The sequence below is a fragment of the Bacteroides sp. AR20 genome (assembly GCF_964250605.1).
Taxonomy (GTDB): domain Bacteria; phylum Bacteroidota; class Bacteroidia; order Bacteroidales; family Bacteroidaceae; genus Bacteroides; species Bacteroides uniformis.
Genome location: NZ_CAXUGK010000002.1, coordinates 115,343 through 173,013 on the forward strand (window position 1 = coordinate 115,343; position 57,671 = coordinate 173,013).

Annotated in this window: 37 protein-coding genes and 1 pseudogene (2 of these 38 running past the window's edge); 5 read left to right on the plus strand and 33 right to left on the minus strand. The window is 44.9% G+C overall.

Annotated features, from left to right (window positions below):
• Window positions 1–2,173, plus strand: the 3' portion of a protein-coding gene (locus ACESTD_RS01720; protein WP_373158626.1) for a glycoside hydrolase family 3 C-terminal domain-containing protein. Its footprint begins 5 nt before the window's first position; only the last 2,173 of its 2,178 coding nucleotides appear in the window; the start codon falls outside the window, past its left edge; the stop codon is at window positions 2,171–2,173.
• Window positions 2,174–2,330: 157 nt separating this feature from the next.
• Here the strand turns inward: ACESTD_RS01720 and mutS are convergent, their stop codons facing one another.
• Both mutS and ACESTD_RS01730 read right to left on the minus strand, forming a co-directional pair.
• Entirely contained in the window at window positions 2,331–4,946 is a 2,616-nt protein-coding gene (mutS, locus tag ACESTD_RS01725) for a DNA mismatch repair protein MutS (RefSeq protein WP_242364609.1), read from the minus strand.
• Window positions 4,947–5,277: 331 nt separating this feature from the next.
• A complete protein-coding gene (locus ACESTD_RS01730; RefSeq protein WP_070100921.1) occupies window positions 5,278–6,114 on the minus strand; it encodes an AraC family transcriptional regulator in 837 nt (278 codons plus the stop codon).
• Between the two features lie 298 nt (window positions 6,115–6,412).
• On the opposite strand from ACESTD_RS01730, the gene ACESTD_RS01735 reads away from it, so the two are divergent.
• The gene (locus ACESTD_RS01735) at window positions 6,413–7,588 is read left to right on the plus strand and encodes an acyltransferase (RefSeq protein WP_057087309.1); all 1,176 of its coding nucleotides are present in this window, start codon (window positions 6,413–6,415) and stop codon (window positions 7,586–7,588) included.
• Between the two features lie 25 nt (window positions 7,589–7,613).
• A pseudogene (locus ACESTD_RS01740) lies at window positions 7,614–9,209 on the plus strand (glycoside hydrolase family 3 protein); the annotation flags it as partial.
• Between the two features lie 300 nt (window positions 9,210–9,509).
• On the opposite strand, the gene ACESTD_RS01745 reads toward ACESTD_RS01740, so the two are convergent.
• The 7 genes from ACESTD_RS01745 to ACESTD_RS01775 all read right to left on the minus strand — a co-directional run bounded on the left by ACESTD_RS01745 (window position 9,510) and on the right by ACESTD_RS01775 (window position 15,915).
• Complete coding sequence (locus ACESTD_RS01745; protein ID WP_229078195.1) at window positions 9,510–9,734, minus strand: hypothetical protein; 225 nt, start codon at window positions 9,732–9,734, stop codon at window positions 9,510–9,512.
• A complete protein-coding gene (locus ACESTD_RS01750; protein ID WP_130080703.1) occupies window positions 9,731–9,910 on the minus strand; it encodes a hypothetical protein in 180 nt (59 codons plus the stop codon). Before ACESTD_RS01750 ends, ACESTD_RS01745 begins: the two co-directional genes overlap by 4 nt.
• Window positions 9,894–11,519, minus strand: coding sequence for a hypothetical protein (locus tag ACESTD_RS01755; protein WP_130080704.1), 1,626 nt, complete (start codon window positions 11,517–11,519; stop codon window positions 9,894–9,896). The genes ACESTD_RS01750 and ACESTD_RS01755 overlap by 17 nt, the downstream gene beginning before the upstream one ends.
• On the minus strand, window positions 11,519–12,547 hold the full coding sequence (locus ACESTD_RS01760) for an HlyD family secretion protein (protein ID WP_373158625.1): 1,029 nt from the start codon (window positions 12,545–12,547) through the stop codon (window positions 11,519–11,521). Before ACESTD_RS01760 ends, ACESTD_RS01755 begins: the two co-directional genes overlap by 1 nt.
• Before the next feature lie 2 nt (window positions 12,548–12,549).
• Complete coding sequence (locus tag ACESTD_RS01765) at window positions 12,550–13,932, minus strand: TolC family protein (RefSeq protein ID WP_272195413.1); 1,383 nt, start codon at window positions 13,930–13,932, stop codon at window positions 12,550–12,552.
• A gap of 508 nt (window positions 13,933–14,440) precedes the next feature.
• On the minus strand, window positions 14,441–14,962 hold the full coding sequence (locus ACESTD_RS01770; protein ID WP_005824811.1) for a DUF3836 domain-containing protein: 522 nt from the start codon (window positions 14,960–14,962) through the stop codon (window positions 14,441–14,443).
• 596 nt (window positions 14,963–15,558) lie between these two features.
• Complete coding sequence (locus tag ACESTD_RS01775; protein WP_005824807.1) at window positions 15,559–15,915, minus strand: cupin domain-containing protein; 357 nt, start codon at window positions 15,913–15,915, stop codon at window positions 15,559–15,561.
• A 199-nt stretch (window positions 15,916–16,114) separates the two neighbouring features.
• On the opposite strand from ACESTD_RS01775, the gene ACESTD_RS01780 reads away from it, so the two are divergent.
• Window positions 16,115–17,380: a S41 family peptidase gene (locus tag ACESTD_RS01780; RefSeq protein ID WP_057256608.1), complete on the plus strand. Its 1,266-nt coding sequence runs from the start codon at window positions 16,115–16,117 to the stop codon at window positions 17,378–17,380.
• Between the two features lie 85 nt (window positions 17,381–17,465).
• Here the strand turns inward: ACESTD_RS01780 and ACESTD_RS01785 are convergent, their stop codons facing one another.
• The 3 genes from ACESTD_RS01785 to ACESTD_RS01795 form a co-directional block, all read right to left on the minus strand.
• Window positions 17,466–17,891 carry a DUF3836 domain-containing protein gene (locus tag ACESTD_RS01785; protein ID WP_008662201.1) on the minus strand — a complete coding sequence of 142 codons (426 nt, stop codon included), beginning with the start codon at window positions 17,889–17,891 and terminating at the stop codon, window positions 17,466–17,468.
• A gap of 290 nt (window positions 17,892–18,181) precedes the next feature.
• Window positions 18,182–19,048: a hypothetical protein gene (locus tag ACESTD_RS01790; RefSeq protein WP_373158624.1), complete on the minus strand. Its 867-nt coding sequence runs from the start codon at window positions 19,046–19,048 to the stop codon at window positions 18,182–18,184.
• Between the two features lie 110 nt (window positions 19,049–19,158).
• Window positions 19,159–19,857, minus strand: coding sequence for a response regulator transcription factor (locus ACESTD_RS01795; protein ID WP_034532712.1), 699 nt, complete (start codon window positions 19,855–19,857; stop codon window positions 19,159–19,161).
• Between the two features lie 171 nt (window positions 19,858–20,028).
• On the opposite strand from ACESTD_RS01795, the gene ACESTD_RS01800 reads away from it, so the two are divergent.
• A complete protein-coding gene (locus ACESTD_RS01800) occupies window positions 20,029–20,502 on the plus strand; it encodes a metalloprotease family protein (RefSeq protein WP_008662204.1) in 474 nt (157 codons plus the stop codon).
• 2 nt (window positions 20,503–20,504) lie between these two features.
• Here the strand turns inward: ACESTD_RS01800 and ACESTD_RS01805 are convergent, their stop codons facing one another.
• The 21 genes from ACESTD_RS01805 to ACESTD_RS01905 form a co-directional block, all read right to left on the minus strand.
• A complete protein-coding gene (locus tag ACESTD_RS01805) occupies window positions 20,505–22,730 on the minus strand; it encodes a sensor histidine kinase (RefSeq protein ID WP_373158623.1) in 2,226 nt (741 codons plus the stop codon).
• A 136-nt stretch (window positions 22,731–22,866) separates the two neighbouring features.
• Window positions 22,867–24,948: a DUF2961 domain-containing protein gene (locus ACESTD_RS01810; protein WP_022400922.1), complete on the minus strand. Its 2,082-nt coding sequence runs from the start codon at window positions 24,946–24,948 to the stop codon at window positions 22,867–22,869.
• A gap of 301 nt (window positions 24,949–25,249) precedes the next feature.
• Window positions 25,250–26,728 (minus strand): O-antigen ligase family protein, encoded by a 1,479-nt coding sequence (locus ACESTD_RS01815; RefSeq protein ID WP_373169923.1) that lies wholly within the window; start codon window positions 26,726–26,728, stop codon window positions 25,250–25,252.
• Window positions 26,729–26,968: 240 nt separating this feature from the next.
• Window positions 26,969–27,847 carry a TlpA disulfide reductase family protein gene (locus ACESTD_RS01820; RefSeq protein WP_022400925.1) on the minus strand — a complete coding sequence of 293 codons (879 nt, stop codon included), beginning with the start codon at window positions 27,845–27,847 and terminating at the stop codon, window positions 26,969–26,971.
• Between the two features lie 11 nt (window positions 27,848–27,858).
• Complete coding sequence (locus ACESTD_RS01825; RefSeq protein ID WP_022400926.1) at window positions 27,859–28,539, minus strand: bacteriocin fulvocin C-related protein; 681 nt, start codon at window positions 28,537–28,539, stop codon at window positions 27,859–27,861.
• Between the two features lie 108 nt (window positions 28,540–28,647).
• Window positions 28,648–28,935, minus strand: a complete 288-nt coding sequence (locus ACESTD_RS01830; RefSeq protein ID WP_373158621.1) for a DUF1573 domain-containing protein — start codon at window positions 28,933–28,935, stop codon at window positions 28,648–28,650.
• A 536-nt stretch (window positions 28,936–29,471) separates the two neighbouring features.
• On the minus strand, window positions 29,472–30,110 hold the full coding sequence (locus ACESTD_RS01835; RefSeq protein ID WP_022400929.1) for a hypothetical protein: 639 nt from the start codon (window positions 30,108–30,110) through the stop codon (window positions 29,472–29,474).
• A 247-nt stretch (window positions 30,111–30,357) separates the two neighbouring features.
• A complete protein-coding gene (locus ACESTD_RS01840; RefSeq protein ID WP_022400930.1) occupies window positions 30,358–32,346 on the minus strand; it encodes a hypothetical protein in 1,989 nt (662 codons plus the stop codon).
• A gap of 60 nt (window positions 32,347–32,406) precedes the next feature.
• Window positions 32,407–36,018: a glycoside hydrolase family 38 C-terminal domain-containing protein gene (locus ACESTD_RS01845; RefSeq protein ID WP_373158619.1), complete on the minus strand. Its 3,612-nt coding sequence runs from the start codon at window positions 36,016–36,018 to the stop codon at window positions 32,407–32,409.
• A gap of 33 nt (window positions 36,019–36,051) precedes the next feature.
• Window positions 36,052–37,224, minus strand: coding sequence for a glycoside hydrolase family 76 protein (locus tag ACESTD_RS01850; RefSeq protein WP_057097374.1), 1,173 nt, complete (start codon window positions 37,222–37,224; stop codon window positions 36,052–36,054).
• Window positions 37,225–37,247: 23 nt separating this feature from the next.
• Window positions 37,248–38,393, minus strand: coding sequence for a DUF4185 domain-containing protein (locus ACESTD_RS01855; protein WP_022400933.1), 1,146 nt, complete (start codon window positions 38,391–38,393; stop codon window positions 37,248–37,250).
• Window positions 38,394–38,415: 22 nt separating this feature from the next.
• Window positions 38,416–40,359 (minus strand): glycoside hydrolase family 172 protein, encoded by a 1,944-nt coding sequence (locus ACESTD_RS01860; protein ID WP_005824777.1) that lies wholly within the window; start codon window positions 40,357–40,359, stop codon window positions 38,416–38,418.
• 122 nt (window positions 40,360–40,481) lie between these two features.
• A complete protein-coding gene (locus tag ACESTD_RS01865) occupies window positions 40,482–41,360 on the minus strand; it encodes an Ig-like domain-containing protein (RefSeq protein ID WP_005824774.1) in 879 nt (292 codons plus the stop codon).
• 20 nt (window positions 41,361–41,380) lie between these two features.
• Window positions 41,381–43,303: a RagB/SusD family nutrient uptake outer membrane protein gene (locus tag ACESTD_RS01870; protein ID WP_057097373.1), complete on the minus strand. Its 1,923-nt coding sequence runs from the start codon at window positions 43,301–43,303 to the stop codon at window positions 41,381–41,383.
• Between the two features lie 16 nt (window positions 43,304–43,319).
• Window positions 43,320–46,406, minus strand: a complete 3,087-nt coding sequence (locus ACESTD_RS01875) for a TonB-dependent receptor (protein ID WP_057097370.1) — start codon at window positions 46,404–46,406, stop codon at window positions 43,320–43,322.
• A gap of 179 nt (window positions 46,407–46,585) precedes the next feature.
• Complete coding sequence (locus tag ACESTD_RS01880; RefSeq protein ID WP_022400938.1) at window positions 46,586–47,779, minus strand: glycoside hydrolase family 172 protein; 1,194 nt, start codon at window positions 47,777–47,779, stop codon at window positions 46,586–46,588.
• A 31-nt stretch (window positions 47,780–47,810) separates the two neighbouring features.
• Window positions 47,811–49,259, minus strand: coding sequence for a glycoside hydrolase family 125 protein (locus ACESTD_RS01885; protein WP_373158618.1), 1,449 nt, complete (start codon window positions 49,257–49,259; stop codon window positions 47,811–47,813).
• A 101-nt stretch (window positions 49,260–49,360) separates the two neighbouring features.
• Window positions 49,361–51,343, minus strand: coding sequence for a glycoside hydrolase family 97 protein (locus ACESTD_RS01890; protein ID WP_373158617.1), 1,983 nt, complete (start codon window positions 51,341–51,343; stop codon window positions 49,361–49,363).
• A 41-nt stretch (window positions 51,344–51,384) separates the two neighbouring features.
• The gene (locus ACESTD_RS01895) at window positions 51,385–54,363 is read right to left on the minus strand and encodes a GH116 family glycosyl hydrolase (protein ID WP_229079495.1); all 2,979 of its coding nucleotides are present in this window, start codon (window positions 54,361–54,363) and stop codon (window positions 51,385–51,387) included.
• Window positions 54,364–54,390: 27 nt separating this feature from the next.
• A complete protein-coding gene (locus ACESTD_RS01900) occupies window positions 54,391–56,487 on the minus strand; it encodes a hypothetical protein (RefSeq protein WP_195288474.1) in 2,097 nt (698 codons plus the stop codon).
• Between the two features lie 22 nt (window positions 56,488–56,509).
• Window positions 56,510–57,671 carry the 3' portion of a DUF4185 domain-containing protein gene (locus tag ACESTD_RS01905; protein WP_195288473.1) on the minus strand. The gene runs 245 nt beyond the window's last position, so the window shows 1,162 of its 1,407 coding nt (coding positions 246–1,407); the start codon falls outside the window, past its right edge; the stop codon is at window positions 56,510–56,512.

The following is a 57,671-nucleotide window of genomic DNA, read 5'->3' on the forward strand; positions in this document are numbered from 1 at the left end:
AAACAAGTCACTACTCCTCATTTTCTCTCTGCTGCTTTGCCTGCAGACAAGCGCACAACAAACACAAGCCTTCCAAGATACCACGCTCACCGACGAACAGCGCGTGGACCATCTTCTTTCCATCCTGACATTGGATGAAAAGATAAACCTTCTTTCCACCGACCTCGGTGTCCCCCGCCTCAACATTCCCCGTTGCGGACACTACGAAGGACTGCACGGGCTGACCCTCGGCGGGCCTGCCATGTGGGGCGGACGCCAAAGAACGGAAGACGGGAAAGTAGTCCCCACAGACTGCCCCACCACCATATTCCCCCAATCCTACGGTCTGGGCTCCACATGGGACACCGATTTGGTGCAGAAAGTAGCGGAACAAGCCGCTGAAGAAGCCCGCTACTACATGCAGACCACCGGCAACAAGCGTCATGCCCTCGTGATGCGCGCTCCGAATGCCGACCTTGCCCGCGACCCGCGCTGGGGACGTACCGAGGAGAGTTTCGGAGAAGATGCTTTCCTCACCGCCCAACTCACCATTGCCAGCGTACGCGGCCTGCAAGGCAATCATCCCCGCTACTGGAAAACTGCCTCTCTGATGAAACACTTCCTTGCCAACAGTAACGAGGACGGACGGGACAGCACTTCCTCCGACTTCGACACGCGGCTGTTCCATGAATACTACGCTTATCCTTTCTATAAAGGCATCACCGAGGGAGGCAGCCGCGCCTTCATGGCCGCCTACAACAGTTGGAACGGCATCCCCATGTCCATCCATCCCTGCCTCGAAGAGATTACCCGCAAGCAATGGGGCAACAACGGTATCATCTGTACGGACGGCGGTGCCCTGAAACTGCTGATTGAAGCGCACAAGAGTTTTCCGAGCTTTGCGGAGGGTGCCGCTGCCGTAGTAAAAGCCACCACAGGACAATTTCTCGACGCATACGTTCCTTACGTCAAGGAAGCTCTGGAAAAGGGATTACTGACCGAAGTCGACATCGACAAGGCTATCCGCGGGAACATCTTCGTCGCCCTCAAGCTCGGCTTGCTGGACGGGGACCACTCCCGTAACCCTTATCTCTCCATCGGAAAGGACAGTACGGAGACACCGCCTTTCATGACAGCAGAAGCCCGTAGGCTGGCACGGGAAGTCACCGCCAAGTCTGTGGTGTTATTGAAAAACAAGAATCTCCTGCCACTCGATGCCGGAAAGCTGCGTAAAATAGCCGTTATAGGCCCGTATTCGGACAAAATCGTGCAAGACTGGTATAGTGGTACCCCGCCTTACGAAACAACGATTCTGAGCGGCATACGCAATGCTGTAAAGGAAGATACCGAAGTCATCCACGCCGAAGACAACCGCATGGGCCAGGCGGAAAAGGCTGCCGCAGCCGCCGACATCGCCATTGTATGTGTAGGAAACCATCCTTACGGCACACGTGCGGACTGGAAGTTCTCTCCCGTCCCCAGTGACGGCCGCGAAGCCGTGGACCGCAAATCGCTGATGCTGCCCGATGAAGACTTGGTGAAGCTGGTGCTCAAAGCCAATCCCAATACCATACTGGTGCTCGTCAGCAGTTTCCCCTACACCATCAACTGGAGCCAGGAGCACGTGCCTGCCATCGTCCACATCACCCACTGCAGCCAGGAGCAGGGCAACGGACTGGCCGACGTACTCTTTGGCAAGGTGAATCCAGCCGGACGTACCGTACAGACGTGGGTGAAAGACATCACCGACCTGCCCGACATGATGGACTACGACATCCGCAACGGACGTACGTATATGTACCACCAGGGCCCTGTGCTCTATCCTTTCGGCTATGGTCTGAGCTATTCCGACTTTACGTACGAGAAGATTGAATCCGTCAAGCAAGACAAGAAGAACATCCGCGTGACGGTATCAGTGAAGAATACCAGCGGACGCGACGGAGAAGAAGTCGTACAGCTCTATGCCAGCTATCCGGACTCCAAAGTGGAACGTCCTTCCAAGCAGTTGCGCGCCTTCAAGCGTATCCCCATCAAGGCCGGCGAAACCCGGAAAGTGACGCTTACCGTGCCCAAAGAGGAGCTCGGCTATTGGAACGAAGGAAAGCAGATGTTCGTTGTAGAACCCGGAACGGTGAAGCTGCTGATAGGGGCTTCATCGGAAGATATACGGTTGGAGGGAAAAGTCAAACTATAAGAAACCAGCCGTGTTTTGAAACAATCCGAATGAGGATGTGTCAAAACTGGTATTCACCACCGATTACACAGATAAGCATCTTTGATTATCAGTAGATTAAGCTCATTCTGTGTTAATCCGTGTAATCTGTGGTGAATTTTGACACACCCCTATCCGGTTATTTCCCTTTCACTATCCTCTTTATATCATTCAGCTTGTTCAGTGCCTCCAGCGGTGTCAGGTTATTCACATCCAGATTCAGTATCTCATCGCGTATCTGGCACAGCACCGGGTCGTCGAGCTGAAAGAAGCTGAGCTGCATGCCGCCGCGCGTCTCTCCTACTTCTGCCATCGGCTTGTTGGAGATTCCCTGCTGGCGATTGTCCGTTTCCAATTGTCTCAGTATGTCGTTGGCACGCTTCACGATGCTTTTGGGCATACCTGCCATTTTGGCTACATGAATACCGAAAGAGTGTTCGCTACCGCCGCGCTCCAATTTGCGCAAGAAGATGACTTTGTTATCTATCTCCTTCACCGAAACGTTGTAGTTCTTTATACGCTTGAAGCTCTTCTCCATCTCATTCAGCTCATGGTAGTGCGTGGCAAACAAGGTTCGGGCTTTTGCCTTGGGATGCTCGTGTATATGCTCCACAATCGCCCAGGCGATGGAAATACCATCATATGTAGAAGTACCGCGCCCCAGCTCGTCGAACAGCACCAGGCTGCGGGGAGAAAGGTTGTTCAGGATATCCGCCGCCTCGTTCATCTCCACCATAAAGGTAGACTCGCCCACGGAAATATTATCGCTGGCACCCACACGGGTGAATATCTTATCCACCAACCCGATATGGGCACTCTCCGCAGGCACAAAACTGCCGATTTGAGCCAGCAGCGTAATCAGCGCCGTCTGCCTCAGCAAAGCAGACTTACCCGCCATGTTGGGACCCGTAATGATGATAATCTGCTGCGTCTGGCTATCCAGCATCACATCATTGGCAATATACTTCTCGCCGATGGGGAGCTGCTTCTCAATCACCGGGTGGCGTCCCTGGCAGATTTCCAGCACATCGTCGTCGGCAATGACGGGGCGTATATAGTTGTTCTCGCGCGCTGCCGTGGCAAAGGAGAGCAGGCAGTCCAGACGCGCTATCTGGTTCGCATTGATTTGAATGGCGGGGATGAACTCGCTCAATGATTGCACCAATTCTGCATAGAGTTGTGTTTCCAGTACCAGTATCTTGTCCTCCGCACCGAGAATCTTCTCCTCGTACTCCTTCAATTCCTGGGTAATGTAGCGTTCGGCATTGGCAAGGGTCTGCTTGCGTATCCACTCTGCCGGCACTTTGTCCTTATGCGTGTTGCGCACTTCGATGTAATAACCGAAGACATTGTTGTAGCCTATCTTCAAGCTGGGAATCTCCGTCAGCTCACTCTCGCGCTGCTGTATCTGCAACAGATAATCCTTACCGGAGTAGGCTATCTGGCGCAACTCGTCCAACTCGGCACTAACACCGGACTTGATGACACCGCCCTTATTAATCAGCAACGGCGGGTCATTGTCTATCTCCCGGTCTATGCGGTCGCGGATGGACTGGCAGATGTTCAACTGCTCGCCTATATGATTCAAGCTGGCATTATCGGCATCCATGCAAGCCGCTTTGATGGGTTCTATCGCCTGCAAAGCCACCTTCAGCGCCACTACCTCACGCGGAGAGACACGGCCTACCGCCACTTTGGAGATGATGCGCTCCAAGTCACCTATCAAATGCAGTTGCTCCTCTATCAACTCCTTGAAATCGGGCTGGCGGAAGAAGTATTCCACTACATTCAGCCGTTCGTTAATCGGCTGCACGTCCTTCAACGGGAATACCAGCCAGCGTTTCAGCAGGCGGGCACCCATCGGGCTGATGGTCTTGTCTATCACATTCAGCAGACTGCTACCGCCGTCGTTCATCGACCCCATCAGCTCCAGGCTGCGCACTGTGAACTTATCCAGACGGACGTACTTATCCTCCTCGATGCGTGCCAGCGAAGTGACATGCCCTATCTGCGTATGCTGCGTCATGATGAGGTATTGCAGGATAGCTCCCGAAGCGATGATACCGTTCTTGAGATGCTCCACACCGAAACCTTTCAGGTTCTTCACCTCGAAATGCTTCAGCAGCTTCTCGCGGGCGGAAGTCTCGGTAAACACCCAGTCGTCCAGCTCGAAAGTGAAGAACTTGCTGCCGAAGTTCCCTTCGAACATCAACCGCTTGCCACGCTCGAAAAGCACCTCTTTGGGGGCAAAGTTGTTCAGCAACTTGTCCACATAGTCGAAAGGGCCTTCCGCCGTCAGAAATTCGCCCGTAGATATGTCCAGGAAAGCCACACCGCAGGCACCCTTGCCGAAGTGTACGGCAGCCAGAAAGTTGTTCTCCCGGTAGTTCAGCACATTGTCGTTGATGGAGACTCCCGGCGTCACCAGCTCCGTGATGCCCCGCTTTACGAGTTTCTTTGTCAACTTCGGGTCCTCCAACTGGTCGCAGATGGCCACGCGCTTGCCGGCACGTATCAGCTTGGGCAGATAGGTGTCGAGTGCATGATGCGGAAAGCCCGCCATTTCGATGGTTTTCCCCTTGCCGTTGGCACGTTTGGTCAAGGTAATACCGAGGATTTCGGACGCGACGACGGCATCGGTGGAATAGGTTTCATAGAAGTCACCACAACGAAACAGCATGACAGCATCGGGATGCTTTGCCTTCAAGTCGAGGAACTGTTTCATCATCGGGGTAAGGACAATATCTTCGTGCATACAAGTCTTTAATTTTTAATTTCCAGGATTTTGAGCCAAGAGAGCAGAAAATCGTCAAGTAAGGCCCAAAACTTAATGTGACAAAGATAATTCTTTTTTAGAAAACAGCTGCGTAGAGGCTTCAAAACCTTAGCAAGCCTTAACAAAGAGACGTATTTTCCTAAAACATGTTATAAAACAGCCTTTTTTATTTGCTTTATTTGGAGATAAGCAAAAAGTCCGTACCTTTGCAATGTGTTTTTCATAGTATTAGATTTAAGGTTAACAAAGGTTGGAGTACAGCGGTACTCCTTTTTTTATGCCCACACCTTTCGTATCTTCCCCTTTTCCCTTACAAAAAGACATATTCACTCGGCGAAACGCCCTTCATCTTCTTGAAAACCCGGTTGAAATAAGGAACATTGTTGAATCCCACCTGATAGCAGATTTCTGCTACGGATACCTTTTGTTGTTTCAGCAGCCGGCAGGCAAGCTCAATGCGGTATTCATTGAGATAAGTGACGAAAGTCTTCCCCGAGACTTTCTTGAAAAAGATACAGAAAGAAGTGCGGTTCATCCCCACGTGGCGGGCAACGTCATCCAGCGTAATATCCCGCTTGGCGTTACAAACGACGTAGACTTGTATCCTATTCATTCGCTCCCGTTCCGGGTCCATCTTCTGATACCGCCCCACCACACTCTCTTCCTTGCTCCCGGCAAGAATAAGCAGCAGTTTTATCATCAGCGGGATGCGTTCAGCCCTCCCCAAAGGACGCATCTCCTCGAGGACGGAAGCAATAGCCGCCGACTTTTCCTTCCCGAACTTCACGGCATCCCTTTTCCGTTTCAGCTTCTCCGTACATTCCAGCAGCTCAGGGAAAGCAACACAGCAGTTGTCAAGAAATTCCCGGCCGAAAGTTATCGTGATATTGGCAATACGCCCCTGCGCATCTGTCACATCATTCTCGAAATACCAGCAATGCGGTATCTCCGGAGGAACTATCACTACTTCCCCACTCCCGAAAGGTTCAGTACGGTCACCTATCAGCCGCATGCCGGAGCCTACGATGATATACGACAACTCCCACGTTGCCTGCTCATGCAGACCTATCTGCTCGCCGGGAGCCAGGCATACATCGTCGAAGGTAAAAGAAGTGTTTTCCGGCCGAGGCACTGCATTATCATTCATAATTTGGGTAAAATATCTCCCTGAAGGGGAGTAAATGCAAATATAAGACAATCCTAATAAACAATAAGAGAAATGCCCGGAGAAATTGCAGACTAACTTTGCCCGCGAAATAAAGTTATGCCGGGAATCCGGATTGTCTGAGGATATGTCAAAATACACACTCACCACAGATTACACAGATTAACACCGATAAAAGTTCTTGATTATCAGAGCTCCTAAAATAATCTGTGTAATCTGTGGTGGTCATGACACGTCCGCATTTTAGAAGAATATTAATCTAACAACAAACATAATTCCAATGAAGACAACAACTTATTTAGCATCCAAGCCGCGTTACGAAATACTGGACGGGCTTCGCGGCGTAGCCGCAATAATCGTGGTAGCTTTCCATCTTTTTGAAACCTATTCCGCAGGGCCTGCCCACCAGATTTTGAACCACGGCTACTTGGCCGTGGACTTCTTCTTCGTACTCTCCGGCTTCGTCATCGGTTATGCCTACGACGACCGCTGGGACCGTATGACAACGTGGGACTTCTTCAAGCGACGCTTGGTACGCCTGCACCCCATGGTGATTATGGGTACACTCCTCGGCGCCTCCCTATTCTACTTCAGTGCCTGCTCCGCCTTCCCGATGGTGATGCAGACACCGTGGTGGAACGTGCTGCTGATGACACTCCTGGGCTGCCTTATGTTCCCCACCCCCACTTCATGGGACATCCGGGGCTGGTGGGAAACAAACGCGTTGAACGGCCCCACCTGGTCGCTGATGTGGGAATATATTGCCAATGTGCTCTATGCCCTATTCATCCGCCGCTTCTCCAAACTGGCACTGGGCATATTCGTCGGACTCTCTGCCTGCCTTACGCTCGACGTCACGCTCAACATAGATACCTTTGGGCTTCTTTCATCGCGGGGAGAAGCCGCCTACACCCTCATCGGCGGCTGGAGCCTGACACCCGGCCAGCTCTATATAGGCATTTCACGCCTGCTCTATCCCTTCTTCATGGGTCTTCTGTTGTCTCGCATAGGCAAGCTGGTGAAGGTGAAGAGAGGATTCTACTGGTGTTCCCTGCTGGTGACTGTTATCCTCGTGATGCCGCGCATCGGAGGCGAGACCAGCCAATGGATGAACGGCGTCTACGAAGCCGTAAGCGTGCTCGCCCTCTTTCCGCTGATAGTGGCTATGGGAGCAGGCAGCAACGTCACGGGCAAGCGTTCCGTAGCCCTCTGCAAATTCCTGGGCGAACTATCCTATCCGCTGTACATCACACACTTCCCGCTGATATACATGCAGATAGCCTGGGCACGGAATAACCCCGACGCACCGGCAGGAATGCACTTGTTCATTGCCGTATCCGTCTTTGTACTCTCCATTGCCATTGCATACGCTTGCCTCAAACTGTATGACGAACCGGTACGCGAGTGGCTGAAACAACACTGGTTGATGAAGAAGAATACCAAAACATCCAAATGATTGTTGAACCCAAATACACACTACCATGAATAGAATAAAATCTTTCTTGTTGGCAAGCATGTTTCTCCTGCCAACAACGGCGCAGCAAGCAACTGCCCCAGCCATTCCACAAGACAAAAAAATAGAGCAGAAAGTGGAAGCCCTACTGAAAAAAATGACCCTTGAAGAGAAAATAGGCCATGAGAGAAATTGGCATACCCTGCATCTATGGACTGGACCAAAATCACGGGACAACCTACACAATGGGTGGAACGCTCTTTCCTCAAAACATCAATGTGGCTGCTTCCTTCAACCGCAACCTGGCCCGTGAAGCCGCACGTATTACTGCCTATGAAACCAAAGCCGGCAGCTGCCCGTGGACTTATTCTCCCACCATCGACCTGGGACGCGATCCCCGCTGGCCACGCATATGGGAGAATTATGGCGAAGACTGCTACGTCAATGCAGAAATGGGGCGGGCTGCCGTACTCGGCTTCCAAGGAGAAGACCCGAACCATATCGGCAAACAAAATATTGCCGTATCGCTAAAGCATTATATGGGCTACAGCGTCCCCTTCACCGGAAAAGACCGTACACCGGTATACATCTCGGCTCAAGACCTTCGTGAGAAACACTTTGCTCCTTTCCTGGCTTGTGTAAAAGCAGGAGCATTATCCGTCATGGCAAGTCAACGGATTGCCCGTACACGCCAATTACAAACTCTTGACCTAATGGCTGAAAGAAGAACTGAACTGGGATGGAGTACTTGTCACGGACTGGGCTGACATCAACAACCTCTGGCGCCGCGAAAAAGTGGCAGCCGACAAGAAAGAAGCCATCAAAATCGCCATCAACGCAGGTATCGACATGGCCATGGAACCTTATGAATGGGATTTCTGTACACTGCTGAAAGAACTTGTACACGAAGGCGAAGTACCCATAAGCCGCATTAATGACGCCACCCGGCGTCACCTACAATGAAAAAGGGGCTTATTGGGCCGAAAACAAGCCGGAAATCGAAAAAGCCGTGAAAGCAGCCACAGAAGTCGATTACATCATCGCCTGCATCGGTGAAAATTCTTATTGTGAAACTCCCGGCAACCTGACTGACCTGACCCTCTCGCGCAATCAGCTCGATTTAGTAAAAGCACTGTCTGCTACGGGAAAACCCGTCATCCTTATACTGAATGAAGGCCGTCCCCGCCTCATCAATGAAATAGAGCCGATGGCAAAGGCCGTAGTAGACATCATTCTGCCGGGAAACTACGGAGGAGACACCCTTGCCAACCTGCTCAGCGGTGATGAAAACTTCAGTGGAAAGCTGCCCTTCACCTATCCGAAAGAAATCAACTCACTCATCAACTACAACTACAAGGTGAGCGAGGAAGTGGAAAAAATGGAAGGGGCCTACGACTATGACGCGGTTGTATCCGTGCAATGGGCTTTTGGATACGGACTAAGCTATACCTGCTTCAGCTATAGCAATCTGAAAGTAAACAAGGCAGACTTCACAGCCGATGACGAGCTTATCTTCACTGTGGACGTAAAAAATACAGGAAGCCGTGCCGGCAAAGAAAGTGTTCTCCTTTTCAACAGTGACCTCATAGCTTCAATGACCCCCGACAGCCTTCGCCTGCGAGCTCCCAATCGGTAGTCTATATTGCCAGTCTCCCATTTACTACATTCCCTATTTAAGCAACAATTCCTGCAATACTGCATTTTAAATTCTTGCTTACTAAAACTTATTCGTCCGACAGCCGTTGAATTATCGTCCGACAGTTGTCGGACGAATCTGCAACAGCTGTCGGACGATAATTCAACAAGTATCGGACGAATAAATCTTAGCAAAGAAAAAGATAGATGGCTTACCGCTTGATTTATTTGTGAGTACCCGCGTACACAATCAGTACCTTCCCCAAAGAATCAAGTTGCCAATGAGTTCTCATGAGCTTGTCATTGCAACTTCAAGAATGGTAACGTATTTCCACCGGTAGACAATGGCAGCTTGCAGCACATCGTTGGGTTTCACGGACGACTGTATGTTGGTAAACGTAAAGCCACGGGTACTGAGACGCTCCTTCAGTAATGCCTCCACCTCCTTCTCCATCATCCACTCCACGCTCACTACCGGCCAGATTGACGATGATGCCCGTCTGTCCCGAATCAATACCGGTCATTTTTGGAGAAAAGAAAGCCTCCCTTCAGCGCAAGTCCCTCGGTACGGGTAGTGCCGGATGCCGTGATACGGATGTCACTGTTTACCCAGAAACAGATGCGCAGAGCTGTAATATCACTGCCGATGAAATCTTCTGCTTTGCCGGCGCCTTTACTTCCTTCTCGCAAGATACTCGATGGCATAAACCGGCCAGCGGGGAACTTTGCGGATATTTGTACGGACAGCAGGAATGTCGCACAGCAGGAAGAGGGCGGCAAGGCCTAAAGCGAACCAGATAACATAGCCATAGACCTGCTTCATTGCCACCATCATCATGGAGTGCAGGAAGTCGCGGCCAACGTATTCGCCGAGGTTGAAGTGCGCCATATCCAAATGCGTGAGAGTGAGTTGCTGTCCGTAGCTCATCATGTTGTCGTTCATAAAGTGCGAGAAGATAGTGGTATAAATGCCATAACCTGCCGCTCCTGCCAGATACATGTGGAGGATGTTGAACACGAACAAGCCCATGAAGAACTGCTCAAGACTTGGCACTGATTCGTCTAAAGCCCACATCAATGTCGGGACAAGGATGGCATACGCAAATCCTCGCAAGAAGATGGCAAAACGGTACTGCTCGATATTGACGTTTATGTCAAGCGTGAAGTACATCAGCATGCCATAGAGTGCGATACCGATGAAGGCAATGCCGAAGAGTTTCCACACCTTCCACTTCTTGACTTTCAGCCAATAGAGATCGAGCAGGATACCGAGGTACATGCCGGGAAGTGCCCACATATACTGCGACTCTTTGGTCAGCTCCTCCAGCCGGATGACTTCGCTGTAGAGTATCTCTTCCATCGTGTGTTCAGCACCGAAAGCAAGTTCGGCAAAGAAGGTGACGAGGAGGATGGAAACAACGTTGCGACGTGTAAAAAGACCAAGCTCGATGTAGGGGTAACGGTAGTAGCGCAGGCGGTAGAGCACAATGCCGGAAAGCACAATGGCAGCACCGAACAGAAGGCGTATGCGGAGGGTATCGAACCACATGAAATAGTCGCCGTACACTACAATGTACGACACCACGAGCATCAGTCCGCAGATGAGCAATGCTCCCTGAAAGTCGATACCTTTGAGCGACAGACGCTGGGGCATGGGACAAAACGGACGGCAGAAGATGGCCTGCATGAGCAATACGAACGACATAGTGCCGATGGTGAAGACGTGCATCATCTGCCATGTGAAATGATGACCGAACCAGGCGGCAAGCCATCCGCTACCCTCGATGGCGGTGAGCAGGATGATGTGAAGCACGGGGAAGAAAACGGCAAAATCGCGTCGGGGGGTAATCCAAAGCTGGATGTTGCTCATGCACTCGAACGTGCCCTGTATCTTAGCCATTCCGGCTATGAAGCACACTATCATGAGCACAGGCATCGACTGGCAATGCATCGTCAGCACATTGCATACGGCAAGAACGATGGCAGAACCGCAGAGCAACTGCTTGTTGGTGAAGCGGAACTTCATGCGGAAAAGCATAGGAAAATAGACAGCCATGCCCGCGAGGGTGGCATAAAGCAGAAAGAGCACGTCCTCAATCATGAAGTCGGTGGTGCCACGAATGCCATCCAGTGCACCAAGGTAGATGCCACCGCCGAACTGGAAGCAAAAGGCGGTCAGCACGTACAGCCACGGCTGTATCCGGCGAGGTACCCATCCCTTCATCATAGGCATGGAAAAGCCCATGCCGGGTGGAGGGCCACCGGCGCTCTTCATAAAGAATTCAGTCAATTGTCCCATTACTCCTCAACGATACATTCCACATTATAACCGCCCTTGAGCCTGGCAACATCAGCATTCTCATCGAGCTTGATGCGTACGGTGACGCGCTGTTCGACCTTCACAAAATTACCCGTGGCATTGTCGATGGGAATAAGTGAGAAGGCACTGCCGGTAGCATCAGAGATACGTTCCACCGTACCCGTATATTGTATACCGGGAACGGCATCGGCTGTAATCTCAGCTTTACCACCCACCTTGATGTGAGGCAACTGGCTTTCCTTGTAGTTTGCCTCAACCCAACGTTCACCATTGTCAACAATACTCACCAGTACCTGGCCCGGATTGACAAGCTGACCTACGTGAATATCCTTCGTGCCAACGGTACCGTTACAAGTGGCAATGATGTAGCAATAGGAGAGGTTGAGACGGGCGAGGTCGACGGCACGACGAGCCAGTTCGATGCCCTGCTCCGAAACGGAAAGGTGATGCCCCTGTTCGGCCACAACAGCCGACTGCATCTGACGTGAACGAACCGCCTGCTCGTAGGCTGCCTTGGCACTCAGATAGCCCGTATGTACTTTATCATATTGTTGTCGGGTAACAGCATCCTGACTGAGGAGCTTCTTGAAACGAGTATCCTCACGCATGGCATTCTCCATCTGTACACGTACGGATTCGATGCCGGCTTCGGTAACGGTCATGCTTGTCTTGGTGGTAACGATGCTGCTTGCCGTTCCCTGCGAACCGTGTTCGGCACGGATAAGGTCGGTCTCGGCTTGGGCCAGTCGCAAGCGAAATTCGGCATCCTCGATGATGGCAAGCGTATCGCCTTTCTTTACTTGCTGGAAATCCGCGAACCGTACCTCACGGATGAAGCCTTGCACACGGCTGCTCTGAGGCACGACGTTCTGGCGTACACGGGCATTGTCGGTAAATTCTCCACCGCCGAAATGCATAAACTGGCTCACCACATAAACGGCTCCACCCAAGAGGCAAAGCACGATGAGCGCATTGTATAAATAGATGTGTATCTTGTTCTTTTCCATTATTATAAAGTATTTGTTACGTATTTGAGTGTATAGAAATTATAAAGCATGCTGATGCGGGCATTGACCAGTGCCATTTCGGCGGAGAGTTTCATGTTGGAGGCATCGACCATGTCGGTAAGGAGTGCAAGGTCGTTCTGATAACGGTTCTGCACCACGGAGTAGTTCTGATTGGCAAGTTCCACCTGCTTCTGCTGTGTCTTCACCTCGGTGTAGGACGTAAGGAGGTTGGTGTAGTTTGCCTGTACAGCATTCTCCACACCCTCACGAGCCAAGGCGAGCGCTTCCCTCGACTGCCGATACTCTGTACGTGCCTTGCGGATATGGTGTTTGTTCTTCCAAAGACTGCCAAGATTAAACTTTACGCCTATCCCGACAAACCACACGTTTACATTGCAATCCTTCGGGATGAGGTCTTGTGTATAAGGACCAAAGAGATGATTCTCTGCCACGACAGCCACCGAAGGCAATGACTCCGCCTTTGCCTGCTTCACCTTCTGCTCTGCCAGATTTGTGGCAACCGTTGCCTGGCGGATACCAAGATTGTTGTCCGTTGCCGTCTGCTGCCATGTGTCTTGAACGGCGATTGCCGAGAGTGCGTCTATTTCTGTGTTGAGCTCATTCTTATCGGGAACTATAACCGTCTGCTCCGGTAAATGAAGCGTTGTAACCAGTTGATGGTTGATGATGGTAGAAACATCGGTGAGCTTTGTCAGTGTGAGTTCAAGACTCTGCAACTGGAATTCATAGCGAGTGATGTCGTTCTGCAAAACAGTACCCTGCTCACGGCGGGCTTTCATTTGGTCAATCTCCTTCTGCGTAAGTGCGATATTCTGACGCACCACTTCTATCTGATTGCCTAACTTGTAGAGGTCAAGATAGTAACCCGTCAACAAGAAGCGCACCTCCTGGCGGTTCTTCTCCACATCGAGTTCTGCCATTTTTTCGCCCAATTCTGCCATGCGGATGCCCGAACGGATAGCGCCACCGGCATACACAACCTGCGACACCTGAGCCGTGAAACTATTTCCCCAATGGGGGGTGTCCTGCTTACCGTTTGCCACGGGAATAGCTCCCATACCCGGCACGATGTAATCGGTCGTTCCATCGGTCGAAAAACCTCGCGACAGCATGAAGGCATTGCCCGTATAACTGCCTTGAAGGCTCAAATCCACACTCGGCAGCAAAGCCGATTTGGCTGCTGCCACCCCTTCGCTGGCTGCCTGCAAAGCCACCTCACTCACCCTCACCTTCTGACTCTGTTGGTCAGCAAGATTGTAAAGTGCCGTGAGTGTCATCGCCTGCACAGCCTTGTCTTGTGCATATATAGGCACAAGACAAGGCTCTCCGGCCATCAGAGCGACAGCCAGAGCAGAATAAACCATAAGTTTGTTCATGAAATAAAAATAGATGTATTGTTGTTCATTATTTTTTCCTCTAACCGTTAACTATAAGCCGTTAACCTCTGTTCATTCCCTCGGAAATACTAATAATGAACCATAAGAGTCCGGACAGTACAACATCTGCCACAATGCGCTACAAACGGCCTCATCAGGGAATATAAAAAAGATGAGAACCGAATTTCGAGCACTATTGATTAAGAAATCCGGTGCAAAAGTACAAATAAAAAGTCGAAATAGGGTTAAAAAAAGTCGGTAAGTATCAAAAATTAATGTTTGAAAAGCATGGTATCATCCTTTTTCTTATTGACAATTTTAGCGTTTCAATGTTGCAATGCGTAATGCCACTCCAAACGCCTTTTAAATGGGTATTTCTCCGGCACCGAGGAACACCCTCTCCGACACCGGGGAACTCTGCCTTCCCTGGTGCCGGAAAACAAAAAAAACGCATTGCCTATATAATTACAGAAAATCAGCTTATTCAAATCTGTTCTTATTTCTCTGCCAATAGCTGCACAGATTCATCCGTCATGTGATGGTCTGCTGTCAAGCTCCAGTCATTGTTCTTTTCGTCCCATTCGTAACTGAGGTAGCGCAAGACACTGCTGTCGGTCTGCCGATAGACGGCTTTCTGCTTGATGTCGGTGTAGGCATTGCTTTGCTCGTTCCAGAGGGCGTATTCCACAGTGACGTCGTCCGTATAGAAGAAGTTAAGACTGTGGTGCTTCTCAAAGCTTTGCGTGGATTCGTTCCATTTCAGCACTTCTTTTTGGGAGATGCGACCGGAGTTGTCGTAAATATAATTGTACTTCAGGTGGCGGTGCAGGAATTTCTGATTCTCCACTTTGAATACGGTTTGTGTTTCCACACGGCCGTCGTTGGTTTCGGTATTATAGGCAAAGTTGTCTGTACGGTTAACGGCTGCTGCGCTTACTACGTTTACTAAAGAGGTCATTGCGATGATTGCTGAAATTACTAAAGTCTTCATAATGGTTCTATTTTTTAAGTTATACATTTTGTTTCAAGTTCTTGTCTTTGGGGGAGTTGTTCCCTTTCGACATTGCAAAGATAGGAGGTGGTAAAAAGCTTTTAGGTTATCGTTACGTTAATGTTAGGTTAACGGAGATATTTATTACTTTTGCGCCCAAAACAAGAACAAAATGAAAACACGTTTCCTCTTATATCTTTCCTTTTCCAATCTATCGGAGACGTAACTGGATAGGCATACAGCAGACTGTCACCACATCTACTATTGAGAAGTACCATCTTTCTTCTATGTCGTCCCAAACGGTTCGGACTTTCTTCGCTTCGAAAAGCTTGATGGCATTATGCTGGGGCATGATATTATGTTTTCAATTCTTAGTTTTAAGCTCTTTGATTGGGTCCTCGTTATGTGACAGAAACAATGCTCTTTCTTCAATTTAATCATAATTTCTGTTTTATTGCATCAGTTGACATAGTCTGTTTTCTTAGGTATAGTACAAAATATATGATTATTTTGACTTAAAACAAATCGCAGTCAATAAATCACTGCACATCATATGACAATAGGGAATAGCCTGCACCACAGACCATCCCCTATCACCTTAATTTTACTTGTGTGACTTCCTCTTACTTCACCACACCGTCCGTCATCGTAAAGCCTTCCAGAGAGCCGGCTTTCACCTGAATACAAATCACACTGATGGCGCTGTCTGCCGCAGCCGACAATTGGCGTTCTCCTGCCGGAGCCACGCGAAGCCAGTCACCCGCCTGCAGTTCTACGGTTTCTCCGTCAACCACCATGGTGCCGCGTCCGGAGAGGACGGCATAAATTTCTTCATTTTGCTTGTGCGAATGCACAAAAGGTACTCCTGCACCAGCCGGCAAATTGCTGATAGATACTTCTGCACCAGTCAGATTCAATGAATCGTGCAACTCGACACGTGCCTCGCCTGCGGGCACATTTACTTTTTGATAGTTCTTCATAATCACTTCTCCTTAGTATGTTTTGATTTACGGCTGCAAAGTTAGCCAACTACCAGACATCGTACAAGAATGCACTTGAAGCTCAGTTAGTTACCTCCATGTTACCATTATTGGCAAATAAGGAGTTAGAAAAATAAGATTAACAAAAATTATTACTATTTTTGCCGAAAAAGCAAATATCGACTAAACTCTATAAAACATGAAGATTCTGAAAAAAATTTCAAAAGTAATAGTCATCGTAATGGCTGTACTGGCAACCATTTGGTGTGGTTTGTATGTTTATGCCAACTATTTCTATAATGACAAGCAGATTGATGTAGAAAACTTCTACATCGCGGAACTACCGTTAACCCCCTCGCAGTTTGAAGAAGATTTCAAAGAAATACACCAGATTGTCATGGAGAATTATTCATTATACCAAGCCAAGCATCTGAATATGGATTCATTGTATCAAGCTTGTGACGCCCGCGTTCGCCAGGCGCAGACCACCACAGACTACGGACTGATAGTGCAGGAATACATCTCTGCCTTACAATGCGCCCACGCCATTACCTGCTACAAGAGGTACACAGCCAATCAGCGCGTAGCCTTTATAGAGGATTCCTTGTTCGTTGACAAACCCAGTGACTATCTGACAGAATACGGCTTCCAGGACAAAGACCGGATTATAGCTATCAACGGACTCCCCTATAAACAATGGATTGAACAGAACGAAAAATATACCGAAGCATCTACCGTCCCCCACAGACGGCTCCGTACAGCCTATGATGCGTTCCGTAGTTATGCAGACACCCTAAGAAACTATACACTACTGAGAGGGGGCGATACTCTGACCATCACCCTTCCCTTGAAACAAAGGGACTATTTTCCGGATAGCGAAGAACAAACGGTGGAGAGCAGGATATTACAAGACAGCATTGGTTACCTTACCATCAAAACCATGATGAATCCCGTCATGGAAGATTTCAAGGCGGTCTATCCCAAAGTCAAGGATTTACCATACCTCATTATAGACGTACGTAGAAACGGAGGAGGAAACAGCATGAATGGAGTAGACATCTGCAAGTACTTCATCCGCGAAGCACAACCACACTGCGTCAGCAAGAACTACATCATGCAGCCCGAAACCGACGCCTATAAAGGTAAAATCTATCTGCTGACCGACACATATACGCTCTCTGCTGCCGAGAGCTTCACACTCGACATGAAGGAAAGCGGAAATGTCACCCTCATCGGCGAAGCTACCGGAGGGGATACCGGCAATGGCCCCCGTCCTTTCTGTACCAAACAGCGGACCTATTTCCGTATCCCTACCCGCCAGCCGGACGTCTCTTCTAAAGGTTTCCCCATGGAAGGTATAGGCATACCGCCCCATCATCAAGTATCCCAAACCGTAGCAGATTTCATGAAGGATGAAGATACAGTGCTGAATTATGCTGTCGGACTGATAACAGAGAAACAATAATACATTTCCTCAACGAAAAAGAGCCAAGTATCAAAGGTGTGTCACCTCACGATACTTGGCTCTTTTGTATTTGATATATTATCCTTTATTTGGTACTTGCCAACATCAAAGCCGCATTGCTGTCATTCAGTTCGTAAACGGTAGTTTGCGTATAGCTGTCGTAACCATTAGTTCTACTGTTCCAACGGGCATAGTTCAACTCAACTTCACTGTCAGTGTATTCAACATCCAGCTTGAAATAAGGCACCCAGGCTTCCTTTACGCTATCCCACTTGAAAGCTTCCTTGCTCGTCACACGGTTCTCACTGTCATAAGTGTAAGTGTAGCGGAGGTGACGGAAAAGGTGTCCGTCCTCATTGCGGAAGATAGTCTTGGCGGTCATCAGTTCGCCGGTCATCTCCTCGTTTTTCACATAATCGGCAGGAGTTGCCGCACTTGCAGAAAAGTTCATTACACTTGCCATTACCACTGCCATCATTACCACTGCTTTTGAAAATACTGTTGCTTTCATAATCGTTATTTTTTATTGTTATTACTTCTTTCTCTGAGGAGGTTGTTGTTTCGTAACCGCCTTCGCCTATATATAGTCAATCTGCGTGCCAAAGAATTAAATCACTGATTATCAAAGAATAACTATTTTATAGTAATGTCCATTTTCGGACAACTGTCCGCACAAAAACGAACAGCAAAACAAAAAATAAACGAAATATCATGAAAGTATTTCTACATTAGCAATAATATTATGTAACAGTAGTAAACTGTTTGATGATTGTCCCTACAAAAAGCTGATTTATACTTATCTTATCTCAATGGCGGCATCTGAAAACGTGGTGGGGCAATAGTCGCTCCGCCACTGCCCCCTCTATTATCAAAGACGGTGTTACGCAGAATCTCATACAAGATTCCACCTACATCCAGACTTAATTTAAACTTGTCGAAATTATAATAGGGAATCACAACGGGAACCGTCTCCCAACGACCGCGATAAGCATCGTAATAACGTTGTACTCCAACTTCCATACCAAAACGTTCGGACATATCCAGAGACATGGTGGCACCGTAGCGGTGGGTATCCATCCCGTAAGTATTTCCTATGGCATACGAACCGAAAACCTTAAAAGCTACACGGTCCGAAGCCTGATACCGCAAAGCTCCCGAAGTATTGAAAGCCTGCCCGGTGGAATGAATCATATTTATCTTCATGGCATCTACGCCAAGCTGGAGCGTCAGCCTTTGGTTAAAGGCATGCTGATATCCCAGGGAAGCATTGTTGAAACGTCCGATACCCGATACGCTGGTCTGCCCACCGGAACCGAATAACATACCGTGAGGAAACTGTCTTAATACACCGCTTGTACTGTAATCTCCCCGAAATAGCAGGGAAGGATTGGTCTGATAAGGCAGACGAAGAGACTCTTTCAGTGAAAAATCGGGCAGGGAATAGGAGTGCTCCGGATGAAACATGGAAGAAGGGGCAGAGTTTTCAGAAGGAAGCTCAAAAGGAGAGAATAGAGATTCATTGAATTCCGGCTGTATCTGTATACTGTCACGAATGAAACGTACACTGTCTTCCTGCGCAAAAAGCAATTGCGGCACAAAAGCCAACAGCAGGCAGATTCCCAAACGAGCACCAAGACAAGAGATACTGACTTTCCGTTTTATACGCATATACCCTCCTTCTTTATATTCATATAATACTGCTATACAAAAATAACGAAAATAAACCAGAAGAACAGTACATGTACTGCTAAATTATTGCAATATAGAAGGATACATTATTAATTTTCTATCAGTATCAATCCTACTCCTTTCACTGTTTTAATGGTTACCGACTCGTCTTCCGAAAGAAATTTCCGAAGTCTCGTCACAAATACATCCAGGCTGCGGGAAGCAAAGTAATCATCTTCCGTATTCCAGAATTTATCCAAGATAGCTTCCCGGCGGATAACGTCTCCCCGCTTCTCACAAAGCATCTGCAACAAACCTGTCTCGCGCACAGTCAAAGTCTTGTTTACACCCGAAGCATGTTTCAAAGTGGCATGTGTGGCATCCAACACATATTCCTTGCCTATCTTGTAGCATTGACTCGTGTCTTTCGATTTTTTGCCTTTGGAAAGCTTCAATAAGGCGTGGACATGTGCATCCAGTTCTTCGGGAATGAACGGTTTCTTTATATAGTTATTGGCACCGATTTCATAACCTTTTACCACATCTTTAGGAGATATCAGGGCAGAGGAGAACAGAATCGGAGTTTCCCCATCTGTCTCGCGGATACGCTTCACCATCTCGTAACCGTTCATAACGGGCATTTCTATATCAGATACTATCACATCAGGATGTTGTTCTTTCCACTGTTTCAAGCCCTCCTCGCCATTGGCGGCAGTAATCACTTCATAACCGCCTATCATATCTTCCAACCCTCCCTGAACTATATATCTCAAGCTTGCATCGTCTTCTACCAACAATAACTTTATCATAATGCGTTTATTATATATTGCAAAAATAAGGAAAAGAATGAATGCAACAGTCATATTGCTATAAAATAAACGAGGAAAACAACGCCTCTTAACCTAATATTAACGTAGCGATAACTTATGAAGCATGTGCCCCACTCTACCTTTGCAACATCAATACAAAAAATCCACACTATGAAAGCAGATATTTCAATAACAAAAAGCCGAAAAGGGACAGAGATAGTAGTTTCGGGCAAGAGGATTAATAAATACGGCATCATAGCTGCCATAGTATTTGCAGTACCAATGCTGATTCTGTTTCAGTCGATACATGGAGAAACAACCAGCCATCTATCGCTGGTCAGATTCTTCATGTGTATATTGGCAGCTGTCCTGGTAAATCTATTCCTACATAAACTGTTGTTCAGATTGTTTTCGCCGATACGCATGTGGCAATATCGCACCACATGCCTGCTGCCCTTCCTGCTACTGGGTATATTGCCCCTTATATATGGTATGACAAGTGGCAATTATGATGTCACACGATTTGGAATATTACTGGCTGTCATGAGTTTCGACGACCTTTACATCCTCTGGCAATTACGCTCATTCGGCGGAGACTCCTATATTACTGACAAATCAGAAGGATTGAATCTCCACGTGTGGTAAATTTATACAGTCTCAATAGGAAAGTAGAGTGTAAATTCACTGAAGCACCCCTCTTCACTTTCCACTTCTACCCTGCCGCCATGTGCCAGCATCACCTGCTGTACATAATTCAGGCCCAGACCAAAACCTGCAGCACCGCCCCTTCCACTTCGCCCGACTGCTGCAGAACGTTCAAAACGGTTGAAGATAAGAGACTGGTCTTTTAAGGGAATACCCAATCCGTTGTCACACACCTTTATCTTGCAGAAGCCTTTCTCCGATTCGCAAATAATATCTATCTTTACCTCTTCATGGGAATATTTAATGGCATTGTCCAGCAGATTGCCCAACACTTCACGCAAACAGAAGGCATCGGCATACACCATTTCACAACGATGATAAACGGTCGTAAATTCTACCCTTTTGCTGGTTTTCAGAGAAATTTTGGCAATCATATCATCAAGTAAAGGCCGCAAAGGCACCTCTTCCTGATGGAGTTCCAAATGTCCCTCATCCAGCTTGGTAAGTACCAGTACACGATTGGAAAGGGTAAGCAGATGCTCACACTCTTCCATCATCGCCTGCCGGTATTTCTCTTCTTTTCCGGGCTTACCGGACAATTTGCCGCTATTCAGAATATGAGCTCCCATCAGGATGGAACTCAGAGGAGACTTCATGCCGTGTATCATAGCATAAGTAAAATCCTTCTGGAATTGCTCCAAATGCCGCTGTGTACGCAAAACTTTCACCTGGCCGAGAATACAGTCCAACACCACCAAAAACATCACCCAAAGAGGCAGAAACAGATACCATACGGAACTTATGACGTAGCGATACGGATTCTTCACCACACCTTGTATACAAAGGATGCTGTCCTCCTTCAACGGTATAAACCGGGAAGAAATATCCTGATATTTTGCCGAGGCATATCCTGCTTCCACCACTGTACTATCGGAGGGAGCGTAGTACTGGCGGATACCACTCTTATAGGTCATTCCCAAGGCTTCCAACCTGGAAGCAAAAGCAGAATCGAGGTACTGCACGGAGAGAGGAAGTTCCATTCCGCTTTCATTGATGCTGCGCTGCATAATCAAAGCAGAGCGTAGTCGATAATTCAAATCGACCGGATTGTACATATGTACCACTCCAAAGCGGTTCACCTTATACTTCGACTGCTCTTTCTCCAGAAATTCCCTTTGCTCCTTTGCAAAAGGCGATTCAACACTCTCTTCCCATTCATCCTTTCCATCCCTATCAGTCTGTTCGTAGAGCAAAGAAAGGCGGCGTTTCAAGACCTCGTCATAAAAAGCTGCTTCAAAACAATCATTTACCTGATAGGCAGTTTCTTTGAAAGAAGCACGGTACAGATAGACAAACCAGACTACCATCAGCAGACAGCCGGCAATCAACCCGACAATCGAAAAGACTTTAAAAGAATATTGCTTGCGCACCTGCCGCTGCCGTTCGCTTTGCTTAGCTCCCGTAAGCGTATGTTCTGTCATGTCCAGCAAATGTTGCCCCGAGGCTTCTATATCTGCCCACCGGCTCTCCGATATCTGACTACGTACCTCACCTATCGGCAACCTCATCTTCTCTGCCAGCACATAAAAAGCAGACCGCTGCTTCTCAATATCATTACCTTGTTTAAGTATGGAATCCATTTGCCTGGCCCAACTGTACACCAGAAAAACAACCAAGAGAAGCGTAGGAAGGAACAAAAAGACTATATCCTTGACAAGCGGTATAAAAGGAGAAAACATGACAGCTTCAATGGCCTCTCCTTTCTTCTCATTCAACCAGGCTTTTTCCGAAAGAACAGACTTGAACCGTACATATACCGAACGCTTGCTTCTGTCCGTCGCAGGACGGATATTTACAGTCCGGTCTATATTTTTCCATTTCAGTTTCTTCTCTACCAACCTCGCCATCACATCTAATGGAATGGCGACATGATATACATCTTCGAGAAAGGAAGCTGCCTGCTGATAGTTTAAAAACATCTCATCTTCGAAAGACCTGATACTGTCTTTGGATAGATACGAGTAAAAAGGGATAGTCATGTCAGGAAACGGTAAATTATTAATCTCGTTGTCCACCGTTTCGATAAAAGCCAGACGAAAACATTCGTTCAGTGCGCGTTCCGCCTCTTTCTTGGTATTGTCGTAAGCATACATCATACCACCAATCTGCACCACAATTACCAGTAGCAGCCCTACAATAGAAAGGATATAGAGTGAACGAAGTTTCATCTTACCTATTATTTTGAGGACAAAGATAGCATTTTATCATAGAAAAAGAACTGATACAAAAAAGATAGCCTTGGACTTTTATTTATCCAAAGCTATCCATACAAGTACAATCCCTGCGATAGAGACGTCTACAGAATTATTTGCGAAGAGTCAACTTATCAATCCCAAAGAAACCGGTATCATGTCCCGGAGCCAGTGCAATCGACTCAATCTGCAACTCATTCTTTCCTTTTTTCAAATTGACCCGCCCAAGATTCACCAAAAGCAGAGACACTTCTCCATTGGTCAGACTGACTTCCGGAGTAATCACCTTATCATTTACACGAAGGGCAAATGTACCATAATCAGGCGCCACAGTGAACTGTATTTTCGCATAATAAGTTCCTTCCACTTCACTGTCAAAAACTAATGACAGCTTATCTCCCGGTTTAAACTCTTTCCAGTAGAGCTGCATACCCTCACTCCACAAGGGGTGGAAGTTGGTCTGCAATTCAACGGAACCCATATGCCCCGGACGAGGCTGCATGACTTCGCCCTCCACAACCAGACTCATCCCTGAACCGAAAATATCTGACGGTTGGTTGGCAACCCGTTCGCGTACATCGCTCACAAAGGGTTTTGGCTGTATTTCGCCTCCGGGAAGCATATACCAGAAGGTTATCGGAGCATAATTAAGGTGTATATTCGACCAATCGAATAACTCCATGTCAAAGCGCAGGCTCCGGGTAAACGGAATCGCATCCAAACTACGAACACGGGTATTCTGCGCCAAACCTATGTGAGCATAACAACCATCTCCTATGGGTTGGGCAACAAAAGGATGGTTTATCCACGGTTCATAGCGCCCCCAGGCATAGCCATAATAATCTTCTGTACCCGTTCCAAAGTGTGACGGAAAGGTTTCACCGTCCACATACACCTTTTCATCTCCTTCTCCCCACCAACCCAAGTTGGGGTTATAGACAGTAACCGCATCTCCCACATACACGCCCCTACCTTTAAGATCGGCAAACGTAAGGTCCTGGGCAAACTCATCGCCCCGGGCATGGATATGCGTAAACTGCTGCCATGTGGTACCAAAGTGCATGGAGCGCTCATCCCACTGCCACTTTCCACTAACTGCAGCAGCCTTGGATATCTCCACCGGCTGTTCCCCATAATTGGTCAAGGTAATCGTACAGTTCCGCTCGAAAGGCATCACCCACCATGCACTCATCACATCATCCTGCACGGCCCGCGTATACCACGTACCAGTTGCAACGGGATAATAGCCTACCCCGAAAAACTCACCGACCGGAGCCCAGACAGTTAGTTCCCCATCAAAGGCAATGGACAAGACCGTAGAGCGAAGTGCTTGGCGACGGTCATCGGCATCAATCCGCATCGAAAGACGACGAATGGCACGAGAGCCGTCAATCGTAAAACTACGGCTTTCACCCGGAGCCAGAGAAGCCGCCAGATTGAGCGTACTTTCTCTTCCCGCAAGCGGAGTATCAATACCAGGTGTTCCTTCCGACAGCTTCTTATTGACAGCAGCTATCAGCCGGGCATTCTTCTTCAACTCTTTGGCCGAGAAAGAAATCACCTTGACCGGAGAAGTATAAGTGCGGTAATTGATAGCATAGTATACAATGGTCTTACTCTCAATTTTCCCCTCCGGAGTAATCTTCAAGTCCGGCGATTCGATAGTCACCTTGCACCGCTTGGCATAAGGTATTGGCAAATATAAATTATGCCCTCTTTCTTCCATCGGAGCCTCATCGGGTACTGAAGTTGAAAGAGGTTCTCCACAAAGGACTTGTCCGCTCAATATATCACGTACATTGCCTTCAATTACCGGTTTTTCCTCATTGTCTATGTAGATACGCAGAGTCCCTTGTCCCCGATTTATGCCGGAGAAAGTCATCCAGAAACGAACTATGGCACCGGGGCCTTCGGCATCCATCATCACATATTCCGTCCTCCCTCCGTTCTCTTCCTGGCGGATAAACTGTCCTTGGTCGAAATTACCAAACCAGGCACGCTTATCCGTCATGTTATGCGAACTACGGTCGTAGCTGCTGAACTGCTTACACGTATAGGTATTTTCGGGCCAACGCGCCAGCGCGGAGCGGTCTGTCATCTCATGCAACAATGTCTTAAGAGAAATAACCGGGTCGGCCATAGCCAAACCATTACAGACAATCATCAATTGAATTACAAAAATTAATCTCTTCATAATAAAACTCTTATTTAAATTAATCAAAAACAAATGCCATTAAACTTCTTGCTATTCTTAATTCTGTCTAACTAAAGTCTCCCACCTTATTTATAATAGATTATAAGTGATATGTATTTCCCTAAGAAATTGATTGTTAACACCATTAACATTTACATAAAAACACTATTAATATATCATAGGGAACTGCTAAAAACAGCTACAATGAAGATTCCATTTGTTAACGAAGTTCTGAACCTCCCAAACCTACTTATTCATAGATATTTACGAGGTATTAAATTTTAGTTATCTAACAATATCCTTACTTCAATTCCAAATCCCGCCTAACTTGTGCTTTTATGAAATCAATGGTATTAGATTGAATTTTAATAGGTTTCTCAAGAATTAATTGTGCCATTGCTGTTGCTTCCTTTCCATCTCCTATTCTTCTATACAAAGAATAGATTTTATATAATGGAGTAAACCTGGAAGGACACATAAATGAAGCTTTTCTATAGTGACTCTCAGCCTCGATATGTTCATTTTTATCTAAATAAATATCGCCTAACAATAGTTCCAAATCATAGTCAGCCCAATAAGTTCTACATTGTAGAGCAACATTCAAACTCTCTTCCAAACAACCCTTGCCATAAAGAGCAACTGCATAATTGTATAAAAAATATGGATCATCACCCAAAATCGGCATTAAATCTTTATAATCTCTCACATTCTCATTGGTCGGGAAATAAGCTATAGCATTCCATTTGTATTCAGCATCTATCCGCATACATAGTTTATAAAAAACCACCATCCCTGCAATAATAGCAACCACACATAATATCCTCTTGACCAAAGAAGGGATTACCCATATAAAGCTACCACGTAATATCACATAAACATCAAAATACATTACAATCCAAACAAACGGATATTTTAATGGATAAGAGAACATGGAAAATACAGCTATTCCCAAAAGAGAAAGTAGTGCTACCCTTTTTTCATACTTATAGTCTTTATAATAACAAACGATAAGAAATAAGACGCCAAAGACCAATATCAGTACACCCAAAAAACCACAACTTAATGCCACATTCAAATATTCATTAAATGGAGATATTACATTGTCAGCAAGCATCGCATATTCATTATTAGGGTATTGACTCAAATAGTTTGCCTGATAGTCCATATAATGAGCCCTAAAAGCATCAAATCCATGTCCATACATAGGAGAATCTATTATCATTCTCCAAGAACAGTTCCAAATCAGCAATCGTCCATCGGCAGAATCTTTTTTCAAAAAATAACTGCCAAATAATAATGAGATAAATAGACAGCAAGTTATAATGACTTTGAAATTTATCCTTATTGGAAGACGTTTGTATAATTCTACACAAATAATAGCCATCCCCCCTATCATGCCCGACCTAGATTCAGATATAACTATTGCAAAAATAAATAGTAAAGCCAACAACTGCATTACAAATATCCAAAACCTTGAAGAGATTGATTTTATACACAATAATATAAAAGGCAAGCCAATACACAGACTAACTGCAAAACCTGCTGGATTATCAAAGCTACCAGTTATCCCATATTTATTATCAAAACGAACCAACTGTAACCATTGAGATATCCCATATAAAGCTTGAAAAGTACATACAACAACTATAATATATGACATCGTCAAAACATTAAAGTTTAAAATCTTATTATACAAACTCTTGATTGAAATAACAATCAAGTACAACACAAAAACCAAAATAGTATAACACCATTTTGGCACAATGTAAGTATCAGTCATACTATTGGAAAAAGCAAAAACACTTACGATGCATAATAAAGAAAACAGTATATACTCAATCTTACTCAGTTTCTTTATCATAAAAAATACACTCAACTTAATACCTCCTCAAATATTTTACAATAGTAGTAAAACTACAGACTCAAAATTAGCACTCAGAAATAAAATTTCTTAAGTTTCGCAAGAAAAAATAGGACCAGATAAAGGATACTAATACCCCCAACTAGTCCCAATAAGGATTTACTTGAATATGAAATCAACCAACTTTGCGGCTCCTTCAATGTCACCGAAATAAATCATATTCCCATCAGGATTTAATACGACCACTGCAGGAAAACATTTTATTCCAAATCCTTTGAGTACACTACTGTCAAAGCTTGTCGAGAAAGTAGAATAAGTATAGCCTTCATTTCTCAAAATAGAAGTACCTTCTTGATGTTCTTCCCCTTGTTTATAAGCAAATACTCCAGCGACAAGAATATCATTCTTTTCCCTATAGCGTTTATATAAATTTTCTACCATAGGCATTTTTGAATAGCAAACTCCACAGTATTTATGCCAAAAGTCCAATACCACATATTTCCCTTTTAGTTGCGACAGTTTAATCTCTTTATGCATCTCATCAAATAAAGAGTAATCAGAAGTTACTACTTTTTCTATTTTCCCAGTGAAACTCCCAAAATTCAGTTTATGAATCCACATAGAATACCCATAGTAACTCATCCATAAGGTAAAGAGGAAAGGCAGCAAAACAACAATTACTTTTAGCCAACTTCGAGATACCTTCCAATATAAATAGCCACATAAAATCCCCAGCCACCATAACAAAGAACTAGGAATAGAAATAATACTACTCTTAAAGCTATAACAACGATAAATAGTTTCTAACAATCCTACTCCCATCCATATAGCAAGAAGAATGTATTTAGGTGGCAATTTTACCCTAAACTTATATAAACAAATAACCGTCAGAAAGCCATATAGTAAGAAACCGACTAATGAACTTAAGGGAAAGCCGACTAAATTTAATAAGTTGATATAACCTGAACGACAGAAAGCAACGCCAAATAACAGCACCAAAGATATTCCACAAATAAAAATGAATATTTTTGTTCGCATTGTTCTTTCTACTATTTGCTACATAAACCATCACATCCATCACTTCCCAAAAATCCACATCCCCCATTTGTTGTACTACAAGAACGAGTAATACAATTTGATGTTGAACACGTTGTCCATATTACATTTGAACTATTACAATTACAAGTAAATTCGGATCTATTTTTTACTCCATTTAGCCCATTACTGAATTCTATCAACGCTATTCCATTCATAATTTTAATTCTATTTGCAGTCCCAACAATAGCAGAAAGCAAATCATTAGACCATCCCAATTCTTTTTGAGCAAATGCAAGCCATTTATACGTAAATATTTTAAATGCATCAAAGTCTTCTTCTGCTTTTTCAGTATTTGGAATGAGCCATTCCGAATGCATACTTAAAGCATCATAAAGTTGTTGTAAATGCTCTATCTCTTCAGTTTTCCATTCGTTATTCATCATCACATCTTCTAACTTTTCCATCCAAACTGATTGTTTTTGTTCCAATGAAAATGCTCTATAAACTGGGAGTTTCAATTTTTCACTAATCGAAAACCACTCTGTCGTTTCCATCTTCCGAATAGAAGATAAGTTTTCCTTTACCCAAGCATCCTCTGCTTCATCACAACTATAGTACACATTCTCTTCATTCTGGCAAGAGAAAAATGTCAAGAGACTTAATAGTCCAACAATAAAAAATAATTTTTTCATAATAAATTCTACTTTAAATTTTTATTCAACTTTTCCTTTTAATTTAAGTAATATCACATCTTCGTTTGCATTGGATTCTACAAAAATAGTTTTTGTAAATACGCCCTTTTATTTCTTTGTTTCAAAATCCACTTTTATCAAACTCTTACCATCAGGTTTTATAGGGGCTTTAGGCCATGTTGGAACCGTACAACCACAAGACGCTTTTACATCATAAATCACTAAAGGAGTCTTTCCCTTATTGGAAAAGATAAAATTAACACTGACACAAGGCGTCTTTTCTGATGGTATAATTCCCAGATCGATCGTTTTATTTGAAAAAAAAATCTTAGGTTTCTCTTGTCCCACTGCAGCTAAACTACACTGCAACAGTAACAACAAAATTATTTTTCTCATATAATTAAATTAACAGTAATTATCACCAAACTTAGTCACAAAAATGAAACTATAAATATTCAACATTATCAATCACTCCATAAAAAAATAGTCATCCTTCTGTTATTACAAATAAGAAAATACACTTTCTTGAATGGGCCTAATAATTTATTGAGAATATGATAAAATGATGTAACTACATAGTATGAAACATCATTTTATTCTTGATTGACAATCTAATAGTCTCAATCTACATTAATATACAAATGCATTTCACTATATTCTAACCTGATTGATAATTACACATGTTTATAATGCAAATAACCATCATCAGGAAAATTAGAATTATAGGAAAATAGTCTATTTCTTCCTTTTTATCATTTTTTTTAACATGATATTGTTTCCTAATCTCAAGGAATAATAGGACAATCCAACTAAAAAGATATACAATATCTACTAAAAATGAACTTACAGAATAAATTCGGCTTACTACCAATAAGGCTGCATATGCAACAACAATGATTATGTATAATTTACGGTATTTCCTCATAAATTATTCATTTACCATTTTGACAATTTTCAAAATCACGTTTAGCATTTGCCAAATCATCATTTAGTTTAAGATAAGCAGCTAGAACACATGCACAAGAACCAACACATGCACATGCCAAAACTGCTATAGAACATTGGCGTTCTGCACGATTACATTCAGCAGTATATTGCTCATAACATTTTAGATTCAAAATTTCACCTCTGGTTTTCACTGCTGTATACATTGGCTTTTCGAAATAATTCATAAAAAGTATTTTTCTCTCTTCTTGATTCAATTTACCATATCCAGCATCCGCTAATAAACAGTTTTTCTTTATTTCCAAACTCTGTAGTAAACTTGATAGGTTTGTTACCTCTACAATCTTTTGTATGTACTCGTCATCATTTACATTATACTTAAATTCACTTAATTCTGTATCTGACAATCTTCTTGTATATACCATAAACTGTTCCATTACCAATTTATGTTCTAATATAAAATCTAAAAACACATCCGATTCTGCAACAGACTTTATTAATAGATTTCTATCAATATCTTCTATTTTTGCAGAATAATCTGCATCAGAACTACAAGCGTAAACAAAAAGAAATACAAAAAACATAAGACTTAATGTCACTAAACAATTTACTGATTTTCTTATCATTGATTTAATTTTTACCATTATTATATTGAAATTTGGTTAAACAACAAGATACATTATTAAAACAACATATCAAATAACGTCTTAGGGCATTGAAAACCATCCCCTATTCTTAAAGAAATTCTATTATATAAATACACTCCTATTAAAACTTCAAATTCTTACTTTCTTAAAACATTTTTATCTACCTCCTTTCTTTAATATTGCAGCAATAGCATCAAAACATTTCAATATTTGCATACAACTAATATCACCACCATACCTGGGTGTCATTTTCATATGTAAAAGGTCTTTCTTCTCTTCCTCGTGTCAAATTACTCAAGAGATACAAGGCTTTATCCGGCCCACCAGAAAACTCTAAAAAATATGTTCGCGCAGTTTGTCTTCCCAAAGAAACCCATCCGTCCATTGATAAATATTTCAGTTCATATTCATCACCTTCACGGACTGAATTGTCATCTCCACGAGGAGCAAAACGAATTTTATTTATTTCTGTTTTTTTCCCAAAATCAAGGCCAACCCACGCATTGTTTAGATTTGCGGACGCATAGCATGTTAATGGATCACCATCAAATGCCATTTCCATCCGATGGCTATTATCACCATCGACCGGCGGATTTCCCATAGGAATACCTTTCAACGGATTTACTGAATCAGAAGGAGAATAAAATTCCACTTCGCTTATATCTGACCGAATGCCATCTCTCGCCAAAAAACGGACATACCGAAATTTATACACAGTATCAAGCTTCACTGTAAGATAAGAGCCTGGAGGCCTTTGGGTAATGACATGCATATCAATCGTGTTTTTGAAATCAGGCGAGTTAGAACCTTGAAACCGCCCATCAAGCAACAAATCCCTAAGAAAAATAATAATGGGAGCTTCTGTATATTTACGTTCAAGCCTCATCTTGTTTTTCTTTTGCATATTTGGACGTGCTGATATAGTATGTTTAGCCATTTCAGTCGTAAGGATAGGAGGAGCAGCGGGTATAATTCTACCCTCCTTATAATACCCAACTAAATAGACTATGTTCCTCCAGTCCATATGTTCAAATCTTGCAGTGTCATCCTTTATTTCTGCCCAATCTACCGGAATCCACTCACTATTATTAAATAGACACAAATAAGCAATATTGGTCCTTTTGGGTATATTTTCGCATCGAACTGCAATCCTTTCATTGGGGAAATATTCACCTGATACATCCTTTTCATGTTTATCAGAAAGAGAAAACGGAATACCCTTTTCTTGATTAACCTCTTCCAACTGGAGCTTTTGGGAAGCAAACATTTTCCGATAAATCTTTCCTTTCAGCTCATAAAATGTAACAAAACGGTCTCTAATAGGCATTCTATGATCTCCTCCTTCAAAATCACATGTCAACCCCGTGGTATCTACGATAAAACTCCAACAATGGTTGGTTGCACTTTTAGGTGCTTGCTTCAGATAGTCAACGCCACAAGGAATACCTATAGAACGAAGAAGATAAGTAGTAAAATAAGTTCTGTTCCAGCAGTTCCCAATACGGTTGTTCCACATATATTCAGCACTCATATCAAACAATCCCACACTTGATGTACGTATGGTAAAAAACCAGTCAGGTTTCATTATAATATTTTCGTTTATCAGCTTGTACGCTTGTAATACGTCACTTCCGATAAACAAAGAATCCAATATCTGCTCTGCCGCCTCGGCATAAGTCTCTCTCCACTCTGAAAGTGGTTCAAAAGCCACACGGTAAGGCAGTATATATTCACAGAAATCTTCAAATTTAATATATTTCCCCCATGGTTGTTTTTCCCACATACCAAAAGCATGATCAATATTCCGGATCAGATAAGAAGCTGTGATTACGTGCGAGTCGTATATAACCTTTTGATTTCGCTCCAAAAATGGAACAAACTTTTTTTGAGCTACTTCAATAGCTACATCTTCACTCATTTTCTTTTGAGCAACAGCTTGGTACAAATCCTTTATGGAATCATTTTCCGGAGAATAATACGAATAATAATCCGGCATATTTCTTATAAGAAAATGAGCTGCCTTATACTTCAAACTATCTGCAACACATTGGTTATAATGATATAAAACTTTTTCCAGTTCTACACGATTATCACCGGCAAATATTAAAGCTTTTTCCAACTGTATAGCTTCCTCTGTCTTTTTATCAGTACATGATAATAACAGAACGGGAACCAGCACAATGAATAGGAAACAACATCTACTTGAATAACTCATAAATATCTATATGTCAATAAAATTACTGTAGGAAGCTATAATACCTCCTACAGCATATAATCAATAAAGCTCCACCTCATTGATGCGTAACACCCTTCCTCCTGCATGCTGCATAGGACGGGTTATCATCAAGCGTACATAGCGTACCTGCGCCGGAGTGTCAATCATACGTGATACGACATTCTGCCGGTTTCCATCTATATTGTCAAGTGTCTTCCATTCTTCAGTCTGGCTGTTTCTGCCTTGCAGGAAGCAAGCGGAAGTAATGTACCCTTTGTCCTCACGGCCTGCATTCACCAGTTTCCAACCGCTCACAGTTTTCGCCTCACCCAAATCAAAATCCACATAGTTCAACGCACTTCCCACTTCACACCATTTGGTATCGACATCCCCGTCAACGATGCGTTCGGGCTTCTCATTATCATTAAAATAGCCGGAATAGGCGATAATCTTCGCGCCCTTCAACAGATTTTCTTTTTCCACCTCCACACTGTTCAACTCCATCTCATTGTCACGGATGGCTGTATGGAACAAGCTAGTGGCAACCTGGACGGGTTTCAGAGTTTCCTCCACCAATGTGGCAGCAAAAAGAACAACCTTTTCATTCTTCGGAAGTATAAGGCTGGCAGCACCTGCCGGAATATCAACACCGAACTTGAACATATAGGTAAACTCATAGGCCTCATCGGCTGTAGGAGAGTGGCGGTGAGTTCCCACATAAGCCACTTCGGCATCCTTCAGATAACCTTTGGTATGTCCCGAATGTCCCCACTGTCCGACAAATCCGGTATAGGAAGGTACAATGACCTCACTCTTGTTCCCTCCGCACCGGAAAGTGGCGGCATAGTCCCCGTCCGTAGCGGCAGCCAGAAAATACAGTTTATTATACTTTTTACCTTCCGGTAGAACAATAGTATCACCATTGCACGTCATTCCGTTGGCGGCATCTTTCTCGCCGAGCTGGAAAGGAATCCCGTTTACAGTCAGGGATTCGGGCAACAGTTCTGCCGCAAACGAATAACCCGACTCAAAATCAGCTTCACCGCGGAACTCGTTGAATGAGGAACATTTACAGTTATAGGACAACGGTAAAGAGGCATACTGCAATTGATAAGCGTCCTCGCCCGATGACTTCAAACGTACCTTGAATGTCTTTATAGAATAAGGCTTTATACTTACAGACAGCCCGTTTCCACTGAATTCGGCCGAACCGATACTCTTTTCAGTGCCATCCGCTTCGTAGGCACTGGCAATTTCGCCTGCAAAAGAAAGTACCGCATCCTGCACCTTCTCACCGCCTATCTCATAGACACGCACTACATACTCATCCGAGTTCTCGGCTTTCTTCAATGCCTTGATAATGACATTGCGGTTATTGGAAGAGACGAAAGAGAACTCCTTACCCAATGTACCCCTATGTTTATCGGTACGGAAAGCTTTCAGCTTCTGGTTCAATATCTCCGCCTTCTCTATGGTGACAGCCTTGTCAAGTCCACCGGCATGACCCACCAGACTGTATGTAAAGCAATGATGCCCGAAGTCCTGGCGGTTCTGGTAAGCATAATCCTTGTCTGTTTCGGGGGTATGCAGCAGGGTCAGGCGGAGGGTGTTGTCGTCCGGCTTGTCCCAGCCGTATTTGCTGTCATTCAAGACAGATATGCCATAGTTTCCACTACGGTCAGTCAAATCGGCCCAATACTGTGCATAGACTTCGTAGGCAGTCTCCGTATTGTTGCCCCGCCTCACACTTCCAAGTCCCAAATCGTAGGTGGCTTCCGTATTTGCCATGTTCAAAGGAAATTCGGCCTTCAATAAAGCATTGGACAACTGCCAGTCCACCTCATTGTAAAAGTCTATGCGGTCGGCACGGCTACCCTCATACAAACGGATGTACTGCTTGAAGAGTGACTCTCCATAACGTTTCTCGATGCAGAGTGACTTGCGCAGCTCACCATCCTCCACCAGTGTCATCTTCACATCCTCTGTGATGGAAACCGGTTCCCGGTCTATAGTCTCCTTCAAGATCTCCCAAGCAGGCCACATGTAGGACTTGTTCTGCGTGAAGAGTGCCAGACGAATGGATTTACCGGGTTTCACCAGCTCCTTGCCGTTCTTCTTGTCAAACAACGAAACGATATCACCCTTTGTATCCAGCGTTATCTTATAAATGGAATTCTCCAATGCATTGGAATCCACAGATACCCGGGTGTCAGCCGACGGACCAGAAGTACGGACATCATATACCGCATAACCGGTAGCGGGCACAATAGCCTCTATCAAGAGTCTGGCTTTACCGTCAGCATAGGACAGCAATTGGGCGGCCACTTTCCGGCCATTCATATCATATACGGTAATCCCTTTCGGTTTCTTTGGCAAGGCAAGTTCCACCTCTGCCATATCGGCAACCTGGAATCCAAGCGCATTGTAAAGCACCACCGGTATCCCTTTCACCCTGGTATCCATCTTTCTTGCCACAGCGTCAATGGAGGAAGTAAGAATACCGGAGAACTGCTTGAGGGAAATCAACTCGTCATTCCATGAGAATTCATAAGCCCGCGGTATACTTGTTCCCGTAAGGTCATCATGGAACTGATGGAAAATGAAACGCTGCCAGTTCTCAGTCAATGCAGCTCCGGGATAGGAAGCTTGGTTCAGCCATTCGGCTACAACGGAGGAGCGTTCCGCTGCATCCCCCAAAAGCTCATTCTGACGGTTGTACAGCTTCATGGCAGCCTGGGAAGTATAACATCCGGTACCGTGAATATCCATCAACAGTTCACCGTTGAACTTGGGCAGTTCCGGATGGCTTGCGTAAGGCTGGAAGTCTTTATATATCCGGTCACTCGTGGCACTGACAATCTGCAACGGACCATTGCCTTGCAGGCCTTTCTCTACGGCACGTACAGACTCCAATGTAGGTGAACCACCTATGTCTCCCGTACCGTAATAGCGGTAGACCATGTGAAGCGGAGAGTGGCCGGTCAATTCCAACAAGTCCTTGTTTTCCGACAGGTCCCCGTCCTCAAAACGTTGGTTATAATCATATCCATGAGTCATCATGATGGTAGAGCCGTCTATACCTTGCCATAAGCCGACAGTGAAAGGATATTTGTCGTTGCCGTAGAACGGTTTGTTGCGCCACTGCAACTTCTGGGAGGAGAAGCCGATCAGTCCGCAATGGGACGCAATGGCAGGAAGTGTCCAGCCAAAACCGAAACAATCCGGCAAAAAGATGTCAGTGCTTTCCACACCAAATTCCTTCCGATAATAATTCTGACCAAGCATGATGTTACGAATCGCAGACTCTATGGAAGGAACCAGTGTATCAGTGGCATCCCAGCTGGCTCCGCTGATATGCCAACGGCCGCTCTCTATGAATTTCTTCATCTCTTCGTATTGCGCCGGATAATATTCCTTCATCCAAGCATATTTCACACCTCCTTCAAAATTAAAAATATATTCCGGATACTGCTTCAGCAGAAACAGATTCTGGCTGATCGTATTCCACACATAATCCTTGATTGTGGTCTGGATATCCCAGTTCCACTGTGTGTCCAAATGTGCATCAGACACCATGTAGGCTTTCGGCTTTTGCGCCTGCACACTATTTTGAGCATAGGCACCGCCACCCAATAGCAAGGCAGATACCAATACTGCAATCTGTTTTTTCATTTTCTGTTTATTTATTGTGTTTAAAGGTTTTATTTATTGCAGTTCGCTGATCTCGGCGAAAAGCTCAATCATACAGGCATTCTCCAGTAGACTCTTGAACTGCTCTTTTCTGTTTCCCGACCAATCATTACTAAACAAGCCATTCTCATCACGCGCATAGTTCCAAGCATAATCCGCATTCGCAATCATGGTCTTTATGTACGCCTCATTCCTATCAACCAGATATAGCGCCTTCAAACCTCTGAACAAGATTACATTAAACCAAGGAGTTGCCGGAAAGAATTTCATCTCTCCTGTTGCGATAGGCTGTACCTTCAGAAAGAAACGGCAGGCACCCTCGGCTGTCTGCTGCGCTTCCTTCAGGTAACGCTTCTCTCCAGTTACCTGATAGAGAAGTACACCGGCCTGAATCATCTGCCCGCTGTTATAAGTATATTTGGCCGGATCCACTTTTCCCTGCAAATTCTTGTTGTCCCAATATACAAAGTCAGAAGGGTCACAAAGATTGTCACGGGTCCATTGATAGGTCTTCTTAGCTTGCTCAAGGTATTTTGCATCCTTAGTCAACTTAAACAGCCTCATACAGAGAACAGTAGCCGGAGCATTCGAACAAGTGTTTTTTGATTCTTTCTTCTGTTCGCACCAATAGATTCCTCCCCCCAACTCTTCGGACCATCCGGAATAAATATAGTCATGCAGCTGGATGGCTTTTTCCAGATACTCCTTGTCACCAGTCCGTTCATAGTAATCACAGAAATCAATGGCCACCCAGTCATTGTCATCGTAATAACGATCATTATGACCTGCAAAAGCCGGATACGACTGGTAACAATGGGGAATCCGGGTAGAGTCCCAATAAAGGTCCAGTCCCGGCTTTATCTGCCGGTCCATCAGTTTTCTGTACTTCTTTTGCCCGGAAACCTTATACAAAGAAACACAACCGGATACCAAGGCTGAATAAGGCCACAAGAAAGAGACCTCCTGCTGGTTAACAACAGCGCCGGTATTGGCCGTATATGTAATTCTCTGCTCCGGGTTTCTTGGATAAGTTTCCGTCAGCAGGCCATACTTCTCCACTTTATAGAGAGTAAGTATCTGCTGAAGCAAAGAATCGGCTCGTTGCAGATAGATTTGTTTGCTTGTCTGTGCAGACAAGCAAACCGGTAACGAGAGAGCTATTAATAAAAATAAATTCCTAAGCTTCATATCCAATTCAAGTCAAGTGATTATTATTCCAGCTTCATATCGGCACACATCAGGAAAGCATTGTATGGCCCCCACATGGACATGATGAACCAAAGCTGGTCATCATTGTCTTTCAACGGATGTATGTAAGCGCAATACAAAGCTGGATATCTGTCCGCTTCCGCCAATACTTTCGGCTCGCTCCACTGGACGAGATCCTTCGATGTACAATAAAGAATGGCATGCCTTTTGGTCAAAGGAGTCTCGTCATGATTCGGATCATAATTATAAGTCAGAATCCAACGCTCAAACTTCTTGTGCCATATCAGCGACGCTTCTCCTACGGGACCTCTCAATACCGGAGTAGCGGCAGCCTCATTTCCACGTATCCACTCTTTACTTTCACCGTTCCAGTATTCATAGGCCTTCATATCCAGAAGATCTTTCTCAAGGAAACGCGCCAGATACGCAGCATCACCACGTCCGGCCTGTGTGCCGAGCATATAAATCCATCCGTCACATTTGGCATAAGCCACTTGCGAAAAATGACTGTCGGGAGAAAAAGTCACCTCTTCACGCCGCTCCCATGTCCGACCGTCATCATTGGAAGTATAGACAGAAGAAAAATTGGTAAGCCAGCGTCCATGAGGCGCTCCCCAATCATAGATGTTCATAATATGGACACAATCCGTTTTACCGGCCCGAATAGCACTCGTAGGGATGGAAGTCTGGTATACCTCCGGATTCGTCTTACCGCCCGCACATACCTCAAGCGCCTTACCATCGGCATCAAGCAGCATTGAATCTATTTTAAGACCGTCTGTAAGCTCTGTATCCGATGAAAAAGCCAGTACGTTGGAACGCCAGTTGGAACCATTGCCACCATTTTTATTCACGACAAAACCTTCTCCACTGGTATCTCCGAAAAACATGCCCACACGGTTTCCATCCATATGCCACATTAACCCCAAATCCGTTCCATATACATCAAAGTCAGGTCCGGTATTATTGGGATTCAGCAATGTATCTCCCGGCAAAGGATCACCCGTGACACGGGATATCATACGTACATTATCAATACACAGCGTTTTTTCACTATCAGCATCCTTACAAGCCATATTGCCCGTCAAACTACAGGTAACAAGCCCGAACAGTAAAATTTGTTTAGTTCTCATTCTTATCAATTCCATATACAAGTACACATTCCCACATCTATTCCTTTATTCTTTCCAGGATAATCAGTCCCAGTTCAAACTGGTCCCCACCGTTATTATTTCTCACATGGAAAGTGACTGAATTGGTTTGTTCCGTCAAATTGATGTCTCCTACATGTACTCTGTCTTTAGACACTTCTTTGTCCTTCTTAGTAGAGATCCATCCGGACAGTTGCTTCTGGCGTTGCCAAACCTGGAAGTCGGCACCATTCGGTTTCTCAAAATAGTTTATCAGCACTTTATATTTTCCTTCGGGCACATCGTTCAGCATGATGCGCACTACTCCTCCATGCTGGGTGGTCATACGGATTCCACGCTCATTTGTTACCTGGACACCTCCACCAAGACTCAGCTGCATCAGTTGAGGGAAATAGATATGTTCTGTCGGCTGATATACAGTGCGTAATTCAGCAGTAGGCTCTTCTCTGCCTTGCAATGGCTGGGCTGCATAGAAGAATCCAACAGATGTATAATCTACCGGAAAATTATTTTTTACTTCACCATGTTCCATTCCATGATAGATTTCCTTCTCATAGGACATTTTGTCGGCCAAGAAGAAACGGTATCCACCGGTTCTGGCCATCGGAAGCGAATAATCCAGGCAACCATGGAGGGGGAGGCTGTTTCCTCTGTCCCAACGATCCAATAAAGCATACCAGCCACCGTTGTAATAGTCTTCGGAACCGGTGCCGTGCAGACGCATTTTATTATCTACGTAAGTGCTGTCGTCCCCTTCGAAGAACAAGGTCATTCCCGGACGCAGGCCTTGTGCCTGATGGATGGTTCCTACATAATGTCCTTTTCCTTTTTGTGCAGCAAACTTATGGAAAATGCCGAGAGGAGTTTTCTCTCTACGCCATACAGAATAGAACTTACCCTCTTCCTTCACATTACGCTTATTACTGTTATAGTACACTTTAACGTTTACAGAAATAGGAGATTGCTGAATACCTTCTCTCTTTTTATAAATCATCTTCATAGAAGCTGACTTGTCAAAAGGCATTGGCAGATAGCAGTAGTTGGAAGTACCTTGCTTACCCATTAAGATACTCCGCATTGCTCCTTTTCCATAGGCATATCCAAAAAAATCAGCAACGGGGGCATAAATAGCCTCCACCTTCTCATTATCCCATTTAGCTGAAAGAATCACATCTTTGTATAAACCTTCGAAAGATGTTCCGCCATCAATCGACATACCTACAATACGTCCCGGTTCTGCCATCTCAAAGAAAGAAACTTCTTCTCCCGGACTCAGTGTAAATACCTTTTCTTCCGTCTGTACACCAGCTGATTTTCCAAAGGTATAATTCGTTACAGCAGGAGACAAGTCAGCCCATATTCTATTCACCTCAGCCAACAAATCCTTATCCTGCTGTGAGAATTCACCGGTATAGGTTTCCACCTTCTTTTCCGGCAAGTTACGGTATTGTATCTGAATGAATTCCAATTTAGGTCCATCGAAAACAATTTTGCAGGACTTTTTGTACGTAATGGGCAGATAACAATAAAAACCACCAATTTCATTACCACAAACGGGCTTTGTAAACGGATAAACCTTACCGGAAAACAAATCCGAGAACTTTATTTTCAGACCGGGCTCTTTCTGTCCATCAAAATAGAAATAGAGCATATTGTCCGTCGGTGTAGGAGTCCAGATTCGGTTGATGACTCCGGGGCCTTCCATCTCAGCAATCACCAACTTATCACCTTCCTTACGAAGGAAAGAATAAGTACCCGCAAAACCATCATCATTGCCTCCGGTACGGTCGTAACTCGAGAACTGCTCCACATAAGAGCCAGTGCGATACTCCGGCAATTTATCCACTCTTTTCAATAACTCCAGCTCATCCGTCCATCTGTATGGATTCTGAGCCACGGCATACGAGCCTGCCAATAGAATGGCAGACAAGAAAACAGAAACTTCTTTCAAATTAATTTTCATAAACTATTTTACTATATGTTTTTTAAAAAGGCAAGGAGAGAATGCCTGTTTAAACGGTATCTCTCCTCACTGACAGTATTATTTCAATAGAAAGGATTATGGTCTATAAAACCACATCAATTCTACTCTTCTGAAAGTACCATGGTATTTACGCCAAAGAATTTGGCCCATTGTACATTGTTCGGGCCCGGTTTCATTTCGATATAAACAACACCTTCGTCATTAGGCTCAATACCCTTAATCTCTACCGTTCTATCGAAATTATCGTCATTAACCAAATAAGCAACGCCATCGTTCTTTCCGATTACATGGAACTCGGTTTCAGTTCCACGGTCATTGATGTGACCATAGAAACTGAACGTATATTTTGTTCCTTGAGAGAGACCTGTCACCTTAAATCCACTGAGCGGAATAGCAATACCGTCGCTGAAAAACATATCCTCAGAAGCTGTTTTTGGAAGACCCAAATTATTATTCAAACCGCGAGCCAATTCTCCGGAAAACGGTTTGTCCACCTCGATGCCGAAAGTAGTAGGACGACCTCTATGGTCGAGCATATTTACCAATCCGGGGTCTCTGGGATTCCTATAGTTGTTAAACGGAGCCGGAGAATCAATGACACCAAAGTCAATGTAACACGTCTTAGGAGTCTTGGTAACAGTCAAGTCGCTAAAGTAGCACAACTTGCCATCAGCCGTTTCTACCTTGATGACCGTTTTTCCAACAGCAACAGGTGTAATTACAGCTGCATTATTTTCCACACCTTCAATGGTAGCCACATCGGAGTTGAGGACACTCCACTTCAACTGATAGGAATCGCCTGCCAGGTCATCAACAGAAGCGGTAACTGTGGCAGTTTCGTCAATCTCCAAATAAACCGATGATTGGTCAATACGTACAAACTTACGATTGGACAAGTCCACACTGTTATCATCCGAACAGGATGTCAATGCAGCAAATGCCAATGTCATCGCACTAAAAATGAATTTTATTGATTTCATACTTGTTCTCTAATTATTTATTAATATCCGGGAGCTTGTCTCAAATTGGGGTTGATGTCCATCTGAGCCTGCGGAACGGGCCATAAATACATTCTTTTGTTGAAGGTACGGCTCTTGTAGTAAGTTCTCTTATAAAAAGCCTTCGGATTGTTCACATCATCGCTCTTCTCAGAACCGTCATGATTCATACCATAAAGCTTGCCGCCCAGGTATTTGTCGGCAATCTTCCAACGACGGAGGTCATGGAAACGGATACCTTCACAATTGAACTCTACCCGACGTTCTTGCTGAATGGCGGCACGCATTTCTTCCTTACTCAGCCCTTCCTTCAAAGCGGGAATTCCGGCACGTTCACGAATCAAGTTCACATACTTATATACATCGGGAGTGGGAGCTGGCGAAGACTCGTTCAATGCTTCCGCATAGCCCAAATACGCTTCAGCCATTCTGTATAAGATACCCGGCTGATATACATACTTTCCATCTCTGGGAAGTACATCCAAAGAGATTCGCTTACGGACATTATAACCGTTCTGCGGAGAGTCGAAAGTCATATCCGTATCACGGCCTCCTTGAAGGAAGTTCACACGACGGTTATCAACTCCCAGCCATGCGCCATTATAGATGACGGAAACATAGAAGCGAGGCTCCCGGTTGCAATACATGTTGTAGGTACCTTCTTCTGTTACCGGGCTTACACCGGTTTCTTTATTGGCAAGGTTCGAAGGTCCACCGCCCGGCCACTTCGTGGTTCTATACTCTGTATTGGTAGAGAATCCGTTTTCCACATACCCCGATTCCGGGTTGATAATGGGCGAACCATCCTCGTTATATCCCAATATAGGCATTTCACCGTTCTTCATATAAAAAGCGTCCACCAGTTCCTGAGTAACACCCATAGCGGCATTTCCACCGATACCTTTCGGCAGATGATGAGCCTGCCAGTAGTTCAGGTCCACATTTTCGGGGCGTCCGAAAAGAATCTCCTTGTTGCCTTCTGAGAAGCGTTTCAACGACATGTTGTAGTAAGACATGAAGGGGTCGATACTTCCATCCACATTATACTCATAGTACAGCTTATGTCCGGCCGCTTCGGCTGCCTTTATCAAGTCGAGATGAGCTTTGGCAGCCTTTTCCCATCTTTCCGGCTTGGCTTCGGCATCAAAGAGGAATTCTCCTTCCGAATTCTTCCAGTCCTTGAGATCCGGATTGCCGTTGAACAATGGACTTGCGGCAAATAACAGTGTTTTGGCACGTATTGCCAAAGCCATGATAGAGGTAGCCCTGCCCCAATCGGTATTATTGGGATAGACAGCGGGCAAATGCTCTGACACTTCCAGCAGCTCTTTGTCAATCCAATCTACCACTTCGGCATAGGGTCTTTGGGGAGTCATCATCTCCGATTCGGGCGCATCGACGGAAACAAGCACACCGGGAGTAAACGGTATGGCACCATACAACTCAATCATCAAAGAGTAATAGTAGGCTATCAGGAAACGGACTTCGTACTTCATCTGGTTGACATAAGATTCCTTCAGGTCTTTTTCCGGAAGTACTTTTGCCTCTTGCAAGAAGATAAGGCCGGAACGTATGCGCTTGTGTAATTCTACCCAATAATAGGGGTCCCATGTTGAGATAGGACTCCAGTTTCCGGTGGTGTAGGCATACACATTGCTCCATCCATACGGCGACCAATCTTGGGGAATAGTGATATCATCGCCCATAATGTTATAACCTTGTGCCTTGAAATACCCCCACATGGGGCTGGGAATGGATGAATAAACACCTGCCAACCAGTCCTCAGTCCTTATCTTGTCCGTGAAAATCATCTCCATGGTAAGCTGGTCGTCGGGAGCCTTGTCCAAGAAATCGTTGCAACTCGTTGTCAATGCCAGGGTGCACGACAATAAGACAGCTTTTGCTATAGATTTATATTTTTTCATTTTCTTCGTATCTTAATTAATTGTTGAAATTGATGCTAAAACCCACTGATACAGATTTCATCTGTGGGTATCTCAATCCATCGGTAGTTTCCAGTTCGGGGTCCCAAAGCTTGAAGTTGGAGAACGTCAGCAGATTGGTTCCTCTTGCAAACAAACGGCAGCCGCGGATGCCAATTTTGGTAGTCCAACGTTGCGGAAGGGTATATCCAAGTTCCAGATTCTTCAAGCGCAGGAAACTCATGTCACGCAACCACCATGTGGAAGCTTGTTCATTGTTTGCCACAGCCTTGTCTCCCATACGGGGCCAGAATACATCTTGCCTCGGATTTTCAGGTGTCCAACGGTCGTCAATGTTCGAATAGATGTTACCAGCACCTAAGGAAGAACCCGGCAACCAGGTCTCTCCGCCCAAGAGTTGGTAGGTTTTACCTGTTCCTTGGAAGAATACTCCCAAATCGAACGACTTATAGCTTACTGTAGCTCCAAAACCATAGACAATCTCGGGAATACGTGTACCACCAATGGCTGTTTTATCTACTGCGGTCACTTCACCATCCCCGTTCAAATCTTTGTATTTAATGTCACCGGGACGTAGGTTACTCATATCACTGAACTTCTGTGCCGGAATTCCTTCCTTAAGCATACCGTTTTCATCGAAATCATCTTCCGTAAAGAGCCTTTCCGCTATCAAGCCAAACAATTGCCCTATAGGCTTACCGGTTTGCGAACGGTATGTACCCAAGATGGCGGCAGGTTCGTCTATTTCCACAACCTTATTGTGTGCGTAGGTATAGTTTGCCATAGCGGAAATGGCCCAATCGCTATTGAACTTGTGGTTGACATTCAAAGACACATCAAATCCCTGATTATCGACCTTGCCATAATTGGCCCAAACAGGGCGGTTGAATCCGGCAGAACCAGGCACATTCTTACGCTGCATGAAGATGTCATCGCGCTTTTCCTTGAACACATCCACTACGAGGTTCACGCTACCATTCCATAGACCTAAGTCGATACCGGCATTCATCTTGGTCACGGTTTCCCATGTCAAGTTGTTCACACCGATTTCGCCTTCCGAACGTCCAAGGCGATAGATTTCCGCATCTGTACCCCATCTGTACGAACCGGTATTGACAATGGTAGAAATATAGGCGAAACGTCTGTTACCACCAATGTTACTGTTACCGGCCTTACCCCAAGTAGCTCTCAGCTTCAAGTTGGAGATGACATCGGAAACCGGCTCCATGAATTTCTCGGAAGATACAATCCATCCCAACGCCACGGCGGGGAAGAAGCCGAAGCGCTTGCCTTTGGCAAAGTTCTCGGAGCCGTTGTAACCGAAGTTCAGCTCGGCAACATAGCGGCTGTCGTAAGTATAAGAGAATCTTCCGGCTATGCCTTGGGTACGATAGGGAAGCGCATCACCATTGTCATACTCCTTCTGGTTGTAGAGGAACATGGCGTTCACATCGTGCACTTTGCCGAAAATGCGGTTGTACGAGAACATTCCTTCCAGATAGATGGACTGGTCGCCCCATTCAGCTCCTTTTGCATAGCCCAGGAACTCTTGTCCGGTGGTCTGCACATCAGTGATGATGTTGCCCTCTGCATCGCGTGCGGTGGCGGGATTGTAGTAATAGGGGTTCTTGGAACGTGTTACGGAAGTTGCCGAGAACTTGTCGAAAGAGAAGGTTCCTTTGAACTTCAATCCCGGTGTAACGAACTTCAAATCTTGTTCCAACGATACTAAGGATTCAATCTTATTATGATTTAGTTTTTCGTATCCACGCTGCGTGGCCCACGCCCAAGGGTTCTCCTTGTACATCACACGTGGAATGCGCCCATCGGCATAGATAGCCGGATGCACGTAGGGAGGTACACGCATGGCTTGATAGAAAATGCCCTGGTTGGTTTCCGTGTCTCCCGGAGGAGCGTTACGAGTTTGCAGGAATACGCCCACATTGGCGCGGAACAAAGTGGTGGGAGTCACATTCACATCTACATTGGAACGCACCGTATATCGGCTCACCTTCAGGGAAGAGTCCCACTCCTGGTTTTTGTCGCGTTCAATGATACCGTTCTCATTGTAATATCCTGCCACCAACGCATAACGAAGAATGTCCGTACCACCGTTGACACTAACGTTCGCCTTTGTGTTGTCTGCATGGTCTTTGGAGATAACATCCCACCAATTCACATCGGGATAGAGTTCCGGGTCGGTCTGGTTCTTGTAGTTCAGCAGGGTGGCTTCGCTTACAAACGGGTTTCTACCCTGCTCGGCATACATTTCGTTAATCAGTTCCAGATACTTCACACTGCCGATGTAGTCGGGTATCTTGATGGGTTGCGTAAAGGAGTGTTCGAAGCGGACGTTCACCTGCGGCTTTCCAATCTTGCCGCGCTTGGTCTCAATCATCACTACACCATTGGCACCGCGCACACCGTAGACGGCACTGGCGGCAGCATCCTTCAACACGGAAAAGGAGGCGATTTCTTCAGGGTCGATGTCGTGGAGCGAACGCTCGACGCCGTCCACCAATACCAGCGGATTGGTATTGCCAGTAAAGCTACTGATACCACGAATCCAGAAGTCGGAGTTATTGAACCAAGGGTCACCGCTACGCTGAACCGCAATCACACCGGGAACCATACCCGCCAAGTTGTTACTAAGCGAACGGCTGGGAGCCGCGGCAAGTTTGGCCGGCTCTATATTGGTAATGGAGCCGACCACAGAAGCTTTCTTCTGCGTTCCGAAGCCCACTACCACCACTTCGTCAAGGGCTGCCACATCTTCTTCCAAAGCTACATCAAGCACTCCTTTGGAGCCTACCGCTACCACTTTATCCTTAAAGCCAATATAAGAGAATTTTAATGACGGCTTATTACCTTTCAACGTAATCGTATACGTACCGTTGATGTCCGTCACCACACCATTAGAAGGGTCTGCCGCCTCCGTCACATTCACACCGATGAGTAACTCACCTTGTGCATCCATCACACGTCCGGTCACCTTCTTAGGCGACTGGGCAAATGCCGAGATACTGATGCACAACAGTAGCATCAGCATCCAGCCCGCAAATTGCTTTTTGGGAATATTCTTCATTTCGTACCTTTATTAATGATTTATTGAATTTGCTGCTCCGTAGAACTATTTTTCCATAGTCGTGCCAATATAGTGGCACAGTTTTGCCAATATAGAGACACAGTTTTGCCAATATAATGGCAAAACCCCGGATATAAATATCAGCCTATGAACGTATAAAAAAAGAGCGTTACAAAAGTTTACTCGTTGCCCCACAGAGTGGCTTTGTTACCCTTGGACTTACGCCAGGCATCCCGCCAACGATGTATATCAACATGGTTGATGAAAGGTTTCGGAGCACGCTGTGCCTTTGTAGGAGCTTCGGGAAGAGCCACAGCCGAATCTTGGTACCAATAAGCCACGGTAGACAAATCCAACGTCAAGTTGTTGTTGGAGCCATGTTCGATGGTTCCCTTCAGGCTCTTTTCAAAGAAAATGGGATCTTCAATGAAGAATCGGTAAACGTGGGTACGACCCAGCCAGCCTATATCATTGTTCACACGGGGATAACCGAAGTAAGGATGCGAGAAGGCTTCTTTAGGACACCAGGCCGTATTGAAGAAGTCTTCCGTACCTGTACCTATCAGCGAGGGAACCTTTTCTCCATCAATGAACCACATGTCGTCACCTTCGCCATACCACATGGGAGTGGGACAATGCACATAGTAATTGATACCTACAAAGTGTCCCTTGCCTTGGGTTTCCATGAACACATAGTTGCGTTCGCCGGTGGTGTTCGGCTTCTGGGCACCGGTAACTCCCCACTCCGTCTCGCCTTCGGGAAGTGCTTCAGTCAGGTTGTGGTTATACCAGGCATGAAAGCGGCCCATGTCCTTGGGAAGCTTCGCCATCTCCAGATAATCCACGTAGAAGTAGAAAGCATCTATGTTGCGGTCGCTCTGGTTCTCAATTTCAATGCGTGCGCCCTTCTCGAAAGGCATAGCGAAATAGCACGACAGACCGGTACCGTTTTCAGGACCGGCCGAAAGAGGCAAGGATGCGTAGTTGTATCTCTCATCCCAGCCTTGTCCGAAGAAAGGGCCGATGGGAGACTCTACCGAAGGATAATCGTTGCCGTCCCAATACATGCGAATGATAATGTCGTTTCTGCTCAAAGTGGGAGGTGGAGGCGCAATCGTCACCCAAATGTGGTTGATGACTCCCGTTCCCTTGATGTCTGCAATGATGCGTTTCTCACCTGGTTTGAAGGGCTCCAAGTGATCTCTGTTACCTCCGGTAGGATCTGTACTGGAGATTCTTTTGTTTTTTACACCCGACTTCAACTTTGCCAAGTCAAACATTTCGTTCGTCATGTTCGACTGTGCAAAAACAGTAGGAAAGTACAATCCCAGAACAAGGGAGAGTAACAAACTGAATTTTGTAATTCTTCTCATAAATTTTTGTTTACATTGATTAATTAGATGATTAATATTCCAATAAATATGGTTTCTCATTGAATGTTTTCCACAGCAATTCTCCAAACAATGTATTGGCCCATGCAAACCAGCTCCTTGTGAATTTCTTGGGGTCATCCTTGTGGAATGACTCGTGCATGAACCCGGTACCGGCATGCGTTTTCTGGAGCATCTGGATACATTGCTGTAACTCTTTATCGTCTTGAGCAGTCAGGGCTTTCATTATCAGGCTCATCGGCCATATCATGTCCGTACCAATATGATGTCCTCCTATCCCTTCAAAATAAGAACCTTTAAAGAAATAAGGATTGTATTCCGACCACACGAATCTTCTGGTATTGGCATAAATTGCATCATCACTATCAACACCACCCAGATAGGGTAACGCCAGCAGATTAGGGACGTTGGCATCATCACTAAGATAAGCCGATCCAAAGCCATCTATTTCAAAAGCATAGATTTTACCGAACTTCGGATGATTCACCACGGCATAAGTCTGCAAAGCATTATAAACTTCTTTACTCAACGCCAACAGTTCATCAGCCAGTACATTGTCTTTGGTTATCTTTTGAACCATTTCGGAAGCCTGCCTCAAACTGGCCACCGCAAAGAAATTGGACGGGACGAGAAAAGGAAAGATAGTGGCATCATCACTAGGCCTGAAAGTAGAACAAATCAATCCGACCGGATTTACTTTATAGCCCACTCCACCCATAGGAACAGCATCTATAGCCCATTCCGAAGTTCTGCGAAAGCTATAAGGCCCGTTACCATCTTTTCTCTGCTGTTCCTTGCAGACTCTTAAAACGGTTTCTATCGCCTTCTTCCATTGCGCATCGAAAGGAGAAGCATCATTTGTCTTTTTCCAGTATCCATATGCCAGGCGAATGGGATAGCAAAGCGAATCCAACTCGTATTTACGCTCATGAATACCCGGTTTCATCTCCGTATGGTCGCTGTTCCATCTTGTATACTTCGTATCATCATCATAAAAGGCATTGGCATACGGATCCTTCAATATAAAGGAGGTCTGCTTATTGATAACGCCAATTATCAGTCTTTGCAGGTTCTTATCTTCAGACATGAAATCCAAATACGGATATACTTGGGCAGAACTATCCCTTAACCACATGGCATCAATATCACCGGTAATCACATATGTATCCGGTCGGCCATCCTTTTCTGAATAAAAAACGGTTGTGTCCAACGTATTCGGAAAACAATTCCCAAACAGCCAGACCAGTTCTTCATTCTTGACCTTCTGTTTAAAAGTAGCAATGGCCTTTTCAATGGCAGGACTTTTGAAGTTCCTTTCCGATATAGGCTTCCTTACTGTTGGAAACGACGAAAAAGAGGTAGCTGTCGAAGCTACGCCTGAATTCGCAAACATCAAGTTTTTATTCAGCGCATATCCTGCCCCCAAAAGGCCCACTCTCTTTATAAAATTTCTTCTGTTCATGTTATAAATCCATTGACTAAAAATATTATCCTGGAACAATCTTCTTATCCTAACAAACTAACAACTGATTGAAATACAATTTCAACTGATAAACATCACCCTTATAACCTTCTGATATGTAATAGCGCTCCTCCATCCTTTGCCAGATTCAGTTCAATGATATCCTTCCTTGTAACTTTCCGTACCTGTCTGTCCAGATTGTTTGGATTCCGGTCCACATCCTCCGCATCGGTATAGATCGTTGCCTGGTAGTCCCCCTCACTAAGGAAGTCCAATTCCAATTTCAGATCCCTTTCCGTACCGTTGTTCAGCGAGCCTACCCACCAGTCCGAACCGCTCCTGCGGGCCACCGTGACATGCTCATTCATCCTTGCCAGCGGAACTCTTATCTCATCCCACGTTCCCGGCACGGTACGGAGCACCTCGAACCCCGGTTGACCTTCATAAGCCTTTGGCGTATCGCACAACGAGGTAAGATGGTTTTCCAAAACCACATACATGGCCAACATATGGCAGCGCGTGCTCATTACATGAGGATTTACATACTGTATCTTGAACTCCGAGCGCGGCAGTGCCCTGAACCCTCCCAGGTGATAGTCCGTCGCTCCCGCCAGCATCCTGGTGAAGGGTATCGCAATGTCATGGTCCGCATTCACCAGCGTGTCCCATTTGCATACTTCATAGTTGAGTGTCCCCTCCCGTGTGAATTCATTCGGATACGTCCTTACCAGTCCGGAAGGCTTGCTCGACCCATGGAACTGTATGAAGAGCCTGTGTCTTGCCGCACATTCCAGTATCTCTTCTTGGATGCGTATCATCTCTTGGTCATTACGGTCCATGAAGTCCACCATGAGTCCTTTTACTCCCCATCCCTCATAGAGCGCAAAGGCTTCTTCGAGTTTGTCGTACAACGGTCTCCAGTGTACCCACAGATGTATGCCAACCCCCTTGCTCCTTGCATATTCCACAATTCTCGGCATGTTCAGGCACGGTATCGGTTTTGTAACGTCCGCATTGGGTCCCGCCCATCCGAAATTGAAGTTGTCATCATAGTACCAAGGAGTCTCCGCATATCCGTAGATTCCATGTGCATCCAAGCCATTGCGTGCTGCAAAATCGATGTAGTACTTGTTTGTATCGAAGTTGTTTCCCGGAGAGAACGTGCTGTCCGGCACGACATTCCCGTTCCACCATGTGAACGTGGTCCTGCAAGGCTTAATCCATGAAGTGTCTTCAATCCTGCAGGGCTCGTTCAGGCTTGTTAGTATATTCGTCTCCAGCAATCCTCCCACCCGGTCTGCAACGGAGATTACGCGCCACGGGGTACGGTGCGGGAAACTGTCTGTCTCGACCTTTATCTTCTCTTGCCCCAGTTTTGGCGAGAGCTTTCCCACCAGTCCACCCTTCTCCTTCACCAGGTACATTCCCGCATAGTCCCTTATGGCCGCTTCAGTTATAACCACTGCCACCCCGTTGTCGAACTCGAATGTCGCCGGCATCTCTATCAGCCTTTTCCTTGCCACCTTGTCATATCTTACATGACTGTATACCCCTTCGTGTGTATTCACATACCCGGGCAGGTACATGAGCAACGCCATCGGGTTTCCTTGCAAGTTGAACTGTGTCCTTTCATCATACATCACGTATGAATCCCATGCTTTCTGTTCCGGAAATTCATATCTGAATGCTATCCCGTCATCGAATGCCCTTACAACCAGGTTTATCAGACGGCCGGAATCTGACCGTTCCTGCATGGGAACGGTCATTTCATTGCAACGGCTACGTACACTACTTGTCTTGCCGACAATGAGCTTGTATGTCTCATCAATCTTTTTACGCTGCACCTTTCCTGCTTTAAGATTCCTTCCGAACTCTCCGCTATCAAAGCTGAAACCAAGCAAAGAATTTGCTATAAGAGACTGCTTCCTATAGTCGATGTCATATGAAACACTCTCCGGCGTTACTTTCAGAGAAAATCTAAGTTTTCCGTCAGGAGACGATACAGACATTCTCTGCTGTGCAGAAACAGCTATAAAACAAAATAGTGCAACACACAAAACAAGAAGTTTCTTCTTCTCTGTCATCTTAATCTGTCTTTGATTGTACATCCCTATCCTAATTGACCTCAATCCACAATCTTGCCTGAAACATTATAGCGTTTCACATCAATGTTGCCATAAACCACGTTCAACACAGGCTTTCCTGCTTTCCATTCAATAGTTCCGAAACCGGTATCAGTACTGATGAAACTTTTGAAATCACCAATCTTAGAATTGATGTACATGGTTTTGTCAACAGCATCATACCGCACTCCTGTAAGCCCCTGCAACATTCCATAGCTTGCCATGGCACGTGCATACCAATGCCCGCACTCTATCTCATTGAATGGGTTTCTTACTCTTCCATCATATCTCTCACGGCATTCACGGACAATATCCAAGCCCTTTTCCACCTCACCTTTCATCATCAAATGACTGGCAACCTGATATTCGATACCGGTCCAGACTTCATTGCTGTATACAAAAGGCAGTGACAGCATACCACCCTTCGGCCATGTGCAAAGCAATAATCCGCCATCCTTACCACAAGCATACACCGGTCTTTGAGGATTGAAATGGTCTATCAAGTCATGTTTCAGATTGTATTTGTGTACGGCCACCAGATGGCTCCTGACCTTTTCATTGTCCAGCACTTCATCCAGTCCGCATACGGAAGCCATCCACATCCCTAAAATTCCATCGGACAGACAACCGGTACCGTATTGGTATTTTGGCCCTTCTTCCTTCAGCAATTTCAGGGCCTCTTCGGAATAACTTCCCCCGAAAGACATTACATCAACCGGATTGGGAGCCTGAAGCCCTTCCCACTGAATTTTCTGTATGAAATATTCTCCATCGAAGAGTGCAGTTTCCATGTATTTCTTGCCTTTTGACAGCAGGGCCGTATATTCCTTAACGGGTTGCTTCAGCTCCTTGCCCATCTCTATAAACGCAGTCAAAGCTCCCAAATAGAAACTTGTACACATGCCGTCCGGTCCCCAGAACTCGATGTCATAAGTATTGTGGTGCGGCTCTTCAAGATAGCCCTTATGCAAGGGGTCCCATGTACGGATGCAATAGTCAAGACTCTTTTTCACTGCCGGGAAAAGGTCTTTCATCCACTGTGTATCCCCGCTGATACGCCATTCACGGTAAACTTTCATAATCCCGCCCAACTGTCCGTCGGCAGCAGCATGGAAGTTGTGAGGCGGTGCCGAAATAGGCAAGTTGACTCTAAAATTCTGGTGTCCTTCCGTATTCTGGCTTACCCTGAATTCCGTTTCACGCAAGGTTCTTTCCAAAGACGGGAACAAATGGGGCAAAGCCTGTGCATAGTTCCACACATGCGTACAACTTCCGTGACAAGAGCCAAAAGAATCCTGACATCCTTCCCAAGCCCAAAATCTTCCATCCCATTGACGTAATACCGTAGGAGATTTCAATATAGTTAAATTAGCAGCAACAGCCTCCAATACTTCTGCCGGCAAAGAGGAACTATAGAATGCATCACTGAACAGCCGGCTGTTCTTTTCCAGCATCGCCTGGTTTGCATCCCAATAGCCGATAACCTCATTCAAACTCTTGAAGCGCTCCGAGTACCAAGGTCTGTAGGTAGCTTCGACATCTCCTTCATCTGCCAGGAATTGTTTTTCTTCTTCAGAAGAATCCACAACCTGCCAGTCTCCCCAACTGTTACTTTCAAAATCGGCAAGTAAGGTGGATGTAGAAGACAAGTTGTAAATATCTTCATTCCTATTGTCTGTCAACACAAACTGGTCGGCCAGAATATGTCCCCACGGGTAAACATCCAAATCAATGACTTTCACAAAAGCCTTCTTTCCTTGATAAGGTTTCAAATCCCATACGGTTTCACTCAGAGTCTCCGTCTGATTTCCGACCGCCGTCTCTACAATCTTTCCGTCTACTACAAGATTTACAGAAGTACGGTCAGCCTGACTGCCTCCACCTACCAGAAACTTCAGATATCTTTTCCCAATATTGAACTCAGGAGACTGAATAATACCCGTCAGTCCATCTCCACCCTTATCGAACGAGTTCAGCAACTGCTTGCCGACAAAGCCGCTCACAGGTTGCTGACCGGAAGCCGTTCCCTTGCAGGGCATTCCCGTAAATGCCTGTCCTACCTTTCTGGCACCACCGATAGAAAGGTTTGAATCGGGCAGATACCAGCAGAAGTTTACCCTGACTGTTTTCGTCTCTCCCGGCTGCAACGCTAACGGAACATAAACAGACGCTCCCGGAGCAGCACCTTTAACCGGTTGCTTATCAGCGATCCGCCCATAGCGAATATTATCCCAAACCACAGTCTGCGGATCGAACCAGGCACCACGGAACCAACAATGGTCTACGACAGCAGCATCATTGTCCACATAAATGGCCAGTCCGCTGTTGTTCTGATCGGATTCTAAAACAAACCCGTTCTTTACTCCTTGAATAGTACCCTGACCATCAATGAAATTTTTGGTATTATAAGAAAATACCGTCTCGATAGCCTTACCGGAAGTATTTGTAAATTGATATTCCAGTACTCCAACCGGCAAACTGGAATTGTCCGCATCCGTCGGAATGAAAGGACTCCAACCCGTAATCTTTGCAGCCAAAGGCATATCCTTGTCTTTCAAATCTACAGTTGCAAAAGGGAAACGTGCCTGGAATACCGCCTCTTCAAAACGTGGAAGACCGTACGTCTTGTCTCCCCTACCTAAACCACTCTGTGCAGGACCAAATAACTTCCAAGTCGGAACCTGCCCTTCCAATACCTTTGCTCCGTTCTCAACCCCCTTTACATAAATCGCAGCAAAGGTATACGGCTCATTCATCACATCAGGATGGTGTCTGAGAGACACATGCGAAATGGCACCGGTTCCCTCCAAACAGAACATTCCGGCGCCGATTCCCCCTATAGGAAATGCAATCTTATCCAGATATTCCTTTTGATACTTACCGTTAAACTCCCGCCCTTCACTGTTCTGGGACATTGCTTTACCCGGAAACAGTATAGCCACATTAAATAGGGCCAATAAAGTTAAAGTTGATCTTACCATAGTTGAATTATTAATGTTAACGAATCATTATTCTATTTTTCCAAATTTATCAAGGATGCGGTTGTACGCTTCAGCCGCTGCTCCATTTCCCCAATCATAGATTGTAAACTCACCCATACCTTCACCTACCGGATTTGTACGGCCGCCATGCCCGTAATTTTCCATCATGAATCCATAATCCTCTGAAGCAAAGAACGGATGAACTTTTTCCCATTGCTGTTTGGTTTGAGGATTTTCAGTACAATACATCATTACAAAAGATGCCTTAAGTGCAGCATATCCCCGTTCTATATACTCTGGCTTACCAAGAAGTTTTCCATATTGAATGATGAGTTCGGAAAAAAGACTTTCGCGTGAATCATTCCATTCACCATCGGCATTCAACACACCAAAACCACCCAATACATTTACATACATGTATGGCGGCTGCCACGATGCTTGGGTCATCAGCAATTCATCAAGTGTACGCTGTCCATAATCAAGATATTCTTTATTTGAGGTAAGACGATAGCACTCCAGTAAGGCTTCAGCTGTCCAGAACATTGAAAAATTATTCTGTTTATGCATATTGTTCCGCAAAACTTTTTTACCTACCAAGTTATCCGAACCGTAACGAGAACAAGACCAATAGGTTTCAAAGTCTTCCCACTTCCCAACCGGGATAATTTCATGGATAACTGCATTCATAGCTCTAAATGCTGCCCGTTTATACTCTTCCTTATGTGTAAGCTCATACAGTTTAAGTAAAAAAGTAACTGATAAAGATGTTTCAGGAGAAGCATTCAAATGGTTCATCGGCTGCATTGTCTTTAAGTCAAGCCAGCCAGGGAAAAAACCATTTTCATACTGTATTCCAAGTAAAGCCATCGCATAATCTTCTGCATAAGCCAAAAGACGGGCATCTTTTTCTAATTCATCATACCACCGAAGCATCAACAATGCTGTCCAACTCATATCAAGAATATGATACGGAGATTCTTTCGGATTCCAGGTATAAGGGTTTCTGTTGGAATTTCCCCAATAATAGGTATTCCACCCCTTGCTCCGATTATACTTTTTACCATCAATCTCTACTTCATGCATTTCCGTACCGATAAGTCCATAGAAAAAACCATTCCTCTGCGGAAATGACAGAGCCAGTTCTTTTGTCAAATTTGCTTTTGCAAGAAGCTCCCTATTACCGGTTCTTCTTGCATATCGATATAATCCACTTGCAGAACGCAATGAACTGAACCATGCCTGATTCCAGATAGAACGAAATTCACGTTCATTAATCTCTCCCGGATAATTAGGACTTTGAGTAACATTCACAATAAATACGGGAGCACCCACTTTTTTCCCATCTAACTCAAATTGCTGCCACACATTTTCTGACCATGAATTAAAAGCCCAATTATAAGTATGTTTCACATACGTTTCTAGGTTTTCCTTCACCGGATTACCTTTCTCATATGCAGCATGCCCCCATCGACTCCACATAAATTCTAACGGCTTCTTAAAAGGATTCCGCAATACTTCCTTGCTATCAGAATACATCAAATAAAAGCCTATTTCAATATCTCCTTTTGGGTAAGTAGTTTCTTGATCACGCTCAAACAGAACGTGTTCGGATACATGGTTATTACACATTCCGAGAATAAGTGTATTAGAGGATGCGTCCATATCCATATACCATCGTACAGGAGTCCCCTTCTGCATAATATCCAAATCGGGAATAAGAATAAGAGTTTGATGATCGTCTGCTACAATAAGGGCAGGAGAACGGAATACATGTTGATCGATGACATTTCTATCAGTAGGAGTAAGATGTGGCGCCCAATGGAATGAAGGTAAAAAATCCGGCTTTACCGCTATACGCCAATCACCTTGTTGAACAGAGTTTTTAAGCGAAAAAGAAAGGTTTATGTACAAAGTGTTATTATCTATCATCTTCACATGGCTTTTTCCTCTCTCAATTCCTAATAAATCATACTGTATAGCATCAATAGCTTTACTAAAATTTTTCGGAAAAACATCCTTATTCAACTCAATTTTCTCTTGTACATCCCAATGCTCTTGAGCACAGATGCCTATGTTGGACATTATCATCCAAACAAAAGTTATAATAAATGTGCGTGTGTTCATGATATTATATTTATCAATATAATTAAAACTCTCCCATATCAGCCAATTCAGCCTTCATCAAAAAAACATTATAAGGCATCCACATTGACATCGTAAAATATAAATTATCACCAGTTACCGACAACGGATGAATGTAAGAACCATACAATTGGGCATACTCCCTACCATTAGCAAGCTCATAGGGTTCACTCCATGGGCCAGTTATGTCTTCTGCCGTACGCATAGTTATATTATATCTATCTGCATTGAAATAAGCAATTATCCATTTCTTATGTGTTTCATTATATATAAAAGAAAGTTCACCAACCTTATCTTCTATTAATACTGTTGCCTCATTTTCATTGCCTTTTATCCATTGATTAGTAGAAGCATTCCAATATTCATAAGCTGTCTTATTCTCAATATCTGTTTCATGAAATCGTGCTAATTTAGCATTGCTATCCCTCCCCGTTTGAGTACCTATCATATAAACATATCCATCTTTCTTAAAGTACCCTACCTGACCAAAAAAACTATAAGATGAGAAAGTTATATCTTTACATTTAGCCCATGTCAAACCATTATCAGCCGACTTATATATTCCCGAATAATTTGTAATCCATCCCGTCCAATTTCTCATATTAAAATAATGCACATAATCTATTCCATTAGCACGAATAGCAGCTGTTGGGATAGAAGTCCAATCACCATTACCTGACGAATCTTTTCCCCCATATACTATCTCGCGGGCATACCCTTTATCATCAGTAGCCATATTGCTGAATGACAATCCATCTTCTAAATTATTATCCTCCGAGAAAGCCAGCACATTACTACGCCAACTCCCTCCGTTAGGTCCAGGATTAGCTGGATTAGGCTTAAAGTCATACCCAAAAGTATCACCAAAGAAAATTCCATATTTTCCGGGCTGCATCTCCCAAATAATGCCAAGATCTGTTCCTCCTACATTCCATTTTGTCGCAGTATTATTAGGACTTGGAAAGTTTTCTCCATTTATTATACTCCCTGTAACACGAGCTATACGAGTAACATTACGAATAAAAAAACCCCAACGGTTATCCACATTCAAAGAGAGTTCTTTCGACATATTACCATCTTTGTAAAAGGCAGCCAATACTAGCCGAAAATTCTGTGGATCTGTTTTTTGGATGGTATAATTGAAAATATAATCAGACGTAAGTTCG

Coding starts and splice junctions, on each gene's coding strand:
- mutS (WP_242364609.1), bottom strand. CDS start 4,946: ATGCACGAAGATATTGTCCTTACCCCGATGATGAAACAGTTCCTCGAC.
- ACESTD_RS01730 (WP_070100921.1), bottom strand. CDS start 6,114: ATGAATGATAATGCAGTGCCTCGGCCGGAAAACACTTCTTTTACCTTC.
- ACESTD_RS01735 (WP_057087309.1), top strand. CDS start 6,413: ATGAAGACAACAACTTATTTAGCATCCAAGCCGCGTTACGAAATACTG.
- ACESTD_RS01755 (WP_130080704.1), bottom strand. CDS start 11,519: ATGGGACAATTGACTGAATTCTTTATGAAGAGCGCCGGTGGCCCTCCA.
- ACESTD_RS01760 (WP_373158625.1), bottom strand. CDS start 12,547: ATGGAAAAGAACAAGATACACATCTATTTATACAATGCGCTCATCGTG.
- ACESTD_RS01765 (WP_272195413.1), bottom strand. CDS start 13,932: ATGGTTTATTCTGCTCTGGCTGTCGCTCTGATGGCCGGAGAGCCTTGT.
- ACESTD_RS01770 (WP_005824811.1), bottom strand. CDS start 14,962: ATGTATAACTTAAAAAATAGAACCATTATGAAGACTTTAGTAATTTCA.
- ACESTD_RS01775 (WP_005824807.1), bottom strand. CDS start 15,915: ATGAAGAACTATCAAAAAGTAAATGTGCCCGCAGGCGAGGCACGTGTC.
- ACESTD_RS01780 (WP_057256608.1), top strand. CDS start 16,115: ATGAAGATTCTGAAAAAAATTTCAAAAGTAATAGTCATCGTAATGGCT.
- ACESTD_RS01785 (WP_008662201.1), bottom strand. CDS start 17,891: ATGAAAGCAACAGTATTTTCAAAAGCAGTGGTAATGATGGCAGTGGTA.
- ACESTD_RS01790 (WP_373158624.1), bottom strand. CDS start 19,048: ATGCGTATAAAACGGAAAGTCAGTATCTCTTGTCTTGGTGCTCGTTTG.
- ACESTD_RS01795 (WP_034532712.1), bottom strand. CDS start 19,857: ATGATAAAGTTATTGTTGGTAGAAGACGATGCAAGCTTGAGATATATA.
- ACESTD_RS01800 (WP_008662204.1), top strand. CDS start 20,029: ATGAAAGCAGATATTTCAATAACAAAAAGCCGAAAAGGGACAGAGATA.
- ACESTD_RS01805 (WP_373158623.1), bottom strand. CDS start 22,730: ATGAAACTTCGTTCACTCTATATCCTTTCTATTGTAGGGCTGCTACTG.
- ACESTD_RS01810 (WP_022400922.1), bottom strand. CDS start 24,948: ATGAAGAGATTAATTTTTGTAATTCAATTGATGATTGTCTGTAATGGT.
- ACESTD_RS01815 (WP_373169923.1), bottom strand. CDS start 26,728: ATGACTGATACTTACATTGTGCCAAAATGGTGTTATACTATTTTGGTT.
- ACESTD_RS01820 (WP_022400925.1), bottom strand. CDS start 27,847: ATGCGAACAAAAATATTCATTTTTATTTGTGGAATATCTTTGGTGCTG.
- ACESTD_RS01825 (WP_022400926.1), bottom strand. CDS start 28,539: ATGAAAAAATTATTTTTTATTGTTGGACTATTAAGTCTCTTGACATTT.
- ACESTD_RS01830 (WP_373158621.1), bottom strand. CDS start 28,935: ATGAGAAAAATAATTTTGTTGTTACTGTTGCAGTGTAGTTTAGCTGCA.
- ACESTD_RS01835 (WP_022400929.1), bottom strand. CDS start 30,110: ATGATAAGAAAATCAGTAAATTGTTTAGTGACATTAAGTCTTATGTTT.
- ACESTD_RS01840 (WP_022400930.1), bottom strand. CDS start 32,346: ATGAGTTATTCAAGTAGATGTTGTTTCCTATTCATTGTGCTGGTTCCC.
- ACESTD_RS01845 (WP_373158619.1), bottom strand. CDS start 36,018: ATGAAAAAACAGATTGCAGTATTGGTATCTGCCTTGCTATTGGGTGGC.
- ACESTD_RS01850 (WP_057097374.1), bottom strand. CDS start 37,224: ATGAAGCTTAGGAATTTATTTTTATTAATAGCTCTCTCGTTACCGGTT.
- ACESTD_RS01855 (WP_022400933.1), bottom strand. CDS start 38,393: ATGGAATTGATAAGAATGAGAACTAAACAAATTTTACTGTTCGGGCTT.
- ACESTD_RS01860 (WP_005824777.1), bottom strand. CDS start 40,359: ATGAAAATTAATTTGAAAGAAGTTTCTGTTTTCTTGTCTGCCATTCTA.
- ACESTD_RS01865 (WP_005824774.1), bottom strand. CDS start 41,360: ATGAAATCAATAAAATTCATTTTTAGTGCGATGACATTGGCATTTGCT.
- ACESTD_RS01870 (WP_057097373.1), bottom strand. CDS start 43,303: ATGAAAAAATATAAATCTATAGCAAAAGCTGTCTTATTGTCGTGCACC.
- ACESTD_RS01875 (WP_057097370.1), bottom strand. CDS start 46,406: ATGAAGAATATTCCCAAAAAGCAATTTGCGGGCTGGATGCTGATGCTA.
- ACESTD_RS01880 (WP_022400938.1), bottom strand. CDS start 47,779: ATGAGAAGAATTACAAAATTCAGTTTGTTACTCTCCCTTGTTCTGGGA.
- ACESTD_RS01885 (WP_373158618.1), bottom strand. CDS start 49,259: ATGAACAGAAGAAATTTTATAAAGAGAGTGGGCCTTTTGGGGGCAGGA.
- ACESTD_RS01890 (WP_373158617.1), bottom strand. CDS start 51,343: ATGACAGAGAAGAAGAAACTTCTTGTTTTGTGTGTTGCACTATTTTGT.
- ACESTD_RS01895 (WP_229079495.1), bottom strand. CDS start 54,363: ATGGTAAGATCAACTTTAACTTTATTGGCCCTATTTAATGTGGCTATA.
- ACESTD_RS01900 (WP_195288474.1), bottom strand. CDS start 56,487: ATGAACACACGCACATTTATTATAACTTTTGTTTGGATGATAATGTCC.